The organism is Embleya australiensis (assembly GCF_051903075.1).
Taxonomy (GTDB): domain Bacteria; phylum Actinomycetota; class Actinomycetes; order Streptomycetales; family Streptomycetaceae; genus Embleya.
Genome location: NZ_CP182422.1, coordinates 1,663,530 through 1,720,151, shown reverse-complemented (window position 1 = coordinate 1,720,151; position 56,622 = coordinate 1,663,530). Strand labels below are relative to the sequence as shown.

Annotated in this window: 49 protein-coding genes (2 of these 49 running past the window's edge); 22 read left to right on the top strand and 27 right to left on the bottom strand. The window is 72.6% G+C overall.

All coding sequences use genetic code 11. The features are described from left to right. Positions 1–1,889 carry the 3' portion of a protein kinase domain-containing protein gene (locus ACMXN5_RS07115; protein WP_439674534.1) on the top strand. 82 nt of this gene lie to the left of the window's left edge, so 1,889 of the gene's 1,971 nt are visible here — the last part of the coding sequence; its start codon lies beyond the left edge, outside the window; its stop codon occupies positions 1,887–1,889. 16 nt (positions 1,890–1,905) lie between these two features. On the opposite strand, the gene ACMXN5_RS07110 is transcribed toward ACMXN5_RS07115, so the two are convergent. Then, the gene (locus ACMXN5_RS07110; protein ID WP_439674533.1) at positions 1,906–3,852 is read right to left on the bottom strand and encodes an N-6 DNA methylase; all 1,947 of its coding nucleotides are present in this window, start codon (positions 3,850–3,852) and stop codon (positions 1,906–1,908) included. Positions 3,853–4,339: 487 nt separating this feature from the next. On the opposite strand from ACMXN5_RS07110, the gene ACMXN5_RS07105 reads away from it, so the two are divergent. Then, a complete protein-coding gene (locus ACMXN5_RS07105) occupies positions 4,340–6,049 on the top strand; it encodes a class I adenylate-forming enzyme family protein (RefSeq protein ID WP_439674532.1) in 1,710 nt (569 codons plus the stop codon). Positions 6,050–6,143: 94 nt separating this feature from the next. On the opposite strand, the gene dapD is transcribed toward ACMXN5_RS07105, so the two are convergent. After that, complete coding sequence (gene dapD / locus ACMXN5_RS07100; protein ID WP_439674531.1) at positions 6,144–7,139, bottom strand: 2,3,4,5-tetrahydropyridine-2,6-dicarboxylate N-succinyltransferase; 996 nt, start codon at positions 7,137–7,139, stop codon at positions 6,144–6,146. Between the two features lie 75 nt (positions 7,140–7,214). Beyond that, the gene (locus ACMXN5_RS07095; RefSeq protein WP_439674530.1) at positions 7,215–10,184 is read right to left on the bottom strand and encodes an ATP-binding protein; all 2,970 of its coding nucleotides are present in this window, start codon (positions 10,182–10,184) and stop codon (positions 7,215–7,217) included. A gap of 290 nt (positions 10,185–10,474) precedes the next feature. Here ACMXN5_RS07095 and ACMXN5_RS07090 point away from each other — a divergent pair, with 290 nt between their 5' ends. Then, positions 10,475–10,885, top strand: coding sequence for a Zn-ribbon domain-containing OB-fold protein (locus ACMXN5_RS07090; RefSeq protein WP_395785718.1), 411 nt, complete (start codon positions 10,475–10,477; stop codon positions 10,883–10,885). On the opposite strand, the gene ACMXN5_RS07085 is transcribed toward ACMXN5_RS07090, so the two are convergent. Then, on the bottom strand, positions 10,866–12,029 hold the full coding sequence (locus ACMXN5_RS07085; protein ID WP_439674529.1) for an NAD(P)/FAD-dependent oxidoreductase: 1,164 nt from the start codon (positions 12,027–12,029) through the stop codon (positions 10,866–10,868). The two genes, ACMXN5_RS07090 and ACMXN5_RS07085, sit on opposite strands and share 20 nt — an antisense overlap. 501 nt (positions 12,030–12,530) lie before the next feature. Between ACMXN5_RS07085 and ACMXN5_RS07080 the strand changes: the two genes are divergently transcribed. Then, on the top strand, positions 12,531–12,818 hold the full coding sequence (locus tag ACMXN5_RS07080; protein ID WP_395785722.1) for a hypothetical protein: 288 nt from the start codon (positions 12,531–12,533) through the stop codon (positions 12,816–12,818). 18 nt (positions 12,819–12,836) lie between these two features. Here the strand turns inward: ACMXN5_RS07080 and ACMXN5_RS07075 are convergent, their stop codons facing one another. After that, entirely contained in the window at positions 12,837–13,238 is a 402-nt protein-coding gene (locus ACMXN5_RS07075) for a hypothetical protein (protein ID WP_126642107.1), read from the bottom strand. A 272-nt stretch (positions 13,239–13,510) separates the two neighbouring features. On the opposite strand from ACMXN5_RS07075, the gene ACMXN5_RS07070 reads away from it, so the two are divergent. Both ACMXN5_RS07070 and ACMXN5_RS07065 read left to right on the top strand, forming a co-directional pair. Beyond that, entirely contained in the window at positions 13,511–13,834 is a 324-nt protein-coding gene (locus tag ACMXN5_RS07070; protein ID WP_126642106.1) for a chorismate mutase, read from the top strand. Positions 13,835–14,039: 205 nt separating this feature from the next. Further along, positions 14,040–14,495 carry a chaplin gene (locus tag ACMXN5_RS07065; protein ID WP_439674528.1) on the top strand — a complete coding sequence of 152 codons (456 nt, stop codon included), beginning with the start codon at positions 14,040–14,042 and terminating at the stop codon, positions 14,493–14,495. A gap of 91 nt (positions 14,496–14,586) precedes the next feature. Here ACMXN5_RS07065 and ACMXN5_RS07060 read toward each other — a convergent pair whose 3' ends face one another. After that, positions 14,587–15,186 (bottom strand): hypothetical protein, encoded by a 600-nt coding sequence (locus ACMXN5_RS07060; protein WP_439674526.1) that lies wholly within the window; start codon positions 15,184–15,186, stop codon positions 14,587–14,589. Positions 15,187–15,438: 252 nt separating this feature from the next. On the opposite strand from ACMXN5_RS07060, the gene idi reads away from it, so the two are divergent. Then, complete coding sequence (idi, locus tag ACMXN5_RS07055) at positions 15,439–15,990, top strand: isopentenyl-diphosphate Delta-isomerase (protein ID WP_380008622.1); 552 nt, start codon at positions 15,439–15,441, stop codon at positions 15,988–15,990. Between the two features lie 87 nt (positions 15,991–16,077). On the opposite strand, the gene ACMXN5_RS07050 is transcribed toward idi, so the two are convergent. The 3 genes from ACMXN5_RS07050 to ACMXN5_RS07040 form a co-directional block, all read right to left on the bottom strand. Continuing rightward, positions 16,078–17,073, bottom strand: coding sequence for a hypothetical protein (locus ACMXN5_RS07050; protein ID WP_439674525.1), 996 nt, complete (start codon positions 17,071–17,073; stop codon positions 16,078–16,080). Between the two features lie 103 nt (positions 17,074–17,176). After that, positions 17,177–19,552, bottom strand: coding sequence for a transketolase-like TK C-terminal-containing protein (locus tag ACMXN5_RS07045; RefSeq protein WP_439674523.1), 2,376 nt, complete (start codon positions 19,550–19,552; stop codon positions 17,177–17,179). Between the two features lie 156 nt (positions 19,553–19,708). Then, complete coding sequence (locus tag ACMXN5_RS07040) at positions 19,709–20,137, bottom strand: SRPBCC family protein (RefSeq protein ID WP_380008286.1); 429 nt, start codon at positions 20,135–20,137, stop codon at positions 19,709–19,711. A gap of 260 nt (positions 20,138–20,397) precedes the next feature. Between ACMXN5_RS07040 and ACMXN5_RS07035 the strand changes: the two genes are divergently transcribed. The 3 genes from ACMXN5_RS07035 to ACMXN5_RS07025 all read left to right on the top strand — a co-directional run bounded on the left by ACMXN5_RS07035 (position 20,398) and on the right by ACMXN5_RS07025 (position 22,793). Next, positions 20,398–21,357, top strand: coding sequence for a hypothetical protein (locus tag ACMXN5_RS07035; protein WP_395785734.1), 960 nt, complete (start codon positions 20,398–20,400; stop codon positions 21,355–21,357). 54 nt (positions 21,358–21,411) lie between these two features. Continuing rightward, positions 21,412–22,224, top strand: a complete 813-nt coding sequence (locus ACMXN5_RS07030) for an aldose 1-epimerase (RefSeq protein ID WP_439674522.1) — start codon at positions 21,412–21,414, stop codon at positions 22,222–22,224. Between the two features lie 164 nt (positions 22,225–22,388). Beyond that, positions 22,389–22,793 (top strand): SAV_915 family protein, encoded by a 405-nt coding sequence (locus tag ACMXN5_RS07025; RefSeq protein WP_439674521.1) that lies wholly within the window; start codon positions 22,389–22,391, stop codon positions 22,791–22,793. Between the two features lie 218 nt (positions 22,794–23,011). Here ACMXN5_RS07025 and ACMXN5_RS07020 read toward each other — a convergent pair whose 3' ends face one another. The 3 genes from ACMXN5_RS07020 to ACMXN5_RS07010 all read right to left on the bottom strand — a co-directional run bounded on the left by ACMXN5_RS07020 (position 23,012) and on the right by ACMXN5_RS07010 (position 25,578). Continuing rightward, a complete protein-coding gene (locus ACMXN5_RS07020) occupies positions 23,012–23,917 on the bottom strand; it encodes an NAD(P)-dependent oxidoreductase (protein WP_439674520.1) in 906 nt (301 codons plus the stop codon). 167 nt (positions 23,918–24,084) lie between these two features. Then, positions 24,085–24,786 carry a Type 1 glutamine amidotransferase-like domain-containing protein gene (locus ACMXN5_RS07015; protein WP_395785744.1) on the bottom strand — a complete coding sequence of 234 codons (702 nt, stop codon included), beginning with the start codon at positions 24,784–24,786 and terminating at the stop codon, positions 24,085–24,087. Between the two features lie 75 nt (positions 24,787–24,861). Next, positions 24,862–25,578 (bottom strand): DNA alkylation repair protein, encoded by a 717-nt coding sequence (locus ACMXN5_RS07010; protein ID WP_439674518.1) that lies wholly within the window; start codon positions 25,576–25,578, stop codon positions 24,862–24,864. A 194-nt stretch (positions 25,579–25,772) separates the two neighbouring features. Between ACMXN5_RS07010 and ACMXN5_RS07005 the strand changes: the two genes are divergently transcribed. Next, the gene (locus ACMXN5_RS07005) at positions 25,773–26,753 is read left to right on the top strand and encodes a zinc-binding dehydrogenase (protein WP_439674517.1); all 981 of its coding nucleotides are present in this window, start codon (positions 25,773–25,775) and stop codon (positions 26,751–26,753) included. Positions 26,754–26,828: 75 nt separating this feature from the next. Here ACMXN5_RS07005 and ACMXN5_RS07000 read toward each other — a convergent pair whose 3' ends face one another. Then, complete coding sequence (locus ACMXN5_RS07000) at positions 26,829–28,055, bottom strand: FAD-dependent monooxygenase (protein WP_439674516.1); 1,227 nt, start codon at positions 28,053–28,055, stop codon at positions 26,829–26,831. 166 nt (positions 28,056–28,221) lie between these two features. Between ACMXN5_RS07000 and ACMXN5_RS06995 the strand changes: the two genes are divergently transcribed. Next, the gene (locus ACMXN5_RS06995) at positions 28,222–29,217 is read left to right on the top strand and encodes a DUF5996 family protein (protein ID WP_439674514.1); all 996 of its coding nucleotides are present in this window, start codon (positions 28,222–28,224) and stop codon (positions 29,215–29,217) included. A 13-nt stretch (positions 29,218–29,230) separates the two neighbouring features. On the opposite strand, the gene ACMXN5_RS06990 is transcribed toward ACMXN5_RS06995, so the two are convergent. Then, positions 29,231–30,700 (bottom strand): amino acid permease, encoded by a 1,470-nt coding sequence (locus tag ACMXN5_RS06990; protein ID WP_439674513.1) that lies wholly within the window; start codon positions 30,698–30,700, stop codon positions 29,231–29,233. Positions 30,701–30,828: 128 nt separating this feature from the next. Then, a complete protein-coding gene (locus tag ACMXN5_RS06985; RefSeq protein WP_439674512.1) occupies positions 30,829–31,611 on the bottom strand; it encodes an enoyl-CoA hydratase/isomerase family protein in 783 nt (260 codons plus the stop codon). Between the two features lie 242 nt (positions 31,612–31,853). Here ACMXN5_RS06985 and ACMXN5_RS06980 point away from each other — a divergent pair, with 242 nt between their 5' ends. Further along, positions 31,854–32,363 (top strand): inorganic diphosphatase, encoded by a 510-nt coding sequence (locus ACMXN5_RS06980; RefSeq protein WP_439674511.1) that lies wholly within the window; start codon positions 31,854–31,856, stop codon positions 32,361–32,363. Between the two features lie 73 nt (positions 32,364–32,436). Here ACMXN5_RS06980 and ACMXN5_RS06975 read toward each other — a convergent pair whose 3' ends face one another. After that, positions 32,437–34,038 carry an amidohydrolase gene (locus ACMXN5_RS06975; RefSeq protein ID WP_439674510.1) on the bottom strand — a complete coding sequence of 534 codons (1,602 nt, stop codon included), beginning with the start codon at positions 34,036–34,038 and terminating at the stop codon, positions 32,437–32,439. After that, positions 34,035–35,579 (bottom strand): APC family permease, encoded by a 1,545-nt coding sequence (locus ACMXN5_RS06970; RefSeq protein WP_439674509.1) that lies wholly within the window; start codon positions 35,577–35,579, stop codon positions 34,035–34,037. The genes ACMXN5_RS06975 and ACMXN5_RS06970 overlap by 4 nt, the downstream gene beginning before the upstream one ends. Positions 35,580–35,732: 153 nt before the next feature. Here ACMXN5_RS06970 and ACMXN5_RS06965 point away from each other — a divergent pair, with 153 nt between their 5' ends. The 4 genes from ACMXN5_RS06965 to ACMXN5_RS06950 all read left to right on the top strand — a co-directional run bounded on the left by ACMXN5_RS06965 (position 35,733) and on the right by ACMXN5_RS06950 (position 40,186). After that, complete coding sequence (locus ACMXN5_RS06965; protein ID WP_439674508.1) at positions 35,733–36,350, top strand: TetR/AcrR family transcriptional regulator C-terminal domain-containing protein; 618 nt, start codon at positions 35,733–35,735, stop codon at positions 36,348–36,350. A gap of 148 nt (positions 36,351–36,498) precedes the next feature. Continuing rightward, positions 36,499–37,392, top strand: coding sequence for an urease subunit gamma (gene ureA, locus ACMXN5_RS06960; protein ID WP_439674507.1), 894 nt, complete (start codon positions 36,499–36,501; stop codon positions 37,390–37,392). A 17-nt stretch (positions 37,393–37,409) separates the two neighbouring features. Next, entirely contained in the window at positions 37,410–39,083 is a 1,674-nt protein-coding gene (locus ACMXN5_RS06955; RefSeq protein WP_395785768.1) for an urease subunit alpha, read from the top strand. Positions 39,084–39,151: 68 nt separating this feature from the next. Then, positions 39,152–40,186, top strand: a complete 1,035-nt coding sequence (locus ACMXN5_RS06950) for an agmatine deiminase family protein (RefSeq protein WP_439674506.1) — start codon at positions 39,152–39,154, stop codon at positions 40,184–40,186. Between the two features lie 45 nt (positions 40,187–40,231). Here the strand turns inward: ACMXN5_RS06950 and ACMXN5_RS06945 are convergent, their stop codons facing one another. Next, entirely contained in the window at positions 40,232–40,759 is a 528-nt protein-coding gene (locus ACMXN5_RS06945; protein WP_439674505.1) for a hypothetical protein, read from the bottom strand. Between the two features lie 233 nt (positions 40,760–40,992). Further along, positions 40,993–41,304: a 4a-hydroxytetrahydrobiopterin dehydratase gene (locus ACMXN5_RS06940; protein ID WP_439674504.1), complete on the bottom strand. Its 312-nt coding sequence runs from the start codon at positions 41,302–41,304 to the stop codon at positions 40,993–40,995. Positions 41,305–41,483: 179 nt separating this feature from the next. Here ACMXN5_RS06940 and ACMXN5_RS06935 point away from each other — a divergent pair, with 179 nt between their 5' ends. Then, entirely contained in the window at positions 41,484–42,134 is a 651-nt protein-coding gene (locus ACMXN5_RS06935; protein ID WP_439674503.1) for a TetR/AcrR family transcriptional regulator, read from the top strand. 51 nt (positions 42,135–42,185) lie between these two features. Then, positions 42,186–42,899 (top strand): hypothetical protein, encoded by a 714-nt coding sequence (locus ACMXN5_RS06930; RefSeq protein ID WP_439674502.1) that lies wholly within the window; start codon positions 42,186–42,188, stop codon positions 42,897–42,899. A 27-nt stretch (positions 42,900–42,926) separates the two neighbouring features. Here the strand turns inward: ACMXN5_RS06930 and ACMXN5_RS06925 are convergent, their stop codons facing one another. From ACMXN5_RS06925 to ACMXN5_RS06895, 7 genes are all read right to left on the bottom strand, one after another. Beyond that, positions 42,927–44,282: a TerD family protein gene (locus tag ACMXN5_RS06925; RefSeq protein WP_439674501.1), complete on the bottom strand. Its 1,356-nt coding sequence runs from the start codon at positions 44,280–44,282 to the stop codon at positions 42,927–42,929. Between the two features lie 122 nt (positions 44,283–44,404). After that, complete coding sequence (locus ACMXN5_RS06920; protein ID WP_395785782.1) at positions 44,405–45,055, bottom strand: response regulator; 651 nt, start codon at positions 45,053–45,055, stop codon at positions 44,405–44,407. Next, positions 45,052–46,188 (bottom strand): sensor histidine kinase, encoded by a 1,137-nt coding sequence (locus tag ACMXN5_RS06915; RefSeq protein WP_439674500.1) that lies wholly within the window; start codon positions 46,186–46,188, stop codon positions 45,052–45,054. Before ACMXN5_RS06915 ends, ACMXN5_RS06920 begins: the two co-directional genes overlap by 4 nt. A 115-nt stretch (positions 46,189–46,303) precedes the next feature. Continuing rightward, positions 46,304–48,868, bottom strand: coding sequence for an ABC transporter permease (locus tag ACMXN5_RS06910; protein ID WP_439674499.1), 2,565 nt, complete (start codon positions 48,866–48,868; stop codon positions 46,304–46,306). Positions 48,869–48,877: 9 nt separating this feature from the next. Then, positions 48,878–49,714 (bottom strand): ABC transporter ATP-binding protein, encoded by an 837-nt coding sequence (locus tag ACMXN5_RS06905; protein ID WP_439674498.1) that lies wholly within the window; start codon positions 49,712–49,714, stop codon positions 48,878–48,880. 143 nt (positions 49,715–49,857) lie between these two features. Next, entirely contained in the window at positions 49,858–50,178 is a 321-nt protein-coding gene (locus ACMXN5_RS06900) for a DMT family transporter (RefSeq protein ID WP_380008206.1), read from the bottom strand. Further along, complete coding sequence (locus ACMXN5_RS06895; protein ID WP_439674497.1) at positions 50,178–50,837, bottom strand: FMN-dependent NADH-azoreductase; 660 nt, start codon at positions 50,835–50,837, stop codon at positions 50,178–50,180. The genes ACMXN5_RS06900 and ACMXN5_RS06895 overlap by 1 nt, the downstream gene beginning before the upstream one ends. 156 nt (positions 50,838–50,993) lie before the next feature. Between ACMXN5_RS06895 and ACMXN5_RS06890 the strand changes: the two genes are divergently transcribed. Together ACMXN5_RS06890 and ACMXN5_RS06885 are read left to right on the top strand one after the other, a co-directional pair. Next, on the top strand, positions 50,994–51,647 hold the full coding sequence (locus ACMXN5_RS06890; RefSeq protein ID WP_439674496.1) for a TetR/AcrR family transcriptional regulator: 654 nt from the start codon (positions 50,994–50,996) through the stop codon (positions 51,645–51,647). Between the two features lie 1,288 nt (positions 51,648–52,935). Then, on the top strand, positions 52,936–55,950 hold the full coding sequence (locus ACMXN5_RS06885) for an NACHT domain-containing protein (RefSeq protein WP_439674495.1): 3,015 nt from the start codon (positions 52,936–52,938) through the stop codon (positions 55,948–55,950). A gap of 16 nt (positions 55,951–55,966) precedes the next feature. Here ACMXN5_RS06885 and ACMXN5_RS06880 read toward each other — a convergent pair whose 3' ends face one another. Then, entirely contained in the window at positions 55,967–56,302 is a 336-nt protein-coding gene (locus tag ACMXN5_RS06880; RefSeq protein ID WP_439674494.1) for a glyoxalase superfamily protein, read from the bottom strand. A gap of 150 nt (positions 56,303–56,452) precedes the next feature. On the opposite strand from ACMXN5_RS06880, the gene ACMXN5_RS06875 reads away from it, so the two are divergent. Continuing rightward, a protein-coding gene (locus ACMXN5_RS06875; RefSeq protein ID WP_439674493.1) for an NADP-dependent succinic semialdehyde dehydrogenase crosses the window boundary here: on the top strand, positions 56,453–56,622 show its 5' portion. The gene runs 1,204 nt beyond the window's last position; the window shows 170 of its 1,374 coding nt (coding positions 1–170); its start codon is at positions 56,453–56,455; its stop codon lies off the right edge, out of view.

Genomic DNA, 56,622 nt, shown 5'->3' with positions numbered 1-56,622 from the left:
GGCTCGGCCGCGGCGGCATGGCCCGGGTCTTCCTGGGGCTGTCCCCGGCGGGTCGGCTGGTGGCGATCAAGACGATCCTGGCCGAGTTGGACCACGACGAGGACTTCCGGCGGCGGTTCGCCCGCGAGGTGCAGGCGGCGCGGCTGGTGAGCGGGGTGTTCACGGCCGCGGTGGTGGCCGCCGACCCGGCGGCCGCGCGGCCCTGGCTGGCCACCGCGTATGTGCCGGCGCCGTCGCTGCGCGAGGTGGTCGACGAGTGCGGTCCGCTGCCGCCGGACGCGGTGCGCTGGCTGGCCGCCGGGGTGGCCGAGGCGCTGGGCGCGATCCACGGGGCGGGCCTGGTGCACCGTGACCTGGCCCCGGGCAACATCCTGGTCACCCTGGACGGGCCGAAGGTGATCGACTTCGGGCTCGCCCTCGCCCAGGACCAGGACACCGTCAACCTGGTCGGCACGATCGCCTACATGGCCCCCGAGCAGGTCGAGGGTGAATCCGGCACGGTCCGCTCCGACGTGTACGCGATGGGCGCCACGCTGCTGTTCGCGGGCACCGGGCACGCGCCGTACCAGGGCAGCGCGATGCGGGTGATGAGCGCCGTGCGCAACCGCGACCCGGACCTGAGCGGGCTGCCGCCGGAGCTGCTGCCGCTGGTCGAGTCGTGCCTGCGCCGCCGGGCCGATCGGCGGCCGACGCCGGAGCGGGTGGTGGCCGACTTCGCCGAGCTGCTGACCGGCCGCCTGCGCCCGTACGAGGCCGCCGCGTGGTTGCCCCGGCCGGTGCTGGACCTGCTGCACGAGCACGAGCGGCGGATCCGGCCCGCCGTGGACGCGCCACGGCCGCGTGCCCCGCGCCCCGCGCCGGAGCCCGAGGCGGTGCGCGCGCCCGCGCCCGAGCGGCCGCGCCCGGGTGGGGCCCACCGCACCGGACCGGACCGGCCGACGCCCGCCGAGCCGACCCGGCCGATGCCCGCGCCCGGCCCCACCCGGCCCTACACACGCGAGCCGTACCGGTCGGCGCGGGCCCCGATGCTGGACCGGATCCTGTACGACCTGCCCGGAGCGGGACCGGCCGGCGTGCTCGCCTCGTCCCTGGCCGACGCCGACCTGCGCCGGTGGCACCCCGTGCTGGCGCCGATGATCGACCCCGAACCCGGCGGAGGGCGCACGGCGGACCGGCCCGCGGTCCGGTTCGGCCTGCTGGGGAGCCGGCCCACGCTGATCCGGCGCACCCCCGGCCGGGCGCTGGTGCTGATGGCCCCGGCCCGCTCCGACCCCGCCGCGGTCTCGCTCGCCGGGCCCCGGCACGCGCTCGCCCTCGCCGCCTCGGGGGATCCGGCCGCCCTGGAGCAGCCCACCGGTCGGCCCTCGCCGCGGATCGACCCGAAGGTGCTCGACGCCGAACTGGCCCGCTGCGCGCCCCGCCTGCGGACCCGCGCCGGCAAACACGCCGACGTGCTGACGGACGTGGTCGCGGCGGTGCTGGCCCGGCCCGACGAGACCTTCGCGCTGTCCGAGGCGGACGGCGTGCCGGACCCGGAGGCGGTGTTGTGGGGCTTGTGCGACCTGGTCGGCCCACTGCTGCCGTACACGCTGTCCTTCTCCACGCTGGCCGCGCCGGAGCCGGTCGACGAGCCGCGCGTGGTGGTGCACGCGCGGTGGCCGGAACGGGAGGCGCGCTCGGCCGGGCGGCGGCGGCACCGCATCGTCCCGGGCGAGGAGCTGTACTCGATGGGCGACGTGCACCGCACCGCCGCCGAGGCCCTGGTGCGCTGCTACACCGGCCCCGACTGGACCGCCGCGGCGGCCGGGCTGACCCCGTCGGGCCCGCTCCGCGCCGCCGCGCCCGCCGACCGCTCCCGGGGCGTGCTGCGGGCCCTGGAGGGGCGCTGAGAGCCCGCCGTCGCGGCTACCCCGGCGGTCGCAGCAGGCCCGCGGTCAGGCCCTCCAGCAGGCCCCGGCCCAGGTCCTCGCCGAGCGCGGCGGCACCGCGCAGGTCGGTGACGAACGTGCGCAGCGCGCGGAAGGTCTCCCCGTACGCACGCTGCCGGTCGGGCGGCAGCAGCGGGATCTCGATCCGCCGCACGTCGACGCGCACGATGCTGGAGCCGTAGCCGGCCCGCCGCGCGTGCGCCGGGTCGGTCAGGAATCCGGCCAGGAACCACGGATCCAGCGCGGCCGGGTCGGGGCGCAGCAGGTGCAGGTTGGGCCCGAGAACCGCGTCCTGCTCGGCCGCCCCGGCGACCCGGACCGCGCTCGCCCAGCCGTGCTCGTCGCCGCCGAGCAGGGTCGGCACGATCACGTCGCCGGCGTGGATCCGGGGGTGCTGCGCCTCGTCCGCCTCGGCCGCGGACAGGCGCGCGCTCGGCGGCACGGCGGCGGCCAGGTCGGTGGTGGTGAGCATCGGCACGGTCGGGCCGGGGGGCGTCTCATGGCCGACCCGCCCGCCCCGCGACGCGCTGCGGTACAGGGTGACCGCGCCGGTGCGGGCCAGGTCGGCGAGCGCGACCGAGCGCCACGTGCCGGCGCCCTCCTCGGCGGCCGGTACGGCGGGCACCAGGTGCGGCAGCCGGGCCAGCAGGGCGAGCAGCCGGGCGCGGGTGTCCTGGACCCGCTCGGCCACGTTCGCGTCGGTCTGCGCGGGCAGGTTGTGCGCCGGGGTCAGGTCGACGTTGTCGTCGAGGAGTTCGATCAGCGGTACCGCGCGGTGTCGGCCCGCGATCTCGGCCAGGCCCGCCGGGTCGGCGCGGAAGTCGCGCCAGGCGCGCAGCGCGGTGTCCGCCGCCACGGCGTCCGCCAGGTCGTCGAGCTCGGCGAACAGCACGTGTGAGGGCATGCGCTCGCCCGAGGGCCGCTCCAGGATCCACAGGTGCAGCGCCACCCCGAACGGCGGCGCGGCGCCGGCGGGCAGGCCGAACACCGCGCGCAGCGCGCCCCGGCGCAGCAGTTCGGCCCGGATCCGGCGCCCCGAGCCGCGGGCCGCCACCGCCGGCGGCATCAGCAGCACCACCCGCCCGCCCGCCTCGGTGTGCCCGAGCGCGTGTTGCACCCAGGCCAGCTCGGATTCGGTGCGCGGCGGCAGGCCGTACTCCCAGCGCTGGTCGTAGGCCAGTTCGTCGTGCCCCCAGTTGCGGTCGTTGAACGGGGGGTTGCCCACGACGGCGTCGAAGCGGGTGCCGGGCCACGCGTCGGCGCGCAGTCCGTCGCCCTCGGCGATGGCGACGTCGGTGTCCGGTGCGGCGTCCGGATGCAGCGCCAGGCGGGCCCGGATCAACCGGGCCAGGGCCGGTGCCTCGGTCTGCCCGCGCAGTGTGCGTGCCGAGCGGACGAAGCCGAGCAGCAGATCACCGTGGGTGGTCGCGAGGTCGAGTACGGTGACCGGCTTCTCCCGTCCGGCGCCCGCGAGTTCGGCGATCAGCGCGACGGTGGCCGCGGGGGTGGCGCCGCCGGGGCCGGCGGGCGACTCGGCGAAGCGGGCGTACAGGTCGGCGAACACGGCGGGCGCGCCCCGGGTCGCGGCCAGGTCGCCGGCGGCGCGCAGTCGATCGGCGTGCGGGCCGACCGGCGCGGGCGCGCCCGCGAGCAGGTATTCGCCGATGTCCGCGAGCCGGTCGGCCACCTCGCCGTCGGCCGCGATCAGGCGCCACAGCCGCTCCTCCGGCGCGACCTCGGCGATCTTGCCCTGGGCGCGCAACCAGCCCTCCACGTCGGCCAACGCGAAGGTGGGGCTCGCGTCGCTGCCGCCCACGGGTCGCGGGAAGTCGTCGAAGCGCCGACGCCAGTTGCTCACGGCGGCGCGTCCGACACCCGCGATGCGGGCGATCTCGGCAGCGGTGACCTGGGGGCCGGTGGGCACCGTCTCCTCCTCATGACCTGGGGTGTGAACCGCAAAAAGTCAATCATAGAGAAGCAACGTGACGGCGACGGAGAATGCGTGTTGACACTATTCACAGCTGCTGTTTCTATTGACCCCGGCAGCACGGTGCAACCTCGGAAACACCCGCACCGCCCGCTTGTTTCCGCAGTGCCTCCGAGCAGTGACTCCATGCAGTGCTTCCGAAGGTTCTCCGGCAGTCCGCTTCGACCGCGACCCCGCGGGGCCGGCGCCGGGGGCTGATCACCACCGTGGCGGTCGCTGCGACGATCGCCCCGACCGGCTCGCTCGCCGCGTGCGGCCCGAGGGGGGACGAAACTTTCATCCGGGGGGATGGGGGAGGGGCCACGAGGGCGATCCGCCGAAGGGCGGGTCGCCCTCGTGCGTTGTCGCGGGCTCGCCGCATCCATGCGCAGATCACATCGCGGATCGCTTGAATGACTCGGTCAAGGATCCTAGGGTCCCCGCCATGGCCACCTCCAGCTCCGCCGGGTCCGCAGCAGCCGCGCCCGATCCCGTACTCGCCGCCCTGACCGCCCCCGACGGCCCCTTCGCGCTCGTCGAGGAGGACGTGCTCGGCGTCCCGCTGCGCGTCCTGGCCGAACGGCCCCGCTCGATCACCACCTTCGTCGAGCGGGCGCGCGGGTTCGGGGATCGCGAGTATCTGGTCCACGAGGACCGCAGGATCACCTTCACTCGACACGTGCGTGACGTCGCCTCGACCGCGCACGCGTTGCGCGAGCGGTTCGGGGTCGGGCCGGGGGACCGGGTGGCGATCCTGGCGGCGAATCGGCCCGAGTGGTTGACCGCCTTCCAGGCCGCCGCGGCGCTCGGCGCGATCGCGGTGGGCATGAACGGGTGGTGGGCCGCCGACGAGATCCGCTACGCCGTCGCGGACTGCGCGCCCACCGTGCTGATCGCCGACCGGCGCCGGTTGGAGCGGCTGGGCGGCGCGGTCGCCGCCGCGGGCGAACTGGGCCTGCCCGTGGTGGAGATGGAGCGCGACTTCGCCGCGCTGACCGAGTACGCCCCCGACGCCGACCTGCCGCCGGGCGCCGCCGACGAGGACGACCCCGCGCTGATCCTGTACACCTCCGGCACCACCGGCCGACCCAAGGGCGCCGTGCTCACCCATCGCAACGTGGTGGCCATGCAGAACCTCCAGGCGCTGCTCGCCGCCCGGGCGAGCGCGCACCTGCCCGCCGCCGCACGGGCCCAGGCGCCGCCCGGGAGATGGCTGGTCAACAGTCCCTTCTTCCACGTCTCGGGCCTGCTGGCGGGCGCCGTGGCGGCGTTGGCCGGCGGGCAGACGATGGTGCTCTACGCCGGGCGCTTCGAGGTGCCGCGGCTCCTGGAGCTGATCGAGCGCGAGCGGTGCACCACGTGGTCGCTGGTGCCCACGCTCGGCTGGCGGGTGGTCAACCATCCCGACACCGCGCGGCACGACCTGTCCTCGATCGTGCGCCTGGGCGGCGGCAGCGCGGCGTTCTCGCCCGAACTGGTGCGCCGGCTCCAGGAGGTGTTCCCGGGCGCCAAGGGCGCGCTCGGCGTCGGGTACGGGCTGACCGAGTCCGGTGGGGTGGCGACCACGGCGGGCGCCGCGCAACTGGAGGGCGAGCCGGGGGCGATCGGGACGGCGGTGCCGACCGTGGAGGTGACGATCCGTCACGAGGACGGCAGCGAACAGCCCGACGGCGTCGAGGGCGAGTTGTGGATCCGCAGCCCGCTGGTGATGCGCGGCTACTGGCGCAACGAGGAGGCCACCGCGAAGGCACTCACGCCGGACCGGTGGTTGCGCACCGGCGACCTCGGCTTCGCCCGCGCCGGCCGCTTCCACCTCGCCACCCGGCGCAGCGACCTGATCCTGCGCGGCGGCGAGAACGTCTACCCGGCCGAGATCGAGCACTGCCTGGACGCGCACCCGGACGTCGCCGAGTCGGTGGTGGTCGGCGTACCGCATCCGGAGTGGGGCGAGGAGGTCAAGGCGATCGTGGTCCCGGCCCAGGGCAGCCCGATCACCGCCGCCGAGCTGGGCGCCTATGTGGCCGAGCGGCTGGCCCACTTCAAGGTGCCGGCGCACTGGGAGTTGCGCGTCGAGCCGCTGCCCCGGACGCCGACCGGCAAGGTGATCCGCGCGGTGGCCACGGGCGGCCGTCCCGCCGACCTCGTCGAGGAGTGAACGAGCGAGCGGGGCCGGCGGCCGTGGTCGGCGCCGGCCCCGCTCGGGTGTGTTCTCGATCCCCCGTCGGGCTGCCGCGCAACGCGGCGCCCGGTCAGTCGTTCTTGTGCAGGTCCTCGTTCAGCGCGCCCCACGACTTGGTCCGGGCGATCGCCTCGATCGTGCCGGTGACCGAGTTGCGGCGGAAGAGCAGGCCGTCGCGACCGGAGAGTTCGGCGGCCTTGACCACCGTGCCGTCCGGGGTGGTCACCCGGGTGCCGGCGGTGATGTAGCAGCCCGCCTCCACCACGCAGTCGTCGCCGAGCGAGATGCCGATGCCGGCGTTGGCGCCGAGCAGGCAGCGCTCGCCGACCGAGATGGTCTCCTTGCCGCCGCCGGACAGCGTGCCCATGATCGACGAGCCGCCGCCGATGTCGCTGTGGTCGCCGACCACGACGCCGGCGCTGATCCGGCCCTCGACCATGGACGCGCCGAGGGTGCCCGCGTTGAAGTTGCAGAAGCCCTCGTGCATCACGGTGGTGCCGGGCGCCAGGTGCGCGCCCAGGCGGACCCGGGTGGCGTCGGCGATCCGGACGCCGGCGGGCACCACGAACTCGGTCATCCGGGGGAACTTGTCCACCCCGGCCACCTCGAACGGCACCCGCGCGGCGCGGGCGCGCAGCCGGGCCGCGGCGAGGCCGTCCACCGGCACCGCGCCCAGGTTGGTCCAGGCGATGTTCGGGAGCAGGCCGAACAGGCCCTCCAGGCTCTGCCCGTGCGGGCGGACCAGGCAGTGGCTGAGCAGGTGCAGGCGCAGGTACGCGTCGTGGGTGTCCACCGGCGCGGCGGCCAGCGAGGCGATCACCGTGCGCACGGCGACGACCTCGACCCCGCGCACCGCGTCGGCGCCGAGGCCCGCGATCGCGTCGGGGCCGAGCGCGGCCAGGGCCTCGTCGGCCGACAGCCGCACCGTCTCGGCCTTGCCGTCGACATCGCCCGAGGTCAGCTCGGGTGCGGGGTACCAGGTGTCCAGGACGGTGCCATCGGCGGCGATCGTGGCGAGGCCGGCGGCGACGGCACCAACGGGGGAGGAAGCAGCAGTGTCGATCACCCCGCTACCGTACCGAAGGCCCGGACCGACACCGAGCGCCGGTCGACCGCGCCCCGACGCGTTGTACGCCCTCCGTCAGATCTCCGACCCGCGCGTGATCCCGTCCCGGAACGGCCACGTCTCGGTACGGTCGTCATCCGCGTCGGGACGGGAGTTGCCGCCGTGTGGGATGCCGTACGGGCTGTAACCGCCCGGGTATTCCTCGGTCCAGTCGGCGAAATCGGCGCGTTCGTGGTCGACCGGCGGCAGCGCGGTGCTGCCGGCCAGGGCGTTGACCATCTCGGTCGCCCGGGCCTGAAGCGGGATCGCACCGCAGGCCATCGCGGTTCGGCGGGCCCGCTCCAATTCTCCGATCGCGTCCTGTTTGTGGCCGTCCTTGCGCAGCCGGTCACCGTACGCGAGCAGCGCCTTGGCGTATTCGTAGTTGGCGCCGACGCCCTCCAGGGCGACCGCCGCGTCCCACAACATCTGGAGCGCGTTCGGATTGTCGTCCAGTTCCGCGGCCACCCGCTTGGCCTGGCCGGCGGCCACCGGGGCATAACACGCGTCGGCCCGGGCGACCGCCTGCTTCGCCGCATTCCTGGCCGCCTCCTGGTCCTGCAACGGGCCCTCGAGGCTCAGCGCCTGCGCGAGCAGCAGACCCCACGGGCACCACGCGGGGTTGTCCATGCCGCGGGCGCGGAGCTTTTCGCCGAGGTCGGTCAGGGGCTGGATCACCTCGGTGTGCCTGCCCTGCGCGATCCGCAGTTCGGCGAGCACGATCGCGGGCACCGGCAACACTCGGGCCGCCTGATCGGCCTTCACCGCGTCGTCGAAGCCGATGCGCTTGGAGGTGTGTTCGGCCAGTTCGAGATCGCCCTGGGCGATCAGGGTCTGGATCAATACTCCCGCCGCGTACCACTTCGAGGGAGTGTCCTCCCCGAGTTTCATGGCCATCTCCAGCCCGATCTCGGCCTGTTCCCGAGCGTCGTTGAGCCGACCCATCCGATAGAACAGCATCGCCTGGAAGGCGTGGCCGTAGGACAGATGCGAGCGCTGGCGACCGTTGTCGCGCAGTTCGGCCATGCCCGTGTCCAAGAGCGCGCGGGCCTCCTTGAACAGGTCGCAGTGGATGAACGTCAGAATGAACACCATCGGGATCTCGAAACCCCAATCGTCCTCGATCCAACTGAACCCCTTGCGCTCCCCGTTCGGCCCTTCGGGACCGAGCGCCGCGCGGGCGAACTTGGTGGTGGTCTGCAACCGGCGCCCGCTGAGCACGCCGTACCAGGCGACCAGCGCGAACAGCGAGCAGTTCGTGCGTGTGGTGGCCTGCTCGGTGCTCAGGCGTACGGTCAGCCGCTGGAGGTCGTGCGCCCGCGAGGCGAAGCTGGTGTCGTCCTCCCAGAACGCGGCCCACATGAACAGATCGGCGTACAACCGGTGGCGGGTTCGGCCGACCGGGGTCTTCTTGATCTCCTCGTCCAGGAGTTCGATGCTTTTGCGGAGTTGACCATTGAACGCGAGCGAACGTCCCAGTTCGCAGACGATGTTGGTGCGCAGTTCGGTGCCCGGCGGGCACGCGGCGAGGGCCCGCCGCAGCGGTTCCAGGCTGGCCGGGGGATTGTTCACGAAGTGGGCGCGGCCGATGTTGTAGTGGATCTTGGCGTGCGTTTCCTTCGGCGCGAGCTGGGCGAGCGCGTGTTCGAGATAGCGCACACCCGCCTCGGGCACACCCGACGCGAGACATTCGCGCGCGGCACTCACCGCGGTTTCGGCGGCCCACTCGTTGATGGTGCCGAACACCTTCAGGAGGTGGGTGGCGGCGCTCTGCGCGGAAAACCCGTCCTCGCGCAACATGCGGGCCGCTCGAAGGTGCATCGCGCAGCGGTCGCTGAGGGCGAAGCAGTGGCTGTAGACCGCGCGTTGCACCAGCGAGTGGGTGAACCCCCAAGCCGATCGCTCGTCGTCGACCGCGGTCAGGATCTCCTGTCCGTAGAGGTCCGCCGCCGCCTCCATGACGGTCTGCGGGCTCAGTCCGGTCAGCGTCGCGATGCGCTCGATGTTCATGTGCGGCGTCAGGATCGCGGCTGCCATCGCCACCCTGCGCGCCGCGGGCGCCAGTCGGTTGAAGCGCTCCTCGAACTGGTCCTTGTGGTAGGCGTAGGCGGCGTGGTCCGCCATCTCGGTGCCGTACCGCGCGATGCCGGCGGCCGTTGGCGGGATCCCGTTCTCCTCGACGTAGCGCAGGAGTTCGCGCAGGGTCTGCGGCAGACCGTTGACGTAGCGGTGGCAGCGGCGGACGAACTCGTCGTCGACGTGCCGGTCGGCGAATCGCCGGCGGATCACCGAGCCGACGCCGTCGACGGTGAGTGGAGCGAGTTTGCCGAACTCGGTGGCCGCGACCTTGTCCAGCGCCCGCAGCGACGGGCGCAACGGCTCCTCGATCTCGTCGGGTCGATACGAGATCACCAACAGGATCGGCAACTCGTCGATCTCCAGCGCGAAGCGGGCGAGCCAGTCGAGCGAGGAGGAGTCGGCCCAGTGCGCGTCGTTCACCACCAGGAGCAGCGGTCCGCCATGCGCCGGCAGGTGGCTGCGCATGACCGCGTCGAGGCCGGCGCGCACGTTGTCCGGGTCCGGCGGCGCCTCGGGCTGGCGCGGTTGTGTGCCCAGGATGGGGGCGAGGACGCCGTACCACTCGCCGAGCCGTTGCCGTCGGCCGGCGTCGTCGAGCCGATGGATCTTGACGAACAGCCGCTTCACCAGGCCGTAGACGCGGACCTTCTCCAGGTCGTAGCCGGTCACGGCGAGCGTTTCGAAGCCCTCTGTCCGCGCCGTGGCCTCGGTCCAGTCCAGCACGGCCGACTTGCCCATGCCGGCCACACCCTTGACGACCGCGACGCGGCCCGTGCCGGTTCGGCGCACCGCGGCCATGTTTTCGCGGAGTTCGCGCTGCAAAGGCTCGCGCTCGACCAGCGGCATGGGCTCCGCGACGGAAGCGGGATCGGGTGTGTGCTCGCGCCCCGTGCCTTCCGGGCGCGCTGCCGTGCGTCCTGCCGTCATCGCGCAACCTCTCTGCCGTGCGTCCCCACCCCGAGCCCGCGCGGACCGATTACGCGCCGTGGCGGATCACTTGCGTTACCCATCCTGCGCCAATCACGCAAGCCATGTCTTTGACTTGGCCGAGAAGTCCTGTCGACGTCCTCTCTTCGAGTGGCCCGATTTCGGAACGGGAACGGAAGTGCGGTCGATTCGGCAACCGGGCGCTTGGTGCGCGAGCATGCAGCCGGGGCTCGTGTTCGACCGCCGGCGGGCCCGCAGAACTCGACGAGGCATGTTCGACCAGAAAGGCCGTGACACCCGTGTTGGGACCGCAGATCGGTGTACCCGTCACTCCTGCCGCGTCGGTGCGGATCCCGCCCGAATCGGGCGAGTTGCGCTATCAGCGGTGCGGGGCGTGCGATACGGCGAACTTCGCCCCCACCGAGATGTGCCGGGGCTGCTCGTCGCGCGCGCTCCAGTGGGCCACCAGCGCCGGCCGCGGGAGCGTGTACAGCTGGACCGTGGTGCGCCGGCCCGAGGCGCGCTCGTTCGGCGGCGCGTACGCGGTGGCGATCGTGGATCTGGACGAGGGCTATCGCATGCTCACCAATCTGGTCGAGGTCGAACCGGCGGAGATCCATTCGGGGATGCGGGTGCGGGTGGACCTGCGACCGACGGGAGAGGAACGGGTGTTGCCGTTCTTCACGCCCGACCGGGGCTGAGGATTCCCGCCGCGCGGTCCGGGCGGAAGTCGCCGGCCGGGATGTCCGGTCGGCCGCTCGCGCCGTCGCACAGCAGATCGGCCGTCAGCATGCCGACCGCCGGCACCACGCCGAGTCCGTGCTCGTCGCAGCCGGCCGCGACGAACAGCCCGTCGGGGCCGGTCGGTCCGATCAGCGGCAGGTGATCGGGCCCGGCGTCGCACCGGATGTCGAACACGGCCTCCGGGACGGGGTCGGGCAGGTCCGGCAGCCGCGCCGCCAGGAGGGCGAGGGCGTGCGCGGCCGCGTCGGCGTCGGCCGCGCCCGGGTCGGGGATCCCGACGAGCAGTCGGTCCGGACCGTCCGGGCGCAGCCAGCGGCCGGACGGGTCGACCAGGACCGGTCGTTCGCCGAGCGCCCGGCCGACCCGGACCCGGACCGCCACCTCGCGGGCGGCCCGCAGCGGCAGGCTCACCCCGAGCGGTGCGAGCAGCGCGGGCGTGTCGACCCCGGCGGCCACCACGACCGTGCCGCACACCACCTCGCGGCCGTCGCCCAGGCGCACCCCGGTGATCCGGTCCCGGCGCGCCGACAGGCCCACCGCCGGCGCGCGGGGCAGGAACGCGGCGCCGGCGCGGCGGGCCGCGCGGGCGAAGGCGCGGGCGGTGCGTCGGGTGTCGGCGTAGCCGGCGCCGGGGTCGTAGGTGAAGTCGGTGGACACGTCGACGATCAGTTCGGGCCAGTGTGTACCGGCCTCCTCGGGCGAGATCCGCCGCACGCCGATGCCGAGGGCGCGGGGCATCCCGACACCCGCGTCGGGCGCGTCCGGATCGGCGGCGGCCACCGCGACCAGTCGACCGCAGCGACGGAGTCCCACGTCCTCGCCGAGTTCCTCCGCGGCGTTCTCGAACAGCCGGATGCCCGCCGCGGCCATCGCCGCGAGCGCGGGCGCGGTCGCGGGGCGGTACACGGCGCCGCCGCCCGGTCCGGGGCCGCCGAAGGCCCCGAAGGCCCCGAAGACGCCGAGCGCCGCCGCGTCGTCGCTCCCGGCCGGGCACACCAGCACGTCGCGCATCCCGCGCTGGGTGAACGCGTAGCCGATCGCCATGGCCACGGGGCCGGACCCGACGATCACCACGTCGGCCACCGGCGAGTCCGGCGTCATCGGATCGCCCCCGGGCGCGGCGGTCGGCCGGGGCGCGGGGGCGCCGTCGTACGGTCCTGTGTCGTCATCTCGCGCCGTCACCTGGGTCGGGGGCCCGGTCCCGGGAGTGGAACCGATCTCGCCCGGAGTGAACAGCCCGACCGTTTCCGGCTTTCGACGCGAGCGTAACGGCGGTGTTACGCACGGTGTCCGGCGCGGGCCGATCGATCTCGCGCGGGTCCCGGTCGGGCGGTATTACCCGCGTCGCCGGACGCAGGCGCGTCGGCAACGTTCGACGGCGAGCGTCACTCGAACGGTCGCGGACCCCGCGCGTCGGAGCAGATCCAGGCGCGCGGTGCCGCCGCAGGGGGCAGTGGTGGGTGTCATGGCCGGATCATATACCCCATGGGGGTACATGACGGCTAGGATTCGATTCCGGTGGGGTCGCGCATCATCGCGGTCGCCTCGGGTAGACCGCCGAAACAGGGCCCGTTCGAACGCAGCAGGAAGACAGGAGACGCGATGACCACCACCGCGATCGCCGCTCTGGCGACGTTGTTCGTCGGCCTCGGCGGCTGCCTGTGGCTGCTCACCCGGGCGCGCCGCGCCGAGCGCATGACGGCCGCGGTGCTGATGTGCATGTTCGCGTCGCTCGCGCTGGTGTTCTACTCGATCGGCCCGGGCGGGATGGGCGCGCTGGACGCCGCGCTGCTGCTCGGTGTGGCCGCCCCGGCGGGCACGCTGGCGGTCGCGGCCCGCGGTCGCGGCCTCGGCCGCACGACCGCCGGTCGCGACCATCGAGCCCGGTGATCCGCCTCCCGTGACCGATCAGGTCCGGCCGCCGCCACCGCGACGCAGGAGGAAGGACACACACAGCCAGACCAGCGTGGTGGTGCAGCCCATGATGATCAGCGCGAACGCGATCACCACCAGGTAGGCGCCGGACGTGGTGATCAGCGCCGCGAACACCGCCGCGAACAACACGACGAGCAACAGCACGTGCCAGGTGCCGGAGAGCGTCGGGCGGCGCATCCTTCGGCGGGCGCGCCCCGAGGCCGGCATCGAGCCCGCGCCCGGGACGACCCGGCCGCGCGCACCGCCGCGCCGACGGTTGCGGGAAGGACGCATCGTGCGCAGCGCGAGGTCCAACTCCTCGTCCTTGCGCAGCTCGTACTCGATCTCCTCCAGCATCCGCCGCTCGTTCGGCGTCAGACGCACTTCCTCCATCATGTCGTTCGCCCCCTACCGCAGTTCCGCCCGCATCCCACGAGTACGGCCGAACGGTCGTCGCGACACGGCAGGGACAGCCGACGGCGCGGACCGTACTCAGAGGGTCCCCCGCAGGTGGCGATGTGACACCTGGCAGAACGAGAGATGACAGGTGGTGACATTTCCTCGGATCGCCGGGTGGGCCCGGGGACGGGGCGTCCGGGGGAGCCGCGGCGGGCCCGTGGGCGCGCGTGCCTCCGCCCGCGCGAGGGCGCCGGGTAGGGTCACCCGTTATGGCCAACGGAACCACTGACGAAAGGTCGGGCGAGGCGCCCGACAAGCCCGCCGAGCTGCTGGACCTGCGGGACAGCATCGACAACATCGACGCGGCCCTGATCCACCTGCTGGCCGAGCGGTTCAAGTGCACCCAGCGGGTCGGCGTGCTCAAGGCCGAGCACCGGCTGCCGCCGGCCGACCCGGCGCGCGAGGCGGTACAGATCCGCCGGCTGCGCGCGCTGGCCGAGAGCGCCAAGCTCGACCCGGACTTCGCGGAGAAGTTCCTCAACTTCCTGGTCGCCGAGGTGATTCACCACCACAAGGCGATCGCCGGCGCGTGATCGCGTGATCGATCGCCGTCCGGCTCGTTGAATCGATCGCGGACGTGCGCGGTCCCCGCGTCGGTGCGGTCCGGCGTTCTCCCCTGCGCGGCTTGCTACTTACGGGGGAAGATCGCGCGCTCCCCGTCACCGGCATCACCCCTCGCGCGTTGGACGTCGCGGAACCCCGGTTCCACCGTCTATCGATCGATGGGAATAACTACCAGTGAACAAGCTCACCAAGGGTGCGGTCGTCACCGCCGCCATTCTCGGCGGTTCGGTTTCGGTTGGGGGCCAGGCGTTCGCGTCCGCCCAGGCGGATGGCGCCGCCGTCGACTCGCCCGGCGTGCTCTCCGGCAACAACATCCAGGTGCCCGTGCACGTGCCGGTCAACGTCTGTGGCAACACCGTGAACGTCATCGCGGCGATCAACCCGACGTTCGGCAACACCTGCGTGAACGGTGACGGGGTGGAGCTGCCGAAGCCGGGTCAGCCGGGCCACCCGGCCCCGCCGCCGCACCACGTCCCGCCGACCGACGACTGTCCGCCGCCGGCCCCGCCGGTCGACGACTGCCCGCCGGAGCTGCCCCCGCCGCCGCACGTGCCGCCGACCGACGACTGCCAGGACCCGACCGGTCTGGCCGCCCTGGCGAGCGGTGCCGCCGGCTCGATGATGGGCTGAGCACCCACATCACGGCCGTACCGGCCGCGGCCCCGGCACACCTCCCAGGTGTGCCGGGGCCGCGGCCGGTTTCCGGGCCGGGGCGGGTGGGTCAGCCCACCGGGGTGCGCTCCACCGGGTCGGGCTCGCGCAGCCGACGCGGCGCGGGCTTGTCCTTCGGGGGCTTCCCGAACGCCTCGCAGACGCCGTACACGCCGATCACCAGGCAGATCAGGGTGAATCCGCCCAGCACCCCGAAGAACCCGCGCAGCGCCTCGGTGCAGTCGGCGTCGCCGGTGATCAGGATCAGCACGCCGAGCAGCGCCCCGGCGATCGCCATCGCGGCCACCACGCGGGCGAACTCCACGACCTCGTAGCGGACCCGCTCCGGGCCCCGCCGCGGCGGTCGCCAGGGCAGTGGGCCGCCCAGGAAGTGGTAGCCCACCCGCTGGTCCACCCAGCGGATCGCCCGGTGCCCGAAGACCGCGGTCGTCCCGATGTACAGCGCGGCGATCCCGTGCCGCGACCCGGCGGTGGCGCCGCCGCGCAGGTCCACCACGGCGACCACGAGCAGGATCACCTCCAACAGCGGGGTGGCGTACAGGAACACGTTGCTCAGCCGCCGGCGGTGCAGCACGTAGCGGCTGAGCAGGCCCAGGGCGATCAGCACCCAGAAGCCCACCTCGCAGGCCACGATCATGGCGACGACCACGGCGATCTCTCCCTCGGGCGGTTGCGGGCCCCTCCGACCCCGGGCCCGGGCGGGCGACGGCGGCCTCGAACGGACCCCACCAGCCTCTCCCGGGCGCGCCCGCGGCGGATCGTCGACAGGGCGGATCCCGCCGTACAGACAACGATGTAGGCGGCGCACGACACGTTGGGGTGGGCCCGGCCCGGGATCGGCGGATCCGCGCCGCGCGTGCCGGATAGTGTGCTGAGCAAGGCCGAACAGCAGGGAGAGCACATGGCGCAGGAGCAGCCGGACGGTCGGGTCATGGTCGAACTGGTGGACCCGCAGGGGAACACCATCGGCCTCGCGGAGAAACTGGAGGCACACCAGCCGCCGGGTCTGCTGCACCGGGCGTTCTCGGTTTTCCTCCTCGACGAGCAGGGCCGGGTACTGATGCAGCGCCGGGCACTGACGAAATATCACTCGCCGGGACGCTGGTCCAACACGTGTTGCAGCCACCCGTTCCCGGGCGAGGAGCCCCGGGAGGCGGTGCTGCGCCGGCTGACCGAGGAACTGGGCGCCAAGCCCACCGTCCTCGAACCGGCCGGTCTGGTGACCTACGACGTCACCGACGAGGTCTCGGGCCTGGTCGAGAAGGAGTTCAACCACCTCTTCGTCGGCCTGGTCGGCGGCGAACTCGGGCTCAACGCCGAGGAGGTCGACGACGTCGCGTACGTGCCGCTCGACGAGCTCGACGCGTGGCTGGCCGAGCACGATCACACCGCGTGGCTGAGCGCGGTGCTCGAACCGGTGCGCGCACCGCTGGCGGCGCTGGCCGCACGCTGAGGGACACCCGAGCGGAAAGGGCGGGTCCGGAACACCGGGCCCGCCCTCTCGCTTATCGCCCTCTCGTTTCCCGTCCGTCCCGCCCCGTCAGGCCTGGGGCGGCTTGGTGCCCTGGTCCGGCCAGCTCGGCGCGGGCGCCGGGACGAGCGTGGCGCGATCCGGCTTGGGCGCGGCGCCGCCGAAGACGTACTCGGTGCGCAGGTGCCGCGTCGCGCCGGTGGCCACACCCTTGTCCACCACCGTCGTGCTCACCTCGGAGTACGCGGGCAGGTGCGTGGCCGGGTCCAGCCAGAACACCGCGCGCACCGGCGAGCCGCTCTGCTGACCGAAGTTCTCGATCTGGTACGGCCCCTTGGTGAAGTCGGGGATCGTGGCCCGGAACGCCCGGAGCAACAGATCGGTGTTGGCCGCCGCGCCGCCGTTCTGCTGCGGCTTGAGGTCCACCGTCAGGCGCAGCCAGGACTTGCCGCCCTGCTGCGCCGGCTCCACCGCCGAGGGGGTCAACCAGCCCGGGGTGGCCTCGAGTTGGGCGGCGAAGGTCTTCGCCTGCTCGGCGGTCAGTCCGGTCGGCAGGATGCCGTCGCCGACGTACTTGCCCTCGTGGGCCATGTCCACGACACACGTGCGTTTCGTGTCGCTCCACTGCTTGAGCGCGTTGTTATAGCTCCACTCCCGGCCCGCCTCGCACTGGGAGCGCTTGATCGGCGCGTCGGCGGCGACCTGGTAGGCGCGGTCGGTGAACGCGGACCCCGCGCCCGCGTCGTACCAGGACCACAACTCCTCCTTGACCGTCGCCTCCTTGGCGGTGTCGCCGGCCGCGGTACGCACCCCGTGGTACTCGACCACCTGCTGCGTGGTGGTCGCGGCGACGAGCGCGGCCCAGACCGCCCTGGGGTCCTTGTCGCCCGCCCCGCCGGGTGCCGGGGCGCCGGCCGACGGCCCCCCGGTGCCGCCCGCCTTGTCCCCGCCCTTGTCGTCCTTGCCGCCGCCGGAGTCCGACGAGCACCCCGTCAGCACGACGGCGGCGGTCAGGCCCGCCGCCGCCCACGCGCTCCACCGTCGTCCCACGCCCCCGTGTCGCATCCACCACTCCTCGCCTCGGTCCGGCCGAACGCTGCGTCAGCACGCATACCGTACGCGTGAGCGAGCCGGGCGGAGCGGGGGCGGCCCCGCCCGGCGGGGGTGCTCAGGCCAGGGACAGTGCGGCCAGCGCCGCGTTGACGATCGAACCCGGCAGCAGGTCGTGCAGTTCGTACAGGTCCTCGATCCGGCCGGTCTGGCCGAACTGGTCCACACCCAGCGGTACACACGGCACGCCGAGTGCCGAGCCGAGCCAGGCCAGGGTGTGCGAGGAGGAGTCGTGCACGGTGACCACCGGCGCGCGGTACGGGAACGCGGTACGCAGCGCACCGGGCGCGGACGGCGTGGTCGCGGTGCGCACCCCCTGGCGCAGCGTGCGCTGCCAGGCGGCGTAGAGCCGGTCCGCCGAGGTGATGTCCACGACATGCGCCGCGATGCCCTCGTCGCGCAGCTCGTGGGCGGCGGTCAGCACCTCGGGCAACACCGCGCCGGACGCGGCCAGGTACACACTCGGCGCGCCGGGCAGGTCGGGCGCCTCCAGGAGCCGGTAGCCGCCCGCGAGGACCTGCCGGCGCAACACCGCGTCGCCGAGCCGGGTCCGGGCGGCCTCGAACGGCGCCTGGTCGATCGGGCGGGTGGTGAGCCGGAAGTAGTAGGCGCCGTTGTCCGGTTCGACCCCGTGGTCCGGGCCGCCCGCGATCCGCCCCACCGCGTCGCACAGCAGCCAGTCGAGGGCCGAGCCGTAGGCGGGCTCGATCAGCGTGGTGCCGGGCAGCTCCAGGCCGATCGAGGCGGTGATGGTGGACTGGTGCGCGCCGCCCTCGGGGGCCAGGGTGACCCCGGAGGGGGTGCCGGCCACGATGAAGCGCGAGCCGGAGTAGACGGCGTGGATGAACGCGTCCAGGCCGCGGCACACGAACGGGTCGTAGACCGTACCGATCGGGATCAGCGGCTGGCCGGACAGGTCGCCCGCCAGGCCGAGCTGTTCGAGCAGCAGGAACAGGTTCATCTCGGAGATGCCCAGTTCGATGTGCTGCCCGCCGGGGCCCTCGACCCACTTCAGCGCGCCCTCGCCCGACCAGGCCCGGCGCTCGGTGGGGGAGAACACGCCGGTGCGGTTGATGAAGCCGGCCAGGTTGGTCGAGGTGGCCACGTCGGGGGCGGTGGTGACCAGGTACGGCGCGAGCGCCGGGTCGCGGGAGAGGTCGACCAGGACCCGGCCGAAGGTCTCCTGGGTGGACACCGGCTTGCCCATGCGCTGATTCGTCGAGGCGGCGACCGGCACGCCCAGCGGGCCCGGCCTGGGCGCGCGGGCCAGGTGCTCGCGGCGCTGCCCGGCCAGGATGCCCTCGGGTGTGGCGGCGTCGAAGCGATCCCACTCGGTGCGCTCGCTCAGGCCGAACTCCGCGCGCAGCGCCGCGACCTGATCGGTGGTCAGCAGCGCGGAGTGGTTGCGCGGGTTGCCCGCGAGCGGCAGGCCCCAGCCCTTGACCGTGTAGGCGAAGACCACGCTGGGCCGGTCGGTGACCGCGTCGCAGCGCCGGTAGGCGTCGAGCAGGGCGGCGATGTCGTGCCCGCCGAGGTCGGTGACCAGCGTGTGCAGCTCGGCGTCGGGCACGTCGGCGACGGTGGCCGCGACGTCGGCCGGCGCGCCGTCCAGGAAGTGCGCGCGCACGTCCGCGTCGGCGAGGCCGAACAGCGCCTGGTACTGCTCGTTGGGCATCGCGTCGAGCCAGGCCCGCAGCGCCGCGCCGCCGGGCCGCTCGAACGCGGCCTGGAGCCGGCGACCGTACTTGACCTCCACCACATGCCAGCCGGCCGCCTCGAACTGGCCGCGCCACTGGTCGATCCGGACCCCGGGGACCACCCGGTCGAGCGACTGCCGATTGAAGTCGACCAGCCACATCACGTTGCCCAGGCCCTGGGTGGCCGGGTCGGCGATGGCCTCCCAGATGTTGCCCTCGTCCAACTCGGCGTCGCCGAGCAGCGCGACGAAGCGCGAGGCCGGACGCGCGCCGAAGTGCGCGTCGACGTAGCGGCGGGCGGCCGCGCCGAACAGCGGCGCCGCCGCGCCCAGGCCGACCGAGCCGGTGGAGAAGTCCACCCATTCGCGGTCCGGGTCCTTGGTCCGGGAGGGGTACGACTGGAGGCCGCCCTTGGCGCGCAGCGTGGTCAGGTAGGACCGGTCCAGGTTGCCCAGGAGGTACTGGATCGCGTGGAAGACCGGCGAGGCATGCGGCTTGACGCTGATCCGGTCGGGGCCGTCGAGGTGGGCGAACCACAGCGCGGTCATCGCCGAGACCAGCGACGCGGAGGACGACTGGTGGCCGCCGACCTTGATGCCGTCGGCGTTCGGCCGGTCGTGGTTGGCCGAGTCGACGATGCGCGTCGCGAGCCACAGGACGCGGCGCTGGACGGCTTCGAGGACGGACAGGTCGATGCCGAGAGCGGACGCGGCGTGGTCCGTGTCGCTGCGGTGCATGGTCACCTCAAGATCGGTCGGGGTGGCCGAAGCATACGGCGATCGTCTCACCATGCGATACGCGCGCCGGGAGGCGGCGGGTGGGCGCGGCCGAGCCCCGGCCGCCCGGGGACCGGGGTCGGGGCGGCCGGCGTGGCCCTGTGGGTGGCGGCTCGCCTACGCGAAGCGCTCCCGGAGTGCGGCCAGGCCCGCTCCGTACGTGCCCTCGGCGAAGACCGCGTCCACCGTCTCCACCACGTCCGGCTCGCCCTCGTAGGTCGCCGACCAGACCACCTCGCTGCCGTCCGCGTGCGGATGTACCGCCAGCGTGCCGACGTAGTCCGTCACGGCCAGCGGCACCTGGATCAGCCGGTAGCTCATCCGGTGCGCGGCGTCGTCGTGGCTGAGCAGTTCCTCGCGCGAGAGCACCTCGCCGTCGATCGCGAACGCCCGTATCGCGCCCGGGGTGTTGGCGTCGCCGCCACCCTCGATCGTGCTCGGCGGCACCACCGGGTGCCAGTCGCCCAGGGCGCCGAAGTCGCCGATCACCGCCCAGACCCGGTCGGGTGTGGCGGCGATCACAGCGGAACGCGAAAACTCGTGCATGAACGAACTCCTGTCGGTTCGGAATTACGCGCGTGGAGGTGCGACGATGCAATTCGGCGCGCTTTCGGACGCGGTTTCGACCACGATTCGATCCGGGTCCGTGGCGGGTCCGCAATACCACCGGGTGGTTGGTGTCGGCCGAATAAATCACCCGACCGATGTGGCCTGTCTCCTGGACGCGGAAACCACTTGGCGCCTAGAACCGTTGCAGGGCCGGACGGGTCACCGAACGGACGAGGCCGGAAAGGGGCGGCGGGGACGTGTTGTACGGACTTGTGCTGACGGCTTTCGCGGCGGCCATCCTGGTGACCGCCCCGCGCGTACTGCGCCGGGCCGAACGCAGCGGCTTCAGCCCCCGACACGTGCAGCGTGCCTGGCGGGCCGCCGCGGGCGGGGTGCTCGCCTCGTTCGTGCTCGCCGTCCCCGTCTACACCCCCGACCTGTGGCAGGCGCCGATGCGCGCGGCCGGATTCGACCCGCGGATCGGCATGCCGCACGTGCCGCTGCCCGCGCAGATCACCGTCGCGATCCTCGCACTGCTGCTCGTGGCGTTCGGCTGGCATCGGGGCGCGGGCGCGATGCGCGACTATCGGCGCGCGCTGCGGGTGCAGTTGGACCGGCTGGAGAACTCGGCGCCGCTGCTCGACGAGGAGGACGGCGGCCGACCGCGCCTGGTGATCGTCGAGGACGAGGCGCCGCGCCTGGTGCTGCTGCCGTCCCGGCCGCCGCGCGTGGAGGCCACCACCCGGGCGTTGGACCTGCTGCGCCCGGAGGAGTTGAACGCGGTCCTGACCCACATGGCCGGGCACCTGCGCCGGCGCGACGCGCAATGGATGGTCTGCGCCGACACGTTGGCCGACGCGTACCCGGGGGTGCGCTTCTTCGCCGACTGGGCCGATCACGCGGCCGAACTGTCGGAGAAGGCAGCCGACGCCGACGTGCGCGGGTCCATCGCGCGGGCCAATCTGCGCCGGGCCATCGTCAAGCTGTCCGGGCCGGGCCAGGCGGGCGGGCCGTTCTGCCCGTGCTTCGCCTGGCCGCAGCAGCGCCAGGAGGAGCTGATCGTGCACCAGACGCACGCCGCGGCACACCCCGAGGTGGCCGTCGCGGGGGTGCGGGTGGGCGCTCCGGTCGCGTCGGCGGGGTTGCGGGTGCTCACGGCGGCGGCGCTGCTCGTACCGTCGGTGATCGTGTTGTCGCCGCACTTCCTGTACATCTGAGGTCGCCGGGGCGGGCGGGTCGGGGGCGGGAGCGCTGCGCGTAATCTGCGGCCCATGATCGACGGCGAAGTGTGGTTGCGTTCCGAAGGCGCCGAGGCGCGGATTCTGCCGGACGCCGGGTGCCGGCTCGGCTCGCTGCGGGCGTACGGGCTCGAACTGCTCCGGACGCGGGGGGAGCGGCCCGAGGAGTGGGGCAGCTATCCGATGGTGCCGTGGGTGGGCCGGATGGGCGGGGCCCGGTTCGAATTCGCCGGTGCGGTCCACGAGTTCCCCGCCGACGCGCCTCCGCACGCGTTGCACGGGCTCGGCTATCGGGCGGCGTGGAAGCAGGTCGCGGGAGACGCCGGGTCGGCGGCCTTCGAGCTCGCGTTGACCGATCCGTGGCCGTTCGCGGGACGGGTCGAGCAGACCTTCACGATCCGGCCCGACGGGCTGACCACGGTGCTGCGGATCGAGTCGGAGGCGGAGGCGTTTCCGGCCCAGGCGGGCTGGCATCCGTGGTTTCGGCGGCGGTTGGCGGTCGGCGAGCCGCTGGAGTTGTCCTTCGAGCCCGCCTGGCAGGAGGAGCGCGGGCCGGATCACCTGCCCACCGGCCGGCGGATACCGGTCGTCCCGGGGCCCCGGGACGACTGCTACGGAACGCCCGGCGGGCTGGACGCGACACTGCTCTGGCCGGGCGCGCTGCGGTTGCGGATGACGTCGGACTGCGATTACACGGTGGTGTACGACATGCCGGTGGACCACGTGTGCGTGGAGCCGGAGACCGGCCCGCCGAACGGGCTGACCGCGCCCACCACCCACCTGGTCCGCCCCGGGGAGCCGCTGATCGCCACGACGACCTGGACGTGGGCCTCCGTCGGGGCGTGAGCGGGCGCCGGCGGGCGTCCCGCGTCAACGGGGCGTCAACATGGGTTCATCGACGATCAAGGGCGCGGTAAGGGCGGGGTTGCCCGGTATGCGGTGGTCGTAGCGTCGGACTCAGGGCTCGCGCAGGGTGGCGGGGCCGGACTTCGGAGGCTGTCGTGTCGGACGTGTTGATCACCGATGAGGAACCTGCTGCTGCGACCACCGCCCGGCGCGTGCTGATCGTGCCGGTGCGGGCCGACGCCGGGGTGCGGGTGGTGCGGTTGTGCCGCGACCCCCTGGGCGCCCGGGTCCTGGTGGCGTTCACCTCGGTGGCACGGCTGCGGGCGGTGTTGGGCGTCGACCAGGAGTGGATCCGCCTCGGCACCGGCGCGGCCCGCTCGCTCGCGGCCGAGATCGGCATCCGGCACATGCTGATCGATCCGGCCCTGTCGGCGCCGCCGGTGGACCGCGCCTGGGACGAGGCGCGGCCGGCCGAGGGGGCCGAGGCGGGAGCCGCCGAGGTTGCTCCGGTCGCGTTCGATACGCGGGTCGTCCAGCCGGCGCCGGGGGCGCCTGCCGCCTTTGCCTGACTTTTCGTCACCAGCGGGTGATGGCGCCCGTGGTGCCCGGGATCGAGGCCGGCGCACACCACGCGATCCGTGCCGGCGGCGAGGACCGGAAGTTCGGCCTGTCCATCGCCCGGGGCGACGCCGAGTAGGCCGGTCCGCTCGTCGCCGCCCGCCCGACGCGCGCAACGGGTCGACGGGCCGGTCCGGTTCGCCGGCTCGTATTCGCCGGCTCGTACGTCTCAAGCCGGGTTTCGGATCGCCTCGATCATGCTCGCGAAGGCGTCGGCGCCGTGGCCCCGGGAGATCGCCCGGCCGACCACCGAGGCGAGCGCTTCGAGCACGCCGACGTCGAGGCCGCGCGATCCGGCGGCGTCCACGATGTGCCCGATGCCGGCCGCCTCCATCGCCAGGTCGCCCTGATCCCCGGGGAACTCGCCCGCGTCGATCTCGCCGGCCACCCGGGTCATGATGTCCGGCAGGATGCCGAGGATGCCCCGGGCGAACGGCAGGAACTCGCCCGCCGACACCCGATCGGCGCCGACCAGCGCGAAGGAGTGCACCAGGCCGGCCATCGTGGTGTAGAAGAAGTCCAGCAGGCCCAGGTCGTAGAGCGCGGCCAGGCCGTGATCCTCGCCCAGGAACGGGGAGTTCGGGCCGAGTACGCGCAGTGTCGCCGCGTGCTCGTCGTACCCGGCCCGCGCCCCGCTGTACAGCAGGAGGCCGCCCGGGGTGCCCACGACGGAGGTCGGCACCATGACCGCGCCGTCGAGATACGGGACGCCCACGCCCGCGGCCCACTCGGCGGTGCGCCGGGCCCGCTCGGGGGTGTCCGAGGTCAGGTTGACCAGCGTGCGGCCCGCCCACATGTCGGCGCTGCCGGCCTCGGTCGCGGCGGCCAGGATCGCGTCCGCGACGGCGTAGTCGGTCACGCATACGATCACCAGCGGGCTCGCGGCGACCGCGGCGGCGGGCGACTCGGCCCGCGCGGCGCCGCGCGCGATCAGGGTGTCGGCGCGGCCGGGGGAGCGGTTCCAGACGGTGACCGGATGCCCGGCGGTCAGCAGCGCGCCGGCGAGCGCGGTGCCCATCGCGCCCAGGCCGAGGACGGTCACGGGAATGGCGGACGAGGATGCGGCGGCGGACATGTCGGTCTCATTCCATGGCGGTGACGGGAACGCGCGGCGAGACCGTCCGGGGGTCGTCGTGACCGCCCCGGGAAGCTCGGCGCGCGTTCCCGATGTTGCTCGGGCACCGACCGCCGCTCAAGTACCCACTTGAAAGTCACCCACCGGATGAAGGGTAAGCATCCAGGTCAGAGCCCCACCATCGGCAGCTCCGACTCGCTGACGCCGCTCGGACCCGCCTCGACGCGGTACGCCCGCGCCTTGGGGAGTTCGGTCACGAACCGGTACGGCTCGCCGTCGACGAGGTGGATCGCCGCGCCGTCGTCCAGCGCGTAGCCGGGCGCGAGGGTGCCCGCCGCCACCGCCGCGTGATAGGCCGGGCGGCGGCCGGGCTCGCCGTCGTAGTGCGGGCACACGCTGCCCCGGGCCCAGCCGAGGCCGTCCGCGAGCGGGCGCAGCCGAGGTCCGTAGGAGTCGGTGATCCCGCCCTCGAACCAGCACAGCGCGCCCGCGCTCAGCCCGCACACCACCAGGTCGCGCCGGGCGGCGCGGGCGGAGAGCGCGGCGTCGAGGCCGTGCAGGCGCCACAGCGCGAGCAGGTTGAGGGTGGAGCCGCCGCCGACGTAGATCACGTCCGACTCGGCCAGTACGTCGGCGAGTTCGGTGTCGGTGCGCTTGAACAGGCTCAGGTGGTCGAGCGAACAGTCCCACGAGGCGAACGCGCCGCGAAACCGCTCGACGTAGCTGTCGGCGTCGCCGGAGGCGGTCGGTACGAAGCACACGTTGGGACGGGCGCGGCCGGTCAGGTCGAGGACGTAGCGGTCCAGCGCCGTCGCCCCGTCGTTCATCGAGAATCCGCCGCCGCCCATGGCCACCAGGTGTGTCGTCATCGGCTCATCCTGCCGCGTGCGCACCGCCCGCGACGAGGCATTTTCCCCCGGTACGGGCGCGGGCCGGCGCGCCGATCACCCGGCCCGCAGCCGGGCGGCGTCCGCCTCGGGGAGCCGGCGCACCGCCTCGCGGAACGTCACCCCGGACATCCGGGACCGGTGCGCCTCGGTCCACGCGATCACGTAGGCCGGATCCCGCTTGGAGATCTCCCGAAGCACCCAGCCGATCGCCTTCCGGACGAAGAACTCCTTCTCGTCCAGCATCGAATCCGCGTAGCGGTCGAATCGGACCAGGTCGGGCGCGCCGGCCCGGACGCCGGGCAGCAGGGCGAGCAGCGCCGAGCGACGCACCCAGAAGTCGGCATCTGCGGCCCAGGCGTCGGCGGTGCCGAAGTCGGCGGGCGTACGGCCCATCAGCGGGCCCGCGACCTTCTCCGCGAGCGTGTCCACATACACCCAGCCGGCCGCCTCCCGGATCAGCCGCTCGATCCGCGGCAGGTCGGCGCGGGTGAGCACGCGCAGATGGATCCGCAACAGTTCGATCGCCGCGAAGCGGCTCTCGTGCAGCCGCCGGGCCCACAATGCCTCGACCCAGGCGAGCAGTTCGGCCCGGGTCGGCGCGGGCCGGGCACGCGTCGCGGCGGTCACCGTCTTGCGCAGCACCGGCACCGTAACGCCGAGGAAGTCGAGATCGCTCTTGAGATACGCCTTCTCGGCCTCGGCGCGTGCCGGTGTGCCGACCGCGGCGAGGTCGGCGAGCAGGGCCGTGGTGGCTTCGTCGGGATCGAACATGGGCCCACCGTAAGCGGTGCGCGTCACGGTGTGCGGATGTGCGCAGGGGGTTCGGTGCGCTTGACATGAAGTCGACTTGAAGTTCGAGAATTCTCGCATCGCGATCGGGGGGAATGCGCTCCGGTCCGGTCTCCGTTGGCCCCGTCGGCACCGGCCCGTCCCGAATGGGCCGGCACAAAACCCAGGAGTGCACGATGCGCGCGATGCGATTGAACGAGTTCGGTCCGGCCGAGAACCTTCGCTTCGAAGAGGTGGCGACACCGGAGCCGGGCCCTGGCGAGGTGCGCATCGCGGTCGCCGCGGCCGGGGTACACCTGGTCGACGTGATGCTGCGCACGGGGCGGGTGGAAGGGCCTTTCCCGGAGCCGGAGTTGCCCACCACCCTCGGCCGCGAGGTGGCCGGCACCGTGGACGCGGTCGGCGCCGGGGTGGATCCGACCCTGGTCGGTCGCCGCGTGGTGGCGCACCTGGGCAACCGGGGCGGCGGCTACGCGGAGTTCGCGATCGTCGACGACCAGGCCCTGCTGCCCCTGCCCGACGACCTCGCGGCCGAGGTCGCGGTGGCGATGGTCGGCACCGGGCGCACCGCGATGGGCATCCTGGAGGTGGCCGCGATCGGCGCCGACGACGTGGTGCTGGTCACCGCCGCGGCGGGCGGCCTGGGCACGCTGCTGGTCCAGGCCGCGCACCGGCTCGGCGCGGTGGTGATCGGGGCGGCCGGCGGACCCGCCAAGGTCGAGGCGGTGGCGAAGACCGGCGTCGACCTCGCGGTGGACTACAACGCCGCCGACTGGGCCGACCGGGTGCGCGAGGGCTTCGGCGGGAGGCCGGTGACGGTGCTGCTGGAGAGCGTCGGCGGCGAGATCGGCCGCACCGGGCTCGACCTGGTCCGCCGCGGCGGTCGTGTGGTGACCTACGGCTGGTCCTCGGGCGCGGCCATCGCCGACCTGGACGAGGTCGCCGCGGCGGCCGGGGTGAGCGTGGAGAACCCGCTGGGCCCGCGCATGATGAACCGTCCGGGCGGCATCAAGGCCCTCGCCGAGCAGGCCCTGGCCGCCGCCGCGGCGGGCGAACTCACCCCGGCGGTCACCACGTTCCCGCTGGCCGAGGCCGCCGCCGCACACACCGCGCTGAGCGACCGGCAGACCGTCGGGAAGGTCGTCCTGATCCCCTGACGCCGCTCGATCGTCGAACGGCCGCCCCCGCCGCAGGCCCGCCGTTCGAGCGGCGGGCCGTCGCGGTGGTGCGGGTCAGCCCGAAGTGTCCCGGTTGGCTGCGCCGATCTCCCGCTCCAACGCCGCGAGTTCCGCCTGCTCGTCGGGCGGGATCACCGCGTCGAGGTCGGCGAACCCCTCGGGCTCCCGCTCGTGCGCGAGCATGAGCAGGATGCCCGGACCGGGTGCACGATTCGCCGCCTGGAGTGCCGTCGTCGCCGGTCGGCGCCGCTCCTCGTACCGGGCGAGCGCGTCGATCGGGTCAGCGTGGGCGGCCAGTTCGTGCGCGAGCACCGCCGCGTCCAGGATCGCCTGCGCCGCGCCGTGGGCGCCCCTCGGGAAGGTCGCGTGCGCGGCGTCGCCGAGCAGGGTCACCCGCCCGTCCGACCAGCTCGGCAGCGGGTCGCGGTCGATCAGCGGGTACTCGTACGCCACGTCCGCGTCGGCGATCACCGCCGGCACGTCCAGCCAGTCGAACTCCCAGTCGGCGAAATAGCCCACCACCGTGTCCGGTTCGGCCGGCCGCTGCCAGTCGCCGCGCTCGGGCGGCGGCCCGGCCGACGGCCGCTCGGCGACCCAGTTCAGCAGCGCGGGCCGCTCCCCCTCGGCCGCCCGCAGCGGGTGCGCGACGAACGTCCGCACGCCGTCCCCGGCGACGATCGTGGTGTGCCCGGTGAGCAGGTCCGGCGCGGGCGAGATCCCGCGCCACTGCACCCGGCCGTGCCACGACGGCGGCCCCTCGCCCGGATACATCAGCGCCCGCCCGGCCGAGTCGATCCCGTCGGCCGCGATCAGCACGTCGGCCTCGTCGATGACGATGTTCCCGTCCCGGTCGGTCAGTTCGACCGTGACCCCGGCCGCGGTCTGCGCGTATCCGCTCAGCCGCAGGCCGGTGCGCAGCGACTCGGCGCCCAGCCAGGCCAGTTGGGCGCGCACCAGGAGCATCTGCAATTCGCCGCGATGGACCGACAGGTGTGGCCAGGCGTGGCCGGCGGCCAGACCGCGCGGCTCGGTGTGGATCCGGCCGCCGAAACGGTCGTGGTGGACCAGTTCCGTGGTGGCCACCGAGATCTCGGCGAGGTCGTCGTACAGGCCCAGCGCGGCCAGTTCGCGAACGGCGGGTGGGGGCAGGTCGATCCCGACCCCGTGCGGGCGGATCTCCTCGACCGCCTCGTACACGGTCACGTCGGCGATACCCGCCGCGTGCAGACTCAGGGCGGTGGCCAGCCCACCGATGCCGGCTCCGGCGACGACAACGCGCACGAGTGCCCCTGTACAGGTGGAAGGGATGTTGTCGCACGCAGGGTACGCGTCGACCGCGCTCGCCCGTTCGGGGGGTCTCGCCGAACCGTGTCGCGGATCGTGCGCGCGGGCCCGGACGGCGGAGCATAACGGGACGCATGGGCCGCTAGGCGGCGAGAATCGGTGCATGGCCATCGCTTCGAGCAACCGCGCGAATCCCTCCGGATCCCCCGAACCCCGTCCCGATCTGCCCGAACTCCCTTATGCGGCATGGGCGGACACCCTGGACACGCTGCACCTGTTCGCGCAGATCGTGGGCAAGGTGAAGCTGGCCGCGAGCCATCCGCAGAATCACTGGTGGAACATCACCTTCACGGTCGACGCCCGCGGCCTGACCACCCGCCGGTTGAACGTGGCCGGGATCGCGTTCGACATCGCGTTCGACTTCATCGACCATCGTGTGGTCCTTCGTACCGATCGCGGCGAGGTGCGCGAGATCGCGCTCGTGGACGGGCTGAGCGTGGCCGCGTTCGACCTCGCCGTCCACGGCGTGCTCGCCGACCTCGGGATCGACGTACCGCTGCTGGAGAAACCCTTCGGGGTGCCGCACCTGACCACGCCGTTTCGCGAGGACACCGAGCACCGCACCTACCGGGCCGAGTACGCGCAGCGGTTCTGGCGCATCCTGACCTGGTCGGCGGACGTGTTCGAGGAGTTCATGGGCTGGTTCGACGGCAAGAGCTCGCCGGTCCAGCTGTTCTGGCACTCCTTCGACCTCGCGCTCACCCGTTTCTCCGGCAAGCGGGTCGAGCCGCCGATGAGCGGGGTCGACCCGGTCACCGCCGAGGCGTACTCGCACGAGGTGATCTCGTTCGGCTTCTGGGCGGGCGACCCGACCGTCACCTACCCCGCCTACTACTCGTACGCCGCGCCCAAACCGGACGGCGTCGAACGGCAGCCACTGTCCCCGCGCGAGGCGGCCTGGCTGCCGGACGGTTCGCGCTCCACGCTGGAATACGACGTGGTCCGCCGGGCCGAGGACCCGCGCCGCACCCTGCTCGGCTACCTCCAGTCCAACTTCGCCGCGAGCGCGACCCTGGCCGGCTGGCCGACCGACGAACTGCGCTCCAACTGGTGCCCCACCAGCGAACACCTGCGGGCGCTGGCGCGGGCCGGGCTGTGAGCGGCGGGCCGGCTCAGAAGCGGCCCTCGGCCCGCCTGCGCAGATCGCGCCGACGCGCCTCGCGGACCAGGGCGAAGCCGAGGACCACGGCCACCACCACGACCGAGGACAACAACTGCGGCCGGGCGTCGGCGTCGAACAACATCAGGATCGACACCGCCGCGAGCGCGAGCACCACGAACCAGGTCAGATACGGGAAGCCCCACATCCGGATGATCAGCCGCTCCGGATCCTCACGCTCCATCCGCCGGCGCAACACCAGTTGCGCGGCGGCGATGGCGAACCAGACGAAGAGCAACATCGCGCCGACCGAGTTCAGCAGGTGCTTGAACACCTGCTCCGGCCACCACACGTTGAGCAGCGCGGCGAGGAAGCCGAACGCCGAGGAGGCCAGCACGGCCGTCCGCGGCACGCCGTTGCCGGCCAGTCGGGACAACCCGCGCGGACCCTCGCCGCGCCGGGACAGCGAGAACGCCATCCGGGACGCGCCGTACAACATCGAGTTGAGCGCGGACAGCAGCGCGGTGAACACCACGACGTCCATCACGTGGGCCGCGCCCGGGATGCCGATGTCCTCCAGGACGGACACGTACGGGCTGCCCAGCCGGTCCGAGTCCCACGGGAGCAGCGTGGCGATGACCGCCACCGATCCGATGTAGAAGAGCAGGATGCGCCAGACCGCGGTACGCACCGCGCGGGCCACGTTGCGGGTGGGGTCGTCCGACTCGGCGGCGGCGATGGTGACGATCTCCAGGCCGCCGAAGGAGAAGGCGACCGCGAGCAGGCCGGCGATCACCCCGTCCCAGCCGTTGGGCAGGAAACCGCCGTTGCCGGTGAGGTTGTCGAGCCCCGGGGCGTCGGTGTCCGGGAGCCACCCCATGATGGCCAGCACGCCCAGCACCAGGAAGCCGACGATGGCCAGGACCTTGACCGTCGCGAACCAGAACTCGGTCTCGCCGAAGGACCGCACCGTGAGCAGGTTCGCGCCGGTGAACACCAGCATGATCACGAGCGAGAAGACCCAGATCGGTACACCCGGCACCCACCCGTGCGCGATCGCCGCCGCTCCCGACGCCTCGACGGCGAGCACGATGGTGACCATCCACCAGTACAGCCAGCCGACGGTGAAACCGGCCCACCGCCCGAACGCGGCCCCGGCGTACTCGGAGAACGAGCCGCTGCGCGGGACGGCCGCGGCCATCTCGCCGAGCATCCGCATCACCAGCAACACCAGCACCGAGGCCAGCGCGTAGGAGATCAGGATGCCGGGGCCGGCGGTGCGGATGCCGGCGCCGGTGCCGACGAACAGGCCCGCGCCGATCGCGCCGCCGAGCGCGAGCATGGTCATGTGGCGGGGCTTGAGGGCGTGGCCGAGGTGATGGGTGCCGGCGGGGGCGGGGTGGGCCGAGGCGGGGTCGGGCGGGGCGGCCTTGCCTGCGGTGCCTGCGGTGCCCGAGGTGTCCGGGGTGTCTGGGTTGCTCATGGTTGGCGCTGATCCTGGGGACGGGAACGGGCGTGCGACGGCCAGTATGGCCTAGCCCACATCGCCCCCGGCAAACCCGGACAACCCCTCGATGTTCGAGCGCCCGTCCCGGCCTCGGCGGCGCCCCCTCACGCCTCCCGGGCGTCGATCGCGGCGAAGTCGGGCTCGCGGCGCTCGGCGAAGGCGGTCAGCGCCTCGATGTTGGCGGGGCTGCCGAGCAGTCGGCCGAAGGCCGCGTCCTCACGGCGGCGGGCCCGGGCGACCGTGTCCCCGAGGCCGTCCAGGACGGTGCGCTTGGCCTCGATCAGCGACGGGATCGACTTGGCGGCCAGGATCCGGGCGTGCCTCATGGTCACCGCCATCAGCTCGTCCGCCGGGCAGACCTTGAACACCAGACCCATCTCCCGGCACTCCGCGGCGCTCAGCCACTCGCTGCTCAACAGCGCCCACATCGCGTTCTGCCGGCCGATCAGCTGCGGGAAGGTCACGCTGCTGCCGGCCTCCGGTGCGACCGCGAGCGAGGTGAACGGGCACTTGAGCCGGGCGGTGTCGGCCATGAAGGCGAGATCGGCGAAGCCCAGGACGGTCGCCCCGATGCCGAGCCCGAGTCCGTTGACCGCGACCAGGAACGGCTTGGGGAACGCCTGGAGGCGATCGACCATGCCGCCGAAGCCGTGTCGGCCCTTGACCTTGGTGCCGCTGTTGAGCTGCGCCATCTCGACCAGGTCGGTCCCCGCCGAGAAGGCCCGACCCGCGCCGGTGAGCACCACGACGGCGACCGCGGGGTCGGCGGCGGCGTCGATCAGGGCGTCGGCGGTCGCGTCGTACAGCGCCTCGTTGAACGCGTTGAGCGCCTCGGGGCGGTCGAGGGTGAGGGTCCGGACGCGGTCGGCGTCCTCGATCCGGATCACGGGTGCTCCTGGTGACGGGGTGGGGTGGATGCGGTCTCGGGTTCGATGGACAGGAAACCTTACTTAGTTGACCGAGTCAAGTGTCTCGGCGATCGGGTGGTCGCGGCACTTCGAATGGGTCGGTTGTCCCGTGCTTCACGTGCGTAACGGCCCGGTGACGTGGGAAAGTCCTCGGACGGTACGTCGGGAATACGGAATGCCGCGCATATCGGGTCTTGATCCATAGCCGCTAAGGAGCCGTCGTGGAGTTCGACGTCGTTGTGGAAATTCCTGCGGGCAGTCGGAACAAGTACGAGATGGATCGCCGCACGGGACGGATCAGGCTCGACCGCATGTTGTTCACGTCCACCGCCTATCCCGCCGACTACGGCTTCGTACATCGCACCCTGGGTGGCGACGGCGGCCCGCTCGACGTGCTGGTGCTGCTGGACGAACCGACCTTTCCGGGCTGTGTGATCCGCTGTCGCACGGTCGGGATGTTCGTGATGAGCGACGAGAAGGGTCCGGACGAGAAGGTGTTGTGCGTACCCGCCCGCGATCCGCGGCGGCACGCGATAGAGGACATCGCCGATGTGCCGGCCTTCCAATTGAACGAGATCGCGCACTTTTTCGAGGTGTACAAGGACCTCGAACGCGGCAAGTCGGTGGAGGGTTCGCACTGGGAGGGGCGGGACGCCGCGGAGAAGGAGATCGCGGCGGCGTACGAGCGGCGCGAACTGGACCCGGGGGAGTGGCCGTTCGAGGGGCGCTGAGGGCGCGGGCGGCCCGGCCCGATCGGGGACGGTCGGGCCGGGCCGGGTCGGCCGCGTGGGGTGCTTCGAGGGGTTACGCCCGGTGTACGACGCGGCCCGCGACCACCGTCGCGGTGACGGGGAGTTCCGGTAGGTCGTCGGGTGGGCAGGTCAGCGGGTCGCCGCCGAATACGGTCAGGTCGGCCCGGCAGCCGACGGCGATCCGGCCGGCCACCCTCTCCTCGCCCGCCGCGTAGGCCGCCTGCGTGGTGTAGCCGGCCAGGGCCTGGCGGGCGGTGAGGCCGGCCGAGGCCCCGTACGCGGCGCGGTCGATCTCGCCCGCCGGGCGCCGCAGTTGGGCGCCGGCCAGGGTGCGTCGCGGGTCGAACGCGGCGACCGGCCAGTCCGAGCCGAGCGCGACGTGTCCGCCGGCGGCCAGGATGTCCGCACAGCGCCAGGCCCGGGCCGCCCGCTCCGGACCCACCCGGCGCGACCAGTTGTCGGAGTGGTCGGGCAACGACCAGTCCATGTGCGTCGGTTGCATCGACGCCACCACGTCAAGCGCGGCGAAGCGCGGTACGTCGGCGTCGCTCAACACCTCGGCGTGCTCGATGCGATGCCGGGTGCCGAACGGCGCGGTGTGCCTGGCGTATACGTCCAGGGCGCGGGCCACCGCCCGGTCGCCGATCGCGTGTGTCCAGGCCGGCAGGCCCGCGCGGGCGGCGATGGCGACCGCATCGGCGTAGCGGTCGAAGTCCTTCCACTGGGATCGGTGCGACTGGCCGCAGCAGTCCGGCTCGTGCAGCCACGCGCCGCCGCCGTCGATCGCGCCGTCGGCGAAGAACTTGATCGCCGCGAGCCTGACCAGCGCGTCCGGCCCGCCCAGGGATCGCAGTTCGCCGATGCGCTGGGCCAGGTTGTCCACCTCGCCCGGCGGACACCACGGCGCGAGGTGTACCCGCATGCTCAGCCGCCGCTCGGCGTCGAGGCCCGCGAGCGTGTCGACCGTGCCCGGCGCGTCGTCGAGGATGTGTACGCCGGTGACCCCGTGTCGGTTCTGCTCGGCGAACAACTCCTCGACCCGGGCCAGCATTTCGCCGCGCGGCATCGGCGGTACCGCGCGGTAGCCCAGGAAGCACGCGGTCATCTCGTGCAACTCGCCGGTCGGACCACGCTCGTCGCAGACGATCTCGCTTCGGTCGGCGAACTCGCGCGGCCCGGTCAGCCCGGCCAGGCGCAGCGCGGCCGTGCTCAGCAGCGCGGTGTGGCTGTCCGCCATCCAGACGAACGCGGGCCGACCGTCCACGGCGGCGTCGATCAGGTCTCGGTGGATGGCCCGGCCGGCGAACGCCGCGTACTCGCCGCCGAAACCGACCACCCAGTCGTCCGGACCGCACGGCGCTGCCTGTTCGGCGAGGCGGCGGTGTACCTCGGCCAGGGTGACCGCGCCGACCAGGTCGGCCCCGCGGGTGCTGCCGGCGCCCATCACGGAGTGCTGGTGACAATCCGTCAGGCCGGGTGTGACGGTGTGTCCGACCGCCTCGATCACCTCGGTACGCGGGCCGATCAGCGCCCGGGCGTCGGCGCCGAGCGCGACGATCACCCCGTCCCGGACGGCGATCGTGTCCGTGACCGGTCGGTCCCGATCCATGGTCAGTACGTGCGCGTCCGGGACGACGAGGTCGGCGGTGGTCATGCGGTGCTCTCCACGGGGGTCGAGGGTTCGGGATCGGTGCCGCCGTCGGCGAAGCTCACGCTGATCCGCACCTTGTCCTGGGGGCGCTTGATCAGCAGGTACAGCACGCCGGTGCCGACCACGATGGCGATGCCGATGACGGCGGCCCACACCTGGTAGGCGGGGGCGTCCGGCGGCGCGAGGATCCTGCGCGGCCAGGCGATGTTGACGAATTCGAAGGCCAGCCAGGCGACGGCGAGCACGTTCAGCGGGGTGCCCCACCGGCCGAGCCGGACCAGTCCCGCGGGTGTCCAGGTGCCGCGCAGTCGGGCGATCAGCGCGGCCACGGCGATCAGCAGGAACTGGAGATAGATGGCGGCGCTGCCGAAGGTGATCAGGCTGCCGATCGCGGAGCTGTCCAGCGCGAGGAGCAGGGCCGAGCAGCTGATCGCGGAGGTGATCAGCAGCGCGCCCACGGGGGCCTGTCGCCGGTTGATCCGGCGCAGTGCGCGCGAGGCGGGCAGTACGTCGTCGCGGGAGACCGAGTACACCGCGCGGGCGGCGGATGCCTGGGAGGCGAGCGCGCACGCGATGAAGGCGATGATCACCACCACCACGAAGGGTTTGGCCGACCACGAGCCGAACGAGTTCACCACGGCGGTGGTGACCGGGTCCAGGTCCTCGCCGTGCACCACCTCGGCCGGATCGGGATGGGCCAACTGCACGGCGACGGCGTTCAGTACGACCAGGCCGCCGACGCTGGTCAGTGTCCACCAGATCGCGCGGGGCACCTGCCGGGCGGCGTCCCTGGTCTCCTCGGAGGAGGCCACGCACGCGTCGAAGCCGATGAACGCCCAGCCGCCGACCGCGAGCACGGTGAGCAGCGCCGAGGGGGTCGAGCCCCCGGACAGTGCCTGTGCGCCCATCGTCTCGGTGAGGATGCCGAACCCGTTCTCCCGGAAGAGCAGAAGGAGCGCCAGACCCACGCCGAGCGAGGCCACCGCCTCGGCCGCGATGCCCGCGGCGAGTACCACGCGCAGTACGTCGATGCCGAGCACGTTGACGGCGGTACAGCAGAGCAGGAAGATCGCGGCCACCGCGACGATGCGGCCGGGCGTGGGCTCGGCGTCGAACAGGGCGAAGAACCAGGGTGCGCCCAGGTAGACGATCGTGGTGTTGGCGAAGACCACCGCGCACAGCGCCACCCATCCGGCGAGCCACGCGTAGGTGGGCCCGAGCAGGCGACGGGCCCACTGGTAGGCGCCGCCGGCGATCGGATACTGCGAGGCCAGCTCGGAGTACACGCACATCAGCAGCGCCTGGCCGAGCAGCGCCACCAGGAGCACCCACACCCAGGCGGGGCCGGCGACAGTGGCGCCGACCTGGACGACGGCGTACAGGCCCACCACGGGGGAGACCGTCGCGAAGCCGATGGCGAGGTTGCCCAGCACGCCGAGGCCGCGCTTGAGCTCCTGCTCGTAGCCCAGCTCGCCGAGCCGCGCGGCGTCGTGGTCGGGCGCCTTGCCGGTGGGGGTCGGTGGGCGAGAAGTGCCGTGGTTCATCGGGACCTCGCAACGGGAACGAATAAAACTTACTTAGTTAGTTTGAGGACCATAGCTCCCGGCCGGGTGTAGGGGAAGGGGTCGATTCCGGCTAGGTTGGCGACGCGGAGTGACCGACGACGGCGCTCGCGAACGGCACGAGGTGAGCGCACGATGGGTCGACCCAACCGCCCCAAACTCGACCGGGAACTGATCGCCCGCGCGGCGGTGGAGCTCGTCGACGAACACGGCATGGGCGCGCTCACCATGCGGGCGCTGGCCACCCGGTTGGACGTGCGGGGGCCGTCGCTGTACAACCACGTGTCGTCGAAGGAGGAACTGCTCGACGTGATCACCGTGGTGATCACGAGGGAGATAGACCACGCCCCGCTGGACGACCCGGACTGGCGGGTCGGCATCACCGCCTTCGCCCGCGGCTACCGCGCCGCGTACCTGCGCCACCCCGACGCGCTCCCGGTGATCGCCCGCCGACCGGTGTCCACGGAGCAGGCCCTGTCGGCCTACGACGCCGTCGCCCGCACGCTGATCCGGATCGGCCTCCCGCCCGCCGAGGCGGCCGAATTCTCGGCGGCGCTCGACTACCTGGTGGTCGGGTCGGTGATCGAGACGTACGAGGAGGGCTTCACCCGGCCGGCCGAGGAGTACGGGGCCGAGTACCCGTCACTGGCCCGCTCCCTGGCCGCCGGCGACCGCGACACCCTCAATACCCGCGGCTTCGACACGGGCCTGCGACTCCTCCTGGACGGCTTGGCCGCCCGCCTGGAGAACTGACCCCCGCGGGCCGCCGATCGAGGCGGGCGGGGCGGGGGCCGCGGTGTCGGGGCGGGGCCGTGGCGTCGGCGTCGGGCGCGGGGCGTTGACACCGCTCTATTGAATGCCGTTCAATCTGGATTGAACGGCATTCAATACGGAGGTTCGTATGCGGCTGACGCCCACCGAGCGGGATCGGTTGCTGATCTTCACAGCCGCCGAGTTGGCCCGGGCGCGGCGTGCCCGGGGGCTGCTTTTGAACGTGCCCGAGGCGGCCGCGTTGATCGCGGACACGGTGTGTGAGGCGGCTCGGGACGGGGCGCGGCTCGCCGACGCGATCGAGGCGGGGCGGTCGGTGCTCGGTGTCGCCGATGTGCTGCCCGGGGTGGTGGACGTGTTGGCCGACGTCAAGGTCGAGGCGGTGTTCGACGACGCGACGCGGCTGGCCGTGGTGACCGACCCGTTCCGCTCCGGCGAGGGCCTGCCGGTCGGTGCGGGTGAGGTGCACTGTCACGGGCACGGTTCGCGCTCGGGGGCGGTTGCCGCGCCGGTGTCCGGGCCCGGCTCGTTGGGGGACGACGCGCCGGGGGCGGTGATTCCCGGTGGGCCGGCGGTCGACCCGTACGCGGACGCCGATCTGGTCCGGGTGCCGGTGACCAATACGTCCGACGTGCCGATCAGCGTCACCTCGCACTTCCACTTCTTCGAGACCAACCCGCGCCTGCGCTTCGACCGGGCGGCGGGGTACGGCCGTCGGCTGGCCATCCCGGCCGGTTCCACCGTGCGGTTCGATCCGGGCGCGACGGTCGAGGTACGGCTGGTGCCGATCGCCGGCGCGCGGGTCGCGATCGGCTTCGCGGGGCTGGTGGACGGGCCGTTGGACGCGCCGGGCGCGCGTGAGGAGGCGCTGCGTCGGGCGTACGCGTGCGGGTATCTGGGCGCGGAGCCGGTCGGCGGTGCGGCTTCGGGCTCCGGGTCCGATCCGGCGGCGGGTTCCGGGAAAGCGCCCGGCTCCGATGCGACGTGGGGTTTCGGTGACGGTGGGGAGCGGGGTGCGCTGTGAGTGGCGGTGGTGATGTGATGGATCCGCGTGACTACGCGTCCACGTACGGTCCGCGGGCCGGGGATCGCATGCGGCTCGGGGATTCCGGGCTGGTGATCGAGATCGAGCACGACTCGGCGCTGCCGGGTGACGAGTTTCTCGCGGGCTTCGGCAAGACCGCCCGGGACGGGCTGCATCTGCGGGCGATTCCGGTGCGCGACACCTGCGACGTGGTGATCTCCAACGTCGTGGTGATCGATGCGATCCAGGGCATTCGTAAGGTCTCGATCGGCATTCGCGAGGGGCGGATCGCCTCGATCGGGCGAGCCGGCAACCCCGATACCCAGGACGGCGTCGAGGTGGTCGTCGGCACCGGCACCACGATCGTCAGCGGCGAGGGGCTGATCGCCACCGCCGGCGCGATCGACACGCACGTGCACCTGCTTTCGCCGCGGATCATGGAGGCGTCGCTGGCCTCCGGGGTGACCACGCTGGTCGGCCAGGAGTTCGGGCCGGTCTGGGGCGTCGGGGTGAACTCGCCCTGGGCGCTGCGGAACGCGTTCGCGGCGTTCGATGCCTGGCCGGTCAACATCGCCTTCCTGGCCCGGGGTTCGTCGTCGGGCCGGGGGCCGCTGGACGAGGCGTTGATCGAGGGCGGGGCGTCCGGCTTCAAGGTGCACGAGGACATGGGCGCGCACGCCCGCGCCCTGGACACCGCGTTGCGGGTGGCCGAAGATCACGACGTACAGGTCGCGTTGCACACCGACGGCCTCAACGAGTGCCTGTCCGTGGACGACACGCTCTCCGTGCTGGACGGGCGCACGATCCACGCGTACCACATCGAGGGTTGCGGCGGCGGCCACGTGCCGAACGTGATGCGGATGGCCGGAGTGGCCAACGTGATCGGCTCCTCGACCAACCCGACGCTGCCGTTCGGGCGGGACGCCCTCGGCGAGCACTTCGGCATGATCGTCTCCGCGCACGGGCTCAAGACCGACCTGCCGGGCGACGCCGCGATGGCCCGGGACCGGATTCGGGCCGGGACGATGGGCGCCGAGGACGTACTGCACGACCTCGGGGTCATCCCGATCACCTCGTCGGACGCGCAGGGCATGGGGCGCGCGGGGGAGACCGTGCGGCGGACGTTCGCGATGGCCGGGAAGATGAAGCTGGAGCGCGGCGCCGAGCACGAACGGCACGACAACGCGCGGGTCATGCGCTATATCGCCAAGCTCACCATCAACCCGGCGATCGCGCACGGCCTCGCGCACGAGGTCGGCTCGATCGAGGTGGGCAAGATGGCCGACATCGTGTTGTGGCAGCCGCAATGGTTCGGCGCCAAGCCGCAGTTGGTGCTCAAGAGCGGATTCCCGGCGTACGGCGTGGTGGGCGATCCGAACGCCTCCACCGACAACTGCGAACCGCTGGTCATGGGCCCGCAGTTCGGCGCACACGGGGCGGCGCCGGCCGAGTTGTCGGTGGCGTTCACCTCGCAGGCCGCCGCGGCGACGGGCGGCGACCTGATGCCGACCCGGCGGCGCCGGGTGGGCGTACGGGGCACCCGGGGCATCGGCCCCGCTGCGATGATCCACAACAACCGCCTGGCGGAGGTCCGGGTCGCCGCGGACACCGGTCTGGTGACGATGGACGGCGAGCCCGTGATGTCGGAGGCCGCCGAATCGGTGTCGTTGAACCGGCTGTATTTCCTGTAGCGGTCGTAGGTCCCGTGATGTCCAGTGATGTCCCGTGGTTCCCGACGAAGGACGAAAGAAGCGATGACATGACGAACACCCCCGTCGCCGACGGCTTTTCGATGCCGGCGGAGTGGGTGCCGCACGAGCGCACCTGGATGGCCTGGCCCAGCCGCAACGAGACCTTCGCCGAGGAGGACCTGCACACCGCGCGCGCCGCGTGGGGCCGGGTGGCCGGGACGATCGCCCGCTACGAGCCGGTCACGCTGATCACCGACCTGGGCGAGTCGGACACCGTGGCGCGCTACGTCGACCAGCCGCTGACCGTGCTGGAGAAGCCGCTCGACGACGCGTGGATGCGCGACATCGGGCCGACCTTCCTGACCGACGGCCGGGGTGGCATCGCCGCCGCCGACTGGGTGTTCAACGGGTGGGGCGCCCAGGAGTGGGCCTCGTGGGAGCACGACCGGCACATCGCGGAGCATGTGATCGAGGCGGCCGGCGTACGTCGTTACGCGTCGCGGATGGTCAACGAGGGTGGCGGCATCCACGTCGACGGCGAGGGAACGGTGCTGATCACCGAGACCGTGCAACTCGACGAGGGCCGCAACCCCGGGTGGACCAGGGAGCAGGTCGAGGCCGAACTGAAGGCGTTCCTCGGGGTGCGGAAGGTGATCTGGCTGCCGCGCGGACTCACCCGCGACTACGGCCTGTACGGCACCCGGGGTCACATCGACATCGTCGCGTCGTTCGCCCGACCGGGCCTGGTCCTCGTCCACGTGCAGCCCGATCCGGCGCACCCGGACCACGAGGTGGGCAAGGAGAACGCGGCCCTGCTGCGCGCGGCCACCGATGCGAAGGGGCGTTCGCTCGACGTCGTGGAGATCCCGGCGCCGACGGTGCTCGAAGCCCACGACGACTGGGTCGACTTCAGCTACATCAACCACTATGTGGCCAACGGCGCGGTGATCCTGTGCGCGTTCGACGACCCTCGGGACGAGGAGAACGCCGCGACCTTCGGCAAGCTCTTCCCGGGCCGCGCCATCGAACTCGTGGACGCCCGCGACATCTTCGCCAACGGCGGTGGCATCCACTGCATCACCCAGCAGCAGCCGAGGGCCTGACGGGCCCGGTGGCGGGCGTCCGGTCGGCACGTGGCCGACCGGCGGTCAGTGCCGTGGCGGCGGTGGTGTGTTGCCGAGAACGGCCGCGGGCTCGCCCGAGGTGGTGGGCGGTTCGGCCGGCTTCGGCGGCTGGGTGGTGGTGGGGCGGCCGCGCTCGCCGGCGCCGAATGCGGCGAGGGCGAGCAGGAGTACGGCCAGGGCGACGGTGGTGACGGTCGGGATGTACCAGCCGGCGTCGGTCGCGGGTTCGGTGAGTGCGGCCAGCGTTGCTATCCCGCCCGCGTAGAGGAGGGCGCCCGCGAAGGCGGGTATGCCGCGCCGACCGGCGCCGGCGGCGACCGCGCCCGCGATCAGCGCGAGCAGGAGCAGCACGCCGGACAGGCCGATCAGGGACGGCCCGAAATCGTCCCCGGTGCAGCCGCGTTGTCCGAAGTCGTCGCACGAGCCCAAGGCGGCGGCGCGGATCGCGTAGGTCCCGATCAGCCAGCCCGCCGAGGTCACGCCGGCGAACGGGAGGAGCCACCCGCGAAGGGCGGCCGGGACGGGGTGGGACGCCGGTGCGTCGGTGCTCATGGTCGGAGGCTAGGCGGCGTGCGGGACGCGCGGATGAACGGCCAGGAAGCGTGGAGTGAAGGCTGCGTGGCCCGGCGGGCGGGCGGACCGGGTAGGGGACGCAAGCGACCGGGACGGGGCAGGGGCGGGGCGGGATCGGACCGGAATGGAGCGGTTCGGGGTTCCGGGCCGGCCGTGGTGGGTCGATCCCGGCCCCTCGGCCCTCGGCCTCCCGCCCCCGCCGGGCAGTCGGGTCAGGTCTTGGGCGTTGCGCCGTGTGCGGCTGCGAAGGCGGCGATCCGGGCGGCGAAATCCGTGTCGGCGGCGGTGATTCGGTCGCCGGCGTCGTGGGTGGTCAGGGCGAAGGTCAGGGTGCCGTAGAGGATGGTGATCCGGGCGTGGTGGTTCGCCTGGTCCTCGGCGGCGGCGACGGTCGCGTAGAAGGCGGGTACATCGGCGCGGGCGCAGGCGTACGTCGCGGTCAGTTCGCCGTCGGTGACCTGCCAGCCCGGGAGGTCGGCGAGGGCCTTGGTCAGTTCGGCGTCGGTGAGCGGCTGGGGTGCCACGGTGGGTCCTCTCGTCGGACGTGGGCGCGGACGCCGGGGCCGCGGACCGGGAACCGGCTCCGGTCGCGGCACCGGCTCCCGCCAGTATGGCGGCGTCGGTTCGCCGGGCGCGGTATTGAACGACGTTCTAACATGGCGGCAGGCGAGGTCCGCCGTCGAACGAACCAGGGGTGCTGAGCATGGCGGGGACACGGCGCAAACGGCTGGAGCAGCCCCGGGAAGTGGTGCTCCAGGCCGCGATGGACGCGATCGCCGAGCACGGGCTGGCGCAGCTGACCATGGCGGGCCTGGGCAAGCGGATCGGGATCAGCGGCGGCCATGTCGCCTACTACTTCGGGTCCAAGGAACAACTCCTGGTCGAGACGCTGCGCTGGAGCGAACAGGGATTCGCCGAGCGGCGACGGTCCCTGCTGGGCGCTACCGAGGTGCCGCGCGCCGAGCGGCTGGCCGGCTACATCGACCTGTACCTGCCCGACGAGCGCGCCGACCCGCGCTGGACGTTGTGGCTGGAGGTGTGGACGCGCTCCCTGGCCGACCCGGACGTGCTGGCCGCGAGCGTGGAGATCGAGGGCCCGTGGATGGCCGATCTGCGGGCGGTGATCGCGCCGCACCCGGATCCCGACGGGTACGTGTTGCGCCTGCACGCGCTGCTCGACGGGCTGGCCACTCGGATCGTGATCGGCGCGCCCGGGCCGTCCCGGGCCGAGATGGTTCGGCAGGCGACCGGGTTCGCGGTACGCGAGGCGGGTGTCGAGCCGGGGGCCGAGCCGGGCGCGGATCCGGGCGTCGGGCCGGGGGCGGATCCCCGTACGAACCACACGGACAGGTGATCGGGGGCCGAATTCCTCCCGTTCGGCGCGGACCGGTCGCATTGTGGACGGATGAAGTGGTGGCAGAACCCGAAGCTGCTCGCGGTGCTCGGCACGGTGGTGGCCGTGCTGGTGGCCGTGGGTCTGGCCCATCGCGACGGGCCGGCCCGGACCGGTCCGGCGTCGGGCGAGGGGGCACCGGTCGGCGCGGTCGCGGAGGCGGTTCCGAGTACCCCGGCGGCTCCGGCGGTTCCGAGCCACGCGGCGTCCGCGAGTCCTCGGGCGACGAAGCTCTCGTCCGTGCCGAGGAACGTGCTGCCCGATCTGGTCGGTGCGGACCTGCAGGAGGCGTGGGACGGTGCGCGCCGGGCCGGCTACCGGTTCGTCGCCTCGCACGACGCGAGCGGGCGGGGGCGGCGGCAGTTCATCTTCAGCAGTTGGAAGGTGTGCGACCAGAGTCCCGATCCGGGGCCGCTGGACAAGGGACTCCGGGTCGAGTTGGGCGTGGTCCGGCACGACGAGAAGTGCCCCACCGGAGCGGCGCCGACCGCCGAGCCCAAGGTGGTCGACGGCCGGATGCCGAACCTGGTCGGGCGCAGCGTCATGGTCGTCCGGCGCGGCCTGCGCGGTGACGCCCACGTCGACGTGGACGACCTCGGCGGCGGGCGGCCGGTGCTGATCGAGACGCACTGGGTCGTCTGTACCCAGCGACCGGCCGAGGGGCAGCCGGTGCCGGACACGGTGGGGGTGGGCGTGGTGAAGTACGGGGAACGCTGCCCGGGTTGAGGCCCGGGCGGGCCGCGCCGCCGTCGGTCAGAGTCCCAGTGCTTCGCGGGCCGGGTCCACCAGCTTGCGTACCGTGCGACCGTCGGCGAATCGGCCCAGCGCGGTCATCGTCCAGATCGGTCCCTCGCGGACGAGCTTGCACATCAGCACACCCGTGCGCGGTTCGGAGCCGGACAACTCGAAGCGCACCAGTTCGGTGTCGGTGGTGTCGTCGACCAGGCGGCAGAAGGCGCGCGAGACCTCGGTGAACTTCTGGCCCAGGAACGAGTTCACGGTGAAGACGAGGCCGGTGACGTGCGGCGGGAGTGCGTCGAGGCGGACCACGATCGACTCGTCGTCGCCCTCGCCCTCGCCGGTCAGGTTGTCGCCGGTGTGCTTGATCGCGCCGTCGAGGCCGGACAGTTTCATGAACCAGACCGCGACCACCTTCCTGCCGTGCGCGTCGAAGGCGATGCAGGAGGCGTCCAGGTCGATGCTGCCGCCGGACTTGGCCGGGTCCCAGCCCAGTCCCATGCGCACCCGGGTCAGCGGCGGTGCGCCGGTCTTGACCAACGACACCGACTGGTCCTTGCGCAGGCTGACGCGGCCCTTGTCGAGGTTGATCGGGGTGTCGGTGCGGGTGGTGGTGCCGGTGCCGGTGGGCAGGGGGGCGGTACGGGCCTCGGCGGGGGCGGGTGTCGGGGGCGGCGGCGGCGGGGGCTGCGTCGTCAGCGGGCGGCGGGGGATCGGCGGCGGGATCGGCGCGGGCCTGGGCGGCTCGTGTGGCAGCAGCGGCGCGACCGGCGCGGTCGGGGTGTCGTCGTACGCCGGGGGCTCGGGGCGGGTGGGCGGCGCCGGCTGCGGGCGGGTGGGCGGCGGCGGGGCCGGGTCGTCGTCGACGGAGACGCCGAAGTCGGTGGCGATGCCCGCGAGTCCGTTGGCGTAGCCCTGGCCGACCGCGCGCACCTTCCACGCGCCGCCGCGCCGGTACAGCTCGAGCAGCACCAGCGCGGTCTCGCGGCCCAGGCCGTGCGGGGTGAACGTGACCAGCGCCTCGCCGGACGGGTCGCGCACGGTCGCGGTGGGCGGGGTGGTGCCGCCGAAGGTGACCGGTGTGCCGGGGCCGCCGTCCAGGCTCAGCGTCACCGTGATCGTCTGTACGTCGGCCGGCACCGCGGCGGTGTCCACGTGCACCGCGGCCGGTTGACCGGGGCCGGCCGCGAGATACCGGACACCGGGTCCGTTCGGCTGGTTGTAGAAGACGAAGTCGGCGTCGGAGCGCACCTTTCCGGTCCCGGCGAGCAGCAGCGCCGATACGTCCACCGGCGCCGCGAAGGCGACCTCCACCACCACGGCGGCCACCGCCAGCGGGCAGTTGCCACCCTTCGAGAGCGTCACCGACATGCGCACCCCTCCGCTCCCCGGACCCCACCGAGCCGGCCGGTACGACACTACCGACGCGGGCCCGCCCACCGCAGCGAACCACCCCACCCACGGCCCCCAACCACCCCCGACACACCCCGTCCCTATCGCCGGATCAGGCCCGCGTCGTATGCCAGTAGGCCTGCCTGGGTTCGGTTGGTGCAGGCGAGTTTGGTGAGCATTCGGGAGACGTAGCTCTTTACCGTGGTTTCGCTGAGGAACAGGCGCTCCGCCGTTTGGGCGTTGGACAGGCCCTCTCCGATGCAGGTCAGCACCTCGATCTCGCGTTCGGTCAGGGACGCGACGGCGAGGGCGGCGCGTTCGCGGGCGGCGTTGCGGCCGGAGGAGGCGGTCACCAGGTCGCGGGTCACCGCCGGGGACAGGACGGTGTGGCCGTCCATGGCCACCCGGACCAGGCCGATCAGGTCCTCCGGCGGGGTGTCCTTGAGCAGGAACCCGGCCGCGCCCGCGTGCAGGACGCGCAGGATGTACTGCTCCAGCCCGAACGTGGTCAGCACGATCACCCTGGGCGCACCCGGCAGGTCGACGATCTGTTCGATGGCGGTCAGGCCGTCCACGCCCGGCATGTGCAGGTCCATCAGGACCACGTCGGGCCGATGGCGCAGGACCGACTCGACCGCCTCGGCGCCGTCGTACGCCTCGCCGATCACCTCGATGTCGTCGGCCACGCCGAGAATCGTGCGCAGGTGGGCGCACACCATACGTTCGTCGTCGACGAGCAGGACGCGGATCATGCGGGCTCTCCGGTGGTCGTGGTCGTGGCGCCGGCGGGCAGTATGGCCAGCAACTCGTAGCCGCCGTCGGGCAGTGGGCGGGTGCGCAACGTCCCGGCCACCAACTCGACCCGCTTGCGCAGACCGAGCAGGCCGTTGCCGCCCGAACCCAGGGCGACGTCGACCGCCCGGGTGGGAGCCGAGTTTCGCACGGTGATCCGGACCTCGTCGCCCACGTAGTGCAGGCGGATGTCCACCCCCGCTCCCGGCGCGTGTTTGTGCACGTTGGTCAGCGCCTCCTGGACCACCCGGTAGGCGGCCCGGCCGACCACGGGCGAGGTCGGGTGCGGCTCGCCGAGCGTGACCAGGTCGACCGGGATGCCCGCCGAGCGCGAATCGGCCACCAGGTCCGATAGGTCGAGCACCGCACGCGGGCCGACCACCACCGAGCCCACTTGCCGCTCCGATCGGGTCACCGCGACCAGCCCGCGCAACTCCTCCAACGCCTTGCAGCCCACCAGGCGCAACTCCTCGGCCGACGCCCGTACGTCCTCGTCCCGGGCGCGGGTGCGCAGCGCGCCCGCCTGGAGCACCATCAGGCTGACCCGGTGGGTGATCACGTCGTGCATCTCGCCCGCGATCCGGGCCCGCTCCTCCATCCGCACCCGTTCGAAGCCCAACTCGCGCTCCCGAACCACCCGTTCGGCCCGATCCGCGCGCAGTCGGCGGCGCGCGGCGACGTAGAGGCCGAGCAGGACGGGGACCAGCGCGAGGCCCGCGCCGGTGAGGATGTTCAGCGGGCGCGGATGGCTCCACGGTTGTGCGGTCGTCACCACCAGCGCCCCGATCAGCCCCCACGCGCGCCGTCGGTCCTCGACACCGGCCCCCACGGCATAGGCCGCGAAGTAGAGCACGTGGGTCGGATACACCAGCCCCACCGCACAGATCGCGGCGCCCGAGCCGAACGGCGCACGTCTGCGGTACAGCAGCAGCGCACCGCTCAGCACCGCGCTCACCTGGTGCAGGTACGGCCAGCCGACCAGGCCGGCGTCGCGCCCCATGCGCAGGGTCAGCCCCAGGGCGACGCCGATCGCCGCGACCAGCACGTCGAACCCGAACGAGCGGCGACTCGCCCACCAGGCGCGGATGCTCACCAGGTCACGGTAACCGGCCCCGGGAGCGGGTCGCACGAACGGCACCGGCGGTGCGCCGGCACAGGAGCCCGACGCGCCGCCGCAGGTCATGGGACCGTCGATCATCGGCGGGCGGTCATTCCGTGGAGATCGCGGCCAACACGTTCATCCGCGAGGCTCGCAGTGCGGGCAGCAGGGCGGCGAGCAGGCCGACCACGCCGGCGCCGATGACCACCGCGGCGATCGTCCCCCACGGGATGGTCAGCACGTCGAGGCCCTGCGAGGCGAGCATGCGCTGCGCCGCGACACCCCAGCCCACCCCGAGCGCCAGTCCCAGGACCGCGCCGAACACCGCGATCACCGCCGACTCCAGGCGGATCATCCGCCTCAGCTGGATCCGCGACATGCCGATCGCGCGCAGCAGTCCGATCTCGCGCGTGCGCTCGATCACGGACAGCGCCAGGGTGTTCACCACCCCCAGGATCGCGATGATGATCGCCAACCCGAGCAGGCCGTAGACGAGCCGCAGAACGATGTTGGTCTGATCCTGCACGGTCTGCTTGTAGTCGGCCTGATCGCGCAGTTTCACCTGCGGGTAGGGCTTGAGCGCGGCCTCCAGCGCGGCCCGCACGGTCGAACTCTTCGCCCCGTCGGCGACGTTGGCCATGATCACCGAGTCGAGCAGGTCCGGGACGAGCTTGGCCAGCGTGTCCAGGCCGACCACGCCGGAGCCGGCGTTCGCGAGGCCGATGCCCTCGTCGTCGATCACCGCGCCGACCCGCAACTCGGCGGTCCGGCCGTTGGGCGTGCGCAGCGTCACCGTGCCGCCGACGCCCAGGTCGTGCTTCTTCACATAGGACTTGGGCAGCGCGATCCGACCCGGGGCGAGCCCGTCGGGGGCGCTGCCGGCGGTGTACTTCTGCTTCAGCATCGTGTCGATGCCCGGATCGGCTCCGGTCACCGTGATGGTCTCGGACGATCCGTTGAACAGCACCTTGGCCTCGGTCTCGCGCTGGCGCACCACATTGCTCACGCCGGACACCTTGCGCACCGTCTCCGCCACGTCGTGCGTGAAGTTGAGCCCGCCGTCGCTTTCCAGGGTGTAGTCGGCGCCCAGGCGCTGGTCGATCTGCTTGCCGACCGAGTCCTTCATCGACGTGGCCACCACGGACAGCGAGGCGACCAGCGCCACGCCGATCATCAGCGCGGCGGCGGTGGCGCCGGTGCGGCGCGGATTGCGCAGCGCGTTTTCCCGGCTGAGCCGGCCGACCGTGCCGAACAGGCGCGGGAACGCCCCCGCCAGCCACGGGATCACCGCTCGGGCCAGCACGGGCCCGAGCACGATGAAGCCGACCAGGGTGCCGACCAGGCCACCGGCCAGGGCGAGCCCGTGCGCCGCGTCCAGCTTGGTCGCGGAGGCGCCGACCGCCAGGGCGATCGCGCCGAGCGCGGTGACCGCGGTGCCGCCGACGGCGCGCCCGCGCAGCGACTTCGCGGGCGGCGCGCCGGCCTCGCGCAGCGCCGCCATCGGGCTGACCCGGGCCGCCCGGCGCGCGGGCAGGTAGGCGGCGACCAGGGTCACCACGACCCCCACCGTGTAGGCGATGATCGGCGTCGCGGATTTGATCACCAGCGGGGCGCCCTTGAGGTCGACCCCGAGCGACTTCATCAGCATCAACAGGCCCTGGGCCAAGCCGAGTCCGCCGAGCAGGCCCAGCGTGGAGCCGACCACCGCGAGCAGTGTCGCCTCCACCAGCACGGAGCGGTTCACGTCGGCCCGACCGGCGCCGATCGCGCGCATCAGGCCCAACTCGCGCGTGCGCTGGGCGACCAGCATCGAGAAGGTGTTGAAGATCAGGAACGTGCCGACCAGGAGCGAGACACCGGCGAAGCCGAGCAGCGCGTACTTGACCACGTCGAGCGCCTGGCCCAGGTCGGCCGAGGAGGCGTCGGCTTCCTCCGCGCGGGTCCTGACGTCGACGTCGCCGCCCAGCTTGGTGACGACCCGCGCCTTCAGCTCCTTTTGGTCCACGCCGGGCTCGGCGGTCAGCGACACCGACGTCACCATGCCCGGCTTGCCGAGCAGCCGATCACGGGCGGCGGCGCCGTCCAGGAACAGCATGGTCGTGCCGGGGTTGATCGTCTTGAAGTCGGCCAGGCCGACCACGGTCGCGTCGAACGCGCCGGGCGCGGCGACCACGTGCACCCTGTCGCCCAACCGCACCTTGTTGTGGTCGGCCGAGTCGCTGTCCAGGATCACCTCGCCGGGACCCTGCGGCGCCTTCCCGCGCTCGAGCACGACGGGGGACTGCTTGGTGGGGAACCAGTCGGCGGCCTGCACCTGGGGATCCGAGGTCAGCCCGACCTTCTTGCCCTTCCCGTCGACCACGATCACGTTGGTGACCGTGATGTCGGGATGCGCGTCGGCCACGCCCGGCACCGAACGGGCGGCGGCCACGATCGAGTCGGGCACGGTCGGCTGCTGGCCGCTCTTGCCGAGCCGGTCCTCCCGGAACTCCTTCTTCGGCTTGACCGTGACATCGGCCGCGGCGGTGCGCGAGAGGTCGTGAAACGTCTTGCTGATCGTGTCCGTGAACATCAGCGTGCCGGCCACGAACGCGACCGAGAGCAGGATCGCCAGCGCGGAAAGGACCATGCGCGCCTTGTGGGCCAGGAAGCTGCGGAGCGTTGCCTTGAGCATGTCGGCGCCTCAGTTCGCGGAGCGGGCGAAGCGCTGCATGCGCGCGAGCACCGTGTCGGAGGTCGGCGACAACATCTCGTCCACGACCCGACCGTCGGCCAGGAACAACACCCGGTCCGCGTAGGAGGCCGCGTTCGGGTCGTGGGTGACCATCACGATGGTCTGGCCCAGGTCGTTGACGCTGCTGCGGAGGAAACCCAAGACCTCGGCGCCGGAGCGCGAGTCGAGGTTGCCGGTCGGCTCGTCGCCGAAGATGATCTGCGGTTTGCTCGCCAGCGCGCGGGCGCACGCGACACGCTGCTGCTGGCCGCCGGACAACTCGCTCGGCCGGTGCTTGAGCCGGTCGCGCAGCCCGACGGTCTCGATGACGGTGTCGAGCCAGGCCTTGTCCGGCTTGACCCCCGCGATGTCCATCGGGAGCGTGATGTTCTCCAGCGCGGTGAGCGTGGGCAGCAGGTTGAACGCCTGGAAGATGAAGCCGATCTGATCCCGCCGCAGCCGGGTCAGGTCTCGGTCCTTGAGCCCGGTGATCTCGGTGTCCCCGATCCAGCTGTGGCCGGAGGTCACCGAGTCGAGGCCGGCCAGGCAGTGCATGAGCGTGGACTTGCCCGACCCGGACGGGCCCATGATCGCGGTGAACCGGCCGCGGCCGATCTCCACATCGACCTCGTCGAGCGCGACCACGCGGGTCTCGCCCTCGCCGTACCACTTGCTCAGCGCCCGGCAGCGGGCCGCACTGCCCTTGGCCCGATCCTCGTGATCGATGCGCCGGTAGGCGTCGGGTTCGACGGGCCCACCCGACGGGGAGGCCGGGGTCGGGGGGCGCCGGCGGTTTCCGGGAGACATGCGGGGTGCTCCTTGCGGTGGGGGTCCTGGCTACCTCCCCAGCCTTCGCCCCGGGCGGGTGCGCCCGATAGCCGCGAACGTGGCCACCGCTGTCACTAAAGTTGCATCCAAGATTTCCTTTGTTGTCGAACAGCCGCCCGCCCTCACGCCGTCGACGTCAGCCGGGCCAGTACCAACCCGCCCACGATCAGCACGAGTGCCGCGATGCGTCCCGCGCTCAGCGCGTCGTGCTGGATCGTGATGCCGAGGGTGATCGCGCCGACGGTGCCGATCCCGGTGAACGCGGCGTACGCGGTGCCCACCGGCAGGTCCCGCATGGCCACCGACAGCAGATACACCGCCGTCGCGCCGAGCAGGAAGCAGATCACCGTCGGCAGCGGCTTGGTGAATCCCTCGGTCGGCTTGATGCTCTGCGACCACACGACCTCGACGAGGCCCGCCGCGAGCAGGATCAACCAGGCCATCAGTACCCCTCCACGAGTGAGCGTCCCAGCTCCGCGGCGCGCTCCAGCGCCTCCGCGTGCGAGGAACGGTGCTGCTCCAGCCGCTCGGCCAGCGCCGGGTCGACGAGCGAGTTGGTCAGTTCGGTACCGAGCACGATCGCGTCCGTGACGGCGTAGTGCCCGGTGAAGAAGTCCAGGAGATAGCGCGTCTGGTGGTCGAACGGCGCCCGGGGGGTGCCCGGCAGGTAGGACCCGCCGCGCGCGGAGGCGACCACGAAACGACGCGGCGCGAGCGACATCTTCGGGAAGGTGACCTGGTCGATCCACGCCTTGAGCTGCGCGGACACGCCGAAGTTGTACATCGGCGCGCCGATCAACACGACGTCCGCGGCGACCAGTTCGGCCAACAGCGGCTCGACCGTGGCCCATGCCTTGCGCTGCTCGGGCGTACGCACGGCTTGCGGGTAGTCGGCGATCGCGGTGATCCCCTCGCGCAACATCGTGTCGCAGATCTCGGTCCACGCCTGGTCGATCGGCGGGACCGGCCGCGCGGTGAGGTCCCGGTAGGTGTACTCGGCGTCCGGCCGCGCGCCGCGCCAGGCGTCGGCGAAGGCGGCGCCCAGGGTCCGCGAGAACGAGTCGGCGCGGGCGCTGGAGTCGAGGTGGAGCAGGCGAGGCATGGGCACTCCCGAGGTCTAAGTGGACGGACTGTCCGCTTGATGGGTGAGACCGTAACAGGCAAGCGGACATGCCGTCCACTTAACCGATCGCGCCATCGCCAGGCCCACCTCGGGATAAATGGACGCGGCGTCCACTTGCTGGTTAGGGTGGGGATCATGACGAAACGCACCGACTTGCTCACCGGTCTCCCGGTCGCCGCGGACGGTGCGGCGCCGCCACGGGAACGTGCGGACGCCGCCCGCAACCGGGCCCGTGTGCTGGCCGCGGCCGAGGAGCTGTTCGCGACCGGCGATCCGGCCGAGGTCACGATGGAGGACATCGCCAAGGCGGCCGGCATCGGCCGCGGCACGCTCTACCGCCGTTATCCGGACCGGGCCTCCATCGCCCGCGCCCTCCTCGACGAACACGAGCGCGCGCTGCAACACGAAATCCTGCGCGGCGCACCGCCGCTGGGCCCGGACGAGCCGGACCCGGCGGCCCGCCTGGCGGCCTTCTACGCGGCGATGGTCGACCTGCTGGAGCGGCACGTACACCTGCTCCTGGGCGCCGAAACGGGCAGCGCCCGCTACCGAACGGGCGCGTACGCGTTCTGGCACACGCACGTACGGATCCTGGCCGCGGACACCGCAGACCCGACAACCCTCGCCGACGTGCTTCTCGCCCCACTGGCCCCGGAGCTGTACCGCCGCCAGCGCGACCAGGACATCGAACCGGCACGGATCAAGGCGACATTGGCGGGGTTGGCGTACGCGATGTTGTCGGCGGCTCCGGGGGAGGGGTCGGCGACTGGTGGTGAGCCCAGGCCGTGAGGTGAGCGGGGGTGCGGCTCAGGCGGGCAGGCCCCCGGGCTGGGGTCGCGAGGTGTGCGTGTCGGGGAGGCGGGGTCGCGGCGGGAGCCGGTCGGGCAACCGGAGTCGTACGCAAGCCGGGGTGAGGCGGAGTCGTGTCGGCGGCGCTGCTGCTTGTTGGGCGCTTCGCGCCGGCTCGCGAGGGACCACTTTTTTCTCTCCCCCGCTTCGCTCCTCCGAGAAAAAAGCGGCCCCTCGCTCGGGGTCGGGTGTCCCTCCGCTTCGCTCCGGGCCACCCGACCCAAAACTCGCGGCTCCGCCGCTCTCCGCGCTTCGCGCGTCGATCTCCAGGGTCAGCCCGGGTCGGGGGGCGCTGACGCGCCGAAGGGGTGTGCCCACGACTCGGGTCACCGGGGAAGGCCCGTGTCGCGACGGTGGCCATCTCGAGGAGCCGCGTCGTACGGGGGCCGGGCGTCCCCGACCGCCGCCCGCGTGGCGCGTCAGCGCCCACGACTCGGGCCGCCCACGCGATCGACGCGCGCAGCGCGGAGAGCGGCGGAGCCGCAGAACTCGGGCTGGGTGACCCGGAGCGAAGCGGAGGGGCACACAGCCCCGAGCGAGGGGCCGCTTTTTCTTGGAGGAGCGAAGCGGGGGAAAGAAAAAGCGGTGCCTCGCGAGCCGGCGCGAAGCGCCCAATAAGAAGCAACGCCGCCAATACGCCCCGGCCTCCCCGCCCCGCTTACCTTGCGCCCTCGGCCTCCCCGCCCCGCTTACCTTGCGCCCTCGGCCTCCCCGCCCCGCTTACCTTGCGCCCTCGGCCTCCCCGCCCCGCTTACCTTGCGCCCTCGGCCTCCCCGCCCCGCTTACCTTGCGCCCTCGGCCTCCCCGCCCCGCTTACCTTGCGCCCTCGGCCTCCCCGCCCCGCTTACCTTGCGCCCTCGGCCTCCCCGCCCCGCTTACCTTGCGCCCTCGGCCTCCCCGCCCCGCTTACCTCGCGCCCCCGGCCTCCCCGCCCCGCTTACCTCGCGCCCCCGGCCTCCCCGCCCCTCCCGCCCACCAGCGACCAGGTCGCCCCTGAATGCCTCCACCCGAAGCGCCCATCCCCTCCCCAACGCGCCGCCTTTGCCCCTGCGGCCGCCAGCCAGGACGACTCGCGAACCAGCGCCGGGACGTTCCAACCACGTGACGGGCCGCCCGTCGACCTGGCCATCCGGCGGTCGGTCAAGCCGGCGCGACCCGAGCGTTGGGCACTCATACTGGGTGCCACGGCTTGGAGTGCGCGGTCGATGTGGGATCGGGGCGGAGCGCGGTGGATCCGGTGCAGGGGCGGTTGTTGGCGACGGCGATCGGGGGTGCGTTGCGGCGGTTGACGGCGCCGCCGCCGGGGGCGCGGCTCGTGGATGCGCCCGTGCGGATGGGTGGGCGGGTGGCGCGGCGGCGGGAGCGGCGCGAGGTGCGTACGGCCGACGTGGATCGGCTGACCCGCACGCTGACCCTGCGACTGGCCGATGCCGAGCCGGACTTCGCCCGCCTGGCGCCGGCCGAGGGTGAGCGCATCGTCGCGGCGGTCGTGCGCACCCTCGACGGCACGGTGACCATGGACGACGTGCAGGCCGCGGGCCTGGATCCGGCCGCGCTGCGGGTGCGGATGGAGGCCCGCGTCGAGGCGTCGGCGGAGCGCGCGGCGCCGCTGTACGGCGTGTTGCTCGACGAGTGTTGCGCGCAGATCGTGGACTTCTTCACGAAGCAGCCGGAGTTCCTGGCCCGAACCATGGTCGAACAGGCGGCGGGCCAGGCCGAGTTGTTACGCCGGGTGCCGGAAACGGAGGCGTTGGACGAGGAGTTCGCGCGACGCTACTGCGCCGGCCTGCGGGCGAAGTTGGACCAGGCCAGGCTGTTCGGGGTCACCGAACTCGACCCGGAGGACAGCACATACGAGCTGACCACGGCTTACGTGAGCCTCGTCGTGCAGACCCGTCGCGACCAGAGGCCCCTGCGGCGGTGGGACGACGAGGCGGCGCAGGCGGACACCACGCGCAGCCTCCTCGAAGACGCCCTCGCCCGCCGCGACCGCATGGTCCTCGAAGGCCCGGCCGGATCGGGCAAAAGCACGCTGCTGCGCCGGCTCGCGGTGCACGTCGCCTCGGGCGATCTGCCGGACCGGCTGGCATCCTGGTCCGGGCGGGTGCCGTTCCTGTTGAAGCTGCGGGCGATGGTGGTGGACGACCGGCTGGTGCTGCCGGATGTCGCCGACTTCGTTACCGCGTCCGGGTCTACGCTGGGCGGCGAGCAGCCGCCGGGGTGGGCGGCCCGCCGGCTGCGGGCGGGGCGGGCCGCGGTCTTCGTCGACGGCCTGGACGAACTGCCCGAGGAGCACCGGGCGGACGCCCTCGACTGGGTGGAGCAGCTGTGTGTGGACTACCCGGACGCGGCCTACCTGCTCACCTCCCGACCCCGGGTGTTGTCCGAGCGGCGGCATCGACGGTTCCGGGAGGCGGGCTTCGTCGCCGGTGAACTCCAGCCCATGTCGAGCGCGCAGGTCGAGTTGTTCGTCGACCGCTGGCACCGCGCCCAGCCCGGAGACCCGGACGATCTCGCGGCCTGCGCGGAGCAGTTGAAGCACACCCTGGACAGCCGCCGGGACCTGGCCCGACTCGGCACGAACCCGCTGCTGTGCGCGCTGATGTGCGCCCTGCACCGACACGCCGACCAGGCCCTCCCCGAGGGCCGCACCGAGTTGTACCGCTCGGCGATGGCGATGCTGCTCGGCGGCCGGGAACGAGCGCGGCGCATCTCCACGAGCCGGGTGCGTCTCCAGCCGACGCAGATGGAGAAGGTACTGGCCGCGCTGGCGATGTGGATGACCCTCAACGGCCGCCGATCGATCCCGGATCGGGTCGCGACGTCATGCGTGGCCGACGTACTCACCCGATTCCGTCAGACGGTCGAACCGCCTTACACCGCACGGGAGGTACTGGACAGCCTGGTCGACCGCAGCGGCCTACTCCAACAACCGGAGGCGGACGTCTACGAGTTCCGACACGCAAGCTTCCAGGACTACCTGGCGGCACTGGAGATCATCCGATCGGAACACGTCGACCATCTGATCAACCACGCCCACGACCCGCTCTACCACGACGTCTTGATCATGGCGGTCGCCCGCACCCAGGACGACCCCTCGCGGCAGCGGGAGTTGCTGGACGGTTTGATCGCGCGAGCGGAAGCGGACGAGGAGCATCGGGCACGGTTGTGGTTGCTAGGCGTCGCGTGTGTGTCCGGGGCAGGCATGGTGGACCCGGAGCCGGCGGACCGGTTCCGGGAGGAAACGGCCAAGCTCCTGCCCCCGCAGGACGCGAGTGCGGCGGAGGATCTGGCCACCGCAGGGGAGTTCGTGCTCGATCTACTCGCGGACCTGACCCGGACGCAGCGAGTCTCGGACGAGACCGCGATCAACATTGTGCGGGTGGCGCGCCGGATCGGAGGCGAGGCCACGATCCCGCTGCTGCGTCGCTTGCGGGACCGGGATTCGACGCGGATCCGCCTGCGACTGTTGGGAATGTGGGAGACCCTGACGGATTGGGAGCGCTACTACACAACGGTCCTGACCCACGTCAGGCTCGACGACTGTCAGGTGCCGATCCCGGATCCGGCGGCTCTGGGACTGCTCGCGGGACGTCGGGATGTGCAGAGCATCAACCTCCCGGCCGAACTGTCGGAGATTCCCTTGTCGGCGCTCGCCGCGCTCCCGCGGCTTTATGCGCTCGGAGTCGCCCACACCTCGATCACGGACCTCGGCCCGCTGACCGAGCTGCCGCAGGTGACTTCGTTGACGCTCGGCCCCGCACAGCGCGCGGAGCCGGCGCTGTTGGCCCCTCTGCCGTGGATCACCACCTTGTCCTTCCACGGTGATCCCTTGGTGGAGAGCGTGCGTGTCCTGCCGGAGGCGCCGAACCTGAGCTACGTCTATCTGCACGACACGGGCATTCGAGATCTGTCGGGCCTGACCAAGTACCCGAACCTGAGCACGCTGGGCATGGTTTCCACCCCCGCCACCGACCTGAGCGCGCTGCGCGATTCACCCACGCTCGGAATGTTGCTCATCGACGACTCCCGGGTGACGGACATCTCCCCGTTGGTCGACCTGCCACGGCTTTCCCACCTGGGCATCGCCGCATGCCCGATATCCGACCTCAGCCCCTTGGCCGACCTCCCGGCCCTGAAGTGGCTGCGGATCGACGAGACACAACGGGACCACCTCGGTGCTCTCACCCAACGGGTCGCCGAAGGCCGACTCGAACTGGACGTGAGCGCGGACTTCGGCTGACCTCCTCGGCCGGCGCCTACTCCTGCGACGGCGTTGCCACCCGCAGCCGGTTCCCGTCCGGATCCCGCAGATGCACCTCCCGCGCCCACGGCTGCTCCTCCACCGCCACGCCGAATTCGCGGGCCACCTCATCCACGTCGGCGACCCACATGTACACCAGCGTGTCCGGGGTCGCGTCGCCCGTGTGTTCGCTGAGAAACAGCTTCACCTCACCCCTCGCGACCTCGACGAAGGCCGGCAGGTGCGGCTCGAACCGGTGCTCCCACTGCTTCACAAAGCCCAAACGGCCATACCAGGCAACGGACACGGCAGCATCGACCACACGCAGGATCGGGATGGCTTGTTCCCTCATGACACGCACCCTCGCACCCCGGCCCGACATCCGGCCGGTTCCTCGCCGAGTGCCGTGTCATCCGGGGGCCAGAGGGTAACGGCTCGGCGGAGGCGCCGGACGACCCGCTCGGTGCCCATCACACTCACCATCCGCATCCGTGGAGGACCCATGGCCATCGCGTCCGTCAATCCGGCTACCGGGGAGACGATTGAGGAGTTTGCCGAGATTGGGGAAGGTGAGATCGATGCTCGGATCGGGCGGGCCGATGAGGTGTTTTGGGGGCATCGGGGGGACTCATATGAGTCTCGGGCTCGGTTTATGCGGCGGGCTGCCGATCT

Excerpts from the sequence above, each read along its gene's own strand:
- ACMXN5_RS07105 (WP_439674532.1), top strand. The coding sequence starts at position 4,340 with ATGGCCACCTCCAGCTCCGCCGGGTCCGCAGCAGCCGCGCCCGATCCC.
- ACMXN5_RS07095 (WP_439674530.1), bottom strand. The coding sequence starts at position 10,184 with ATGACGGCAGGACGCACGGCAGCGCGCCCGGAAGGCACGGGGCGCGAG.
- ACMXN5_RS07085 (WP_439674529.1), bottom strand. The coding sequence starts at position 12,029 with ATGACGCCGGACTCGCCGGTGGCCGACGTGGTGATCGTCGGGTCCGGC.
- ACMXN5_RS07080 (WP_395785722.1), top strand. The coding sequence starts at position 12,531 with ATGACCACCACCGCGATCGCCGCTCTGGCGACGTTGTTCGTCGGCCTC.
- ACMXN5_RS07075 (WP_126642107.1), bottom strand. The coding sequence starts at position 13,238 with ATGATGGAGGAAGTGCGTCTGACGCCGAACGAGCGGCGGATGCTGGAG.
- ACMXN5_RS07070 (WP_126642106.1), top strand. The coding sequence starts at position 13,511 with ATGGCCAACGGAACCACTGACGAAAGGTCGGGCGAGGCGCCCGACAAG.
- idi (WP_380008622.1), top strand. The coding sequence starts at position 15,439 with ATGGCGCAGGAGCAGCCGGACGGTCGGGTCATGGTCGAACTGGTGGAC.
- ACMXN5_RS07050 (WP_439674525.1), bottom strand. The coding sequence starts at position 17,073 with ATGCGACACGGGGGCGTGGGACGACGGTGGAGCGCGTGGGCGGCGGCG.
- ACMXN5_RS07045 (WP_439674523.1), bottom strand. The coding sequence starts at position 19,552 with ATGCACCGCAGCGACACGGACCACGCCGCGTCCGCTCTCGGCATCGAC.
- ACMXN5_RS07040 (WP_380008286.1), bottom strand. The coding sequence starts at position 20,137 with ATGCACGAGTTTTCGCGTTCCGCTGTGATCGCCGCCACACCCGACCGG.
- ACMXN5_RS07030 (WP_439674522.1), top strand. The coding sequence starts at position 21,412 with ATGATCGACGGCGAAGTGTGGTTGCGTTCCGAAGGCGCCGAGGCGCGG.
- ACMXN5_RS07020 (WP_439674520.1), bottom strand. The coding sequence starts at position 23,917 with ATGTCCGCCGCCGCATCCTCGTCCGCCATTCCCGTGACCGTCCTCGGC.
- ACMXN5_RS07015 (WP_395785744.1), bottom strand. The coding sequence starts at position 24,786 with ATGACGACACACCTGGTGGCCATGGGCGGCGGCGGATTCTCGATGAAC.
- ACMXN5_RS07010 (WP_439674518.1), bottom strand. The coding sequence starts at position 25,578 with ATGTTCGATCCCGACGAAGCCACCACGGCCCTGCTCGCCGACCTCGCC.
- ACMXN5_RS07005 (WP_439674517.1), top strand. The coding sequence starts at position 25,773 with ATGCGCGCGATGCGATTGAACGAGTTCGGTCCGGCCGAGAACCTTCGC.
- ACMXN5_RS06995 (WP_439674514.1), top strand. The coding sequence starts at position 28,222 with ATGGCCATCGCTTCGAGCAACCGCGCGAATCCCTCCGGATCCCCCGAA.
- ACMXN5_RS06990 (WP_439674513.1), bottom strand. The coding sequence starts at position 30,700 with ATGAGCAACCCAGACACCCCGGACACCTCGGGCACCGCAGGCACCGCA.
- ACMXN5_RS06975 (WP_439674510.1), bottom strand. The coding sequence starts at position 34,038 with ATGACCACCGCCGACCTCGTCGTCCCGGACGCGCACGTACTGACCATG.
- ACMXN5_RS06970 (WP_439674509.1), bottom strand. The coding sequence starts at position 35,579 with ATGAACCACGGCACTTCTCGCCCACCGACCCCCACCGGCAAGGCGCCC.
- ACMXN5_RS06965 (WP_439674508.1), top strand. The coding sequence starts at position 35,733 with ATGGGTCGACCCAACCGCCCCAAACTCGACCGGGAACTGATCGCCCGC.
- ureA (WP_439674507.1), top strand. The coding sequence starts at position 36,499 with ATGCGGCTGACGCCCACCGAGCGGGATCGGTTGCTGATCTTCACAGCC.
- ACMXN5_RS06955 (WP_395785768.1), top strand. The coding sequence starts at position 37,410 with ATGGATCCGCGTGACTACGCGTCCACGTACGGTCCGCGGGCCGGGGAT.
- ACMXN5_RS06950 (WP_439674506.1), top strand. The coding sequence starts at position 39,152 with ATGACGAACACCCCCGTCGCCGACGGCTTTTCGATGCCGGCGGAGTGG.
- ACMXN5_RS06945 (WP_439674505.1), bottom strand. The coding sequence starts at position 40,759 with ATGAGCACCGACGCACCGGCGTCCCACCCCGTCCCGGCCGCCCTTCGC.
- ACMXN5_RS06935 (WP_439674503.1), top strand. The coding sequence starts at position 41,484 with ATGGCGGGGACACGGCGCAAACGGCTGGAGCAGCCCCGGGAAGTGGTG.
- ACMXN5_RS06930 (WP_439674502.1), top strand. The coding sequence starts at position 42,186 with ATGAAGTGGTGGCAGAACCCGAAGCTGCTCGCGGTGCTCGGCACGGTG.
- ACMXN5_RS06925 (WP_439674501.1), bottom strand. The coding sequence starts at position 44,282 with ATGTCGGTGACGCTCTCGAAGGGTGGCAACTGCCCGCTGGCGGTGGCC.
- ACMXN5_RS06920 (WP_395785782.1), bottom strand. The coding sequence starts at position 45,055 with ATGATCCGCGTCCTGCTCGTCGACGACGAACGTATGGTGTGCGCCCAC.
- ACMXN5_RS06910 (WP_439674499.1), bottom strand. The coding sequence starts at position 48,868 with ATGCTCAAGGCAACGCTCCGCAGCTTCCTGGCCCACAAGGCGCGCATG.
- ACMXN5_RS06905 (WP_439674498.1), bottom strand. The coding sequence starts at position 49,714 with ATGTCTCCCGGAAACCGCCGGCGCCCCCCGACCCCGGCCTCCCCGTCG.
- ACMXN5_RS06900 (WP_380008206.1), bottom strand. The coding sequence starts at position 50,178 with ATGGCCTGGTTGATCCTGCTCGCGGCGGGCCTCGTCGAGGTCGTGTGG.
- ACMXN5_RS06895 (WP_439674497.1), bottom strand. The coding sequence starts at position 50,837 with ATGCCTCGCCTGCTCCACCTCGACTCCAGCGCCCGCGCCGACTCGTTC.
- ACMXN5_RS06890 (WP_439674496.1), top strand. The coding sequence starts at position 50,994 with ATGACGAAACGCACCGACTTGCTCACCGGTCTCCCGGTCGCCGCGGAC.
- ACMXN5_RS06880 (WP_439674494.1), bottom strand. The coding sequence starts at position 56,302 with ATGAGGGAACAAGCCATCCCGATCCTGCGTGTGGTCGATGCTGCCGTG.